At 36.8% G+C, this 44556-nt stretch carries 27 protein-coding genes; 23 read left to right on the top strand and 4 right to left on the bottom strand.

Annotation, left to right across the window (positions count from 1 at the left end):
- Nucleotides 1-1162 precede the first annotated feature (1162 nt).
- The 15 genes from BXY75_RS15665 to BXY75_RS15600 all read left to right on the top strand — a co-directional run bounded on the left by BXY75_RS15665 (nt 1163) and on the right by BXY75_RS15600 (nt 26876).
- Nucleotides 1163-2569, top strand: coding sequence for a glycogen synthase (locus tag BXY75_RS15665; RefSeq protein WP_121908711.1), 1407 nt, complete (start codon nt 1163-1165; stop codon nt 2567-2569).
- A gap of 2 nt (nt 2570-2571) precedes the next feature.
- On the top strand, nt 2572-3837 hold the full coding sequence (locus BXY75_RS15660; protein WP_121908710.1) for a glucose-1-phosphate adenylyltransferase: 1266 nt from the start codon (nt 2572-2574) through the stop codon (nt 3835-3837).
- A gap of 66 nt (nt 3838-3903) precedes the next feature.
- Complete coding sequence (gene glgB / locus BXY75_RS15655; protein WP_121908709.1) at nt 3904-5811, top strand: 1,4-alpha-glucan branching protein GlgB; 1908 nt, start codon at nt 3904-3906, stop codon at nt 5809-5811.
- A gap of 137 nt (nt 5812-5948) precedes the next feature.
- On the top strand, nt 5949-8351 hold the full coding sequence (locus tag BXY75_RS15650; RefSeq protein WP_121908708.1) for a glycoside hydrolase family 31 protein: 2403 nt from the start codon (nt 5949-5951) through the stop codon (nt 8349-8351).
- 239 nt (nt 8352-8590) lie between these two features.
- The gene (locus BXY75_RS15645) at nt 8591-11638 is read left to right on the top strand and encodes an ATP-binding protein (RefSeq protein WP_121908707.1); all 3048 of its coding nucleotides are present in this window, start codon (nt 8591-8593) and stop codon (nt 11636-11638) included.
- A 34-nt stretch (nt 11639-11672) separates the two neighbouring features.
- Nucleotides 11673-14087, top strand: coding sequence for a tetratricopeptide repeat protein (locus BXY75_RS15640; RefSeq protein WP_121908706.1), 2415 nt, complete (start codon nt 11673-11675; stop codon nt 14085-14087).
- Complete coding sequence (locus BXY75_RS17305) at nt 14084-16207, top strand: ATP-binding protein (RefSeq protein ID WP_245962993.1); 2124 nt, start codon at nt 14084-14086, stop codon at nt 16205-16207. Before BXY75_RS15640 ends, BXY75_RS17305 begins: the two co-directional genes overlap by 4 nt.
- A 4-nt stretch (nt 16208-16211) precedes the next feature.
- A complete protein-coding gene (locus tag BXY75_RS15630; protein ID WP_121908705.1) occupies nt 16212-16586 on the top strand; it encodes a response regulator in 375 nt (124 codons plus the stop codon).
- On the top strand, nt 16586-17626 hold the full coding sequence (locus BXY75_RS15625; protein ID WP_211331834.1) for an adenylate/guanylate cyclase domain-containing protein: 1041 nt from the start codon (nt 16586-16588) through the stop codon (nt 17624-17626). The genes BXY75_RS15630 and BXY75_RS15625 overlap by 1 nt, the downstream gene beginning before the upstream one ends.
- Before the next feature lie 51 nt (nt 17627-17677).
- Nucleotides 17678-18259: a Pycsar system effector family protein gene (locus tag BXY75_RS15620; RefSeq protein ID WP_245962992.1), complete on the top strand. Its 582-nt coding sequence runs from the start codon at nt 17678-17680 to the stop codon at nt 18257-18259.
- Between the two features lie 240 nt (nt 18260-18499).
- A complete protein-coding gene (locus BXY75_RS17030; protein WP_147437297.1) occupies nt 18500-18814 on the top strand; it encodes a DUF6660 family protein in 315 nt (104 codons plus the stop codon).
- Nucleotides 18815-18930: 116 nt separating this feature from the next.
- Nucleotides 18931-23265 carry a CusA/CzcA family heavy metal efflux RND transporter gene (locus BXY75_RS15615; protein ID WP_121908703.1) on the top strand — a complete coding sequence of 1445 codons (4335 nt, stop codon included), beginning with the start codon at nt 18931-18933 and terminating at the stop codon, nt 23263-23265.
- Nucleotides 23266-23269: 4 nt separating this feature from the next.
- The gene (locus BXY75_RS15610) at nt 23270-24469 is read left to right on the top strand and encodes an efflux RND transporter periplasmic adaptor subunit (RefSeq protein ID WP_121908729.1); all 1200 of its coding nucleotides are present in this window, start codon (nt 23270-23272) and stop codon (nt 24467-24469) included.
- A gap of 3 nt (nt 24470-24472) precedes the next feature.
- A complete protein-coding gene (locus tag BXY75_RS15605) occupies nt 24473-24889 on the top strand; it encodes a Fur family transcriptional regulator (RefSeq protein WP_121908702.1) in 417 nt (138 codons plus the stop codon).
- 40 nt (nt 24890-24929) lie between these two features.
- Nucleotides 24930-26876 (top strand): heavy metal translocating P-type ATPase, encoded by a 1947-nt coding sequence (locus tag BXY75_RS15600; RefSeq protein ID WP_121908701.1) that lies wholly within the window; start codon nt 24930-24932, stop codon nt 26874-26876.
- Between the two features lie 68 nt (nt 26877-26944).
- Here BXY75_RS15600 and BXY75_RS15595 read toward each other — a convergent pair whose 3' ends face one another.
- Together BXY75_RS15595 and BXY75_RS15590 are read right to left on the bottom strand one after the other, a co-directional pair.
- Complete coding sequence (locus BXY75_RS15595; RefSeq protein WP_449441482.1) at nt 26945-27652, bottom strand: LytR/AlgR family response regulator transcription factor; 708 nt, start codon at nt 27650-27652, stop codon at nt 26945-26947.
- Nucleotides 27653-27661: 9 nt separating this feature from the next.
- Nucleotides 27662-28717 carry a sensor histidine kinase gene (locus tag BXY75_RS15590; RefSeq protein WP_121908699.1) on the bottom strand — a complete coding sequence of 352 codons (1056 nt, stop codon included), beginning with the start codon at nt 28715-28717 and terminating at the stop codon, nt 27662-27664.
- Between the two features lie 189 nt (nt 28718-28906).
- On the opposite strand from BXY75_RS15590, the gene BXY75_RS15585 reads away from it, so the two are divergent.
- The 8 genes from BXY75_RS15585 (at nt 28907) to BXY75_RS15550 (ending at nt 38871) form a co-directional block, all read left to right on the top strand.
- Entirely contained in the window at nt 28907-29299 is a 393-nt protein-coding gene (locus BXY75_RS15585; RefSeq protein ID WP_121908698.1) for a MotA/TolQ/ExbB proton channel family protein, read from the top strand.
- A 191-nt stretch (nt 29300-29490) separates the two neighbouring features.
- Nucleotides 29491-30315 carry a hypothetical protein gene (locus BXY75_RS15580; RefSeq protein ID WP_245962991.1) on the top strand — a complete coding sequence of 275 codons (825 nt, stop codon included), beginning with the start codon at nt 29491-29493 and terminating at the stop codon, nt 30313-30315.
- Entirely contained in the window at nt 30315-31649 is a 1335-nt protein-coding gene (locus tag BXY75_RS15575) for an NAD(P)-binding domain-containing protein (protein WP_121908727.1), read from the top strand. The genes BXY75_RS15580 and BXY75_RS15575 overlap by 1 nt, the downstream gene beginning before the upstream one ends.
- An 11-nt stretch (nt 31650-31660) precedes the next feature.
- Nucleotides 31661-33493: a cytochrome c3 family protein gene (locus tag BXY75_RS15570; RefSeq protein WP_147437296.1), complete on the top strand. Its 1833-nt coding sequence runs from the start codon at nt 31661-31663 to the stop codon at nt 33491-33493.
- A complete protein-coding gene (locus tag BXY75_RS15565) occupies nt 33472-35130 on the top strand; it encodes a hypothetical protein (RefSeq protein ID WP_121908696.1) in 1659 nt (552 codons plus the stop codon). Before BXY75_RS15570 ends, BXY75_RS15565 begins: the two co-directional genes overlap by 22 nt.
- Nucleotides 35084-36733, top strand: a complete 1650-nt coding sequence (locus BXY75_RS15560; protein ID WP_147437295.1) for a hypothetical protein — start codon at nt 35084-35086, stop codon at nt 36731-36733. Before BXY75_RS15565 ends, BXY75_RS15560 begins: the two co-directional genes overlap by 47 nt.
- 6 nt (nt 36734-36739) lie before the next feature.
- Complete coding sequence (locus BXY75_RS15555; RefSeq protein WP_121908694.1) at nt 36740-37552, top strand: GW dipeptide domain-containing protein; 813 nt, start codon at nt 36740-36742, stop codon at nt 37550-37552.
- Nucleotides 37553-37599: 47 nt separating this feature from the next.
- On the top strand, nt 37600-38871 hold the full coding sequence (locus BXY75_RS15550; RefSeq protein WP_121908693.1) for a toll/interleukin-1 receptor domain-containing protein: 1272 nt from the start codon (nt 37600-37602) through the stop codon (nt 38869-38871).
- Between the two features lie 27 nt (nt 38872-38898).
- Here the strand turns inward: BXY75_RS15550 and ccsA are convergent, their stop codons facing one another.
- Together ccsA and BXY75_RS15540 are read right to left on the bottom strand one after the other, a co-directional pair.
- Nucleotides 38899-42000, bottom strand: a complete 3102-nt coding sequence (gene ccsA / locus BXY75_RS15545; protein ID WP_121908692.1) for a cytochrome c biogenesis protein — start codon at nt 41998-42000, stop codon at nt 38899-38901.
- 141 nt (nt 42001-42141) lie between these two features.
- The gene (locus BXY75_RS15540; protein ID WP_121908691.1) at nt 42142-44532 is read right to left on the bottom strand and encodes a DUF7619 domain-containing protein; all 2391 of its coding nucleotides are present in this window, start codon (nt 44530-44532) and stop codon (nt 42142-42144) included.
- Nucleotides 44533-44556 lie beyond the last annotated feature (24 nt).

Raw genomic sequence — 44556 nt, 5'->3', positions numbered from 1 at the left:
CCCGTCTTTCAAACCCCTATCAAAAAACCCGCGTCCTCCTTCGTCGTCCTGAATCTCGGGTTTTAGGATTGGTATTCTACGCTTAGGGAAGAAAAAAATCTTCAATGTTCAATTCAGAATATGCTAACACCCATCACCCATCACCCAACATCCATCACCCAACACCCATTTTTAACCCCGGCTTCTTCCGCCTAGACTTTTTTGTTTCTTTTTTCGGCAATGGAAAAAAGAACAGAATAAACATAGTATCCTTTATTAGAATATAGAATCGCGAAACTTCAACAAACTCAGCATGACATTATGGTCTTCAATAATCAACAATCCAATAGACCGGAAATCTAGAAATCCAAAAGAACATTTGTTCATTTCTTTTGCTTGTCCAAAAGAAACGAACCAAAGAAAACGACACCCACGCTAATGAATTTTGAAATCCGTGCCCGTCTTTCAAACCCCTATCAAAAAACCCGCATCCTCCTTCGTTGTCCTGAATCTCGGGTTTTTGGATTGGTATTCTACGCTTAGGGAAGAAAACAAATCTTCAATGTTCAATGTTCAATTCAGAATATGCTAACACCCATCACCCATCACCCAACATCCATCACCCAACACCCATTTTTAACCCCGGCTTCTTCCGCCTAGACTTTTTTGTTTCTTTTTTCGGCAATGGAAAAAAGAAAAGAATAAACATAGTATCCTTTATTAAAATATAGAATCGAGATGCTTCGACAAGCTCAGCATGACATTTTAATTATCGATTAATATAAATATTTTACAAATCCAACAATCCAACAATCCAACAATCCAACATACAGCTTCCAGCCATTTTAACCCCGGCTTAAGAAAATCTTTCATTCACAAAGAATCAAACCCCCTTCCTTCGAAGGAAGGGCAGGGGATGGATGTTTTTCACAATGCCTAAAGAAAAGATTAAACATAGTATCCTTCATTTAAATCACGATGTATCGAGAAGCAACTCCTAACACTGTACAATGAACAGTTAAAAAACGGGTCTTTGTCACTTCGAGTGTTTTTTACGCCCAGCGGGAATAAAAAATGTATCGAGAAGCAACACCTAACATCCAAAGTTTTTCAAGAATTCTTCTCCAACCAATTAGAACTGCTAATTATATTTTGTAAGTTTAATTCTCTAAATAATAATCCTATGCAAATCATCCATATAAGTGCTGAATGTTATCCTGTTGCAAAGGTTGGCGGATTGGCAGATGTGGTGGGAGCATTGCCAAAATATCAAAATGAGCTGGGCATGAAAAGCAAGGTCATTATGCCTTTTTATGATAACAGTTTTACCCAGAATAATAAATTTAAAAAAGTGTTTGCGGGTACGCTGCAGCTGGGGAGTGATTCACTACCTTTTACAATAAAGTCACTTCCCAAAAAACAGTTGGGCTTCGAGCTGTTCCTGGTCGATATCCCTAAGCTTCTACATACTTCATTTGTCTATTCCGATGATGATACTCGCCGATTTATGGCTTTTCAAATCGCAGTAATGCAGTATATGCTTCAGCTAAAAAAGAAGCCGGATATTGTGCATTGCCATGATCATCATACCGGACTTATTCCGTTTATGATGTCACATGCCGATGCGTATGAAGATTTCCGACAGACTCCTTCCGTTTTTACCATTCATAATGCGCAATATCAAGGCTGGTTTTCACATGATCAGGTAAATTTAATTCCGAAGTTTCCATTGTCGAAAATAGGATTATTAGATTGGGATAACAGTATCAATCCGCTGGCAACCGCAATTAAATGCGCTTGGCGGGTGACGACAGTTTCTCCTAGTTATATGGAGGAATTGAAATCTGAAGCAAATGGTTTACAATCTTTAATTACTTCGGAAAGTGATAAGTGTGTGGGCATATTAAATGGTATCGATACAAGTGTTTGGAATACCGAGACCGATCCTTTTTTGGTTAAAAATTATTCTGAAACTACCGTGCTTTCAGGTAAAAAAGCAAATAAAAAATGGCTTTGCGATGAGTTTAAATTGAACGCTGAAAATCCGCTATTTGTCTTCATCGGAAGGCTGGTTGGTGAAAAAGGAAGCGATCTGTTTCCGCAAGTCTTTAAGAAAGCCCTTCAGAATCCAAAACTATCCATACTTTTATTAGGGTCTGGAAATAAAGATACCGAAAAGGAATTATTGAAAGTAAGAAAGCAATTTCCGAAGAACTACAATACCTTCATCGGGTATAACGAAGCACTTTCTCATAAAATGTATGCCGGTGCCGATTTCCTGTTAATGCCTTCTCGTGTGGAACCTTGTGGTCTCAACCAAATGTATGCTTTGCGTTATGGGACTGTTCCCGTGGTTAGTAAAGTAGGAGGTCTTATAGATACCGTAGTGGATCTTAATGAAAATGGCTTCGGAATAATCCACACAGAAATAACCGTAACACAGATAGTTGAAGCAATCAATCGGGCAGTAGAATTCTATAAAAAGGATACGGTTTTCAGAAAAAACCGTAAAACCATAATGAAAATTGATCATTCATGGCACCTTTCGGCCCAAAAATATAGTAACTTGTATAATTCTTTAAAAGTTTAGATATGATCAATAATGAGGTAATTTCAATTATTCTAGGTGGCGGACAAGGAACACGACTTTATCCCTTAACAGAAAATAGATCAAAACCAGCGGTGCCTATTGCGGGAAAATTTAGATTAGTAGATATTCCTATTTCAAATTGTATCAACTCCGATATCAAGCGAATGTTTGTGTTAACACAGTTTAATTCGGCCTCTTTAAATGCGCATATTAAAAATACATATCACTTTAGTTTTTTTAGTTCGGCCTTTGTAGATGTGTTGGCAGCCGAGCAAACACTTCAAAGTAGTTCTTGGTTTCAAGGTACAGCAGATGCGGTACGTCAAAGTATGCACCATTTTCTAAACCACAAGTTCGAGTATGCACTAATCCTTTCTGGTGACCAATTGTACCAAATGGATTTTAACCAAATGTTGGAAGCACACAAAAATAGCAATGCAGAAATTACAATTGCAACCTTGCCCGTTTCAGAAAAAGAAGCTACCTCTTTCGGAATCTTAAAAACAAACCAAGAAAATGTAATCACTTCTTTTATTGAGAAACCAAATGCAGATCTATTGCCAGATTGGACTTCACAAGTAAGTGATGAAATGAAAGGCGAGGGTAGAAATCATTTGGCTTCTATGGGAATCTATATTTTTAATCGTGATCTTCTCATAGACCTTATGAGTAATCCCGATACGGTCGACTTCGGAAAAGAAATAATTCCGCAATCCATTCATAAACACAAAACATTAAGTTACCAATTTGAAGGCTATTGGACCGACATTGGGAATATCGACTCTTTCTTTGAAGCCAATTTAGGACTTACAGATGATCTTCCTCAATTCGACCTATACGACAATGAGAGACGTATCTACACCCATGCCAGAATGCTACCCACTACTAAAATTTCGGGAACTACTTTAAATCGAGCAGTCATTGCGGATGGATGCCTTATAAATGCTAAGCATATCGAGCGTTCGGTGATTGGAATTCGCTCCCGAATTGGTAAGGGCTCTACTGTGAAGAATACCTATATGATGGGTAGTGATCAATATCAGTCCTTGGATGAAGTAAGTTCTCAAGCCAAAGGAATAGCGATGGGAATTGGAGACAATTGCAACATCAATAATGCAATTTTAGATAAGAATTGTCGTATAGGAAATAATGTCACAATCAATGGAGGAAGACATCTCGAAGACAACGAAACCGATACCTATTGTATTAGGGAAGGTATTGTGGTTGTTAAAAAGAATGCCATTATTCCTAACGGTTTTGAAATCTAAAAACTTCTTGAAACATATTTCAACGCTCAATTGTTTAATCTTTCAATCGTTTAATCTAAACCCTTTATGTCGCTAGTTAAAGTTCATAGTTTTTTTACTGAATTCGATATCGAACTTTTTAAGGCCGGAAAGCATTTCAAATTGTATGAAAAAATGGGTGCTCATCCAATGGTTTTGGATGGAGAAGAGGGAGTGTATTTTGCAGTCTGGGCGCCATCTGCATCTTCGGTTCAAGTAATAGGAGATTTCAATTTTTGGGATGCTTCTCAGCATGAATTGAATGTTCGCTGGGACGCTTCAGGAATTTGGGAAGGCTTTATTCCGAAGGTAAAAAAAGGGACTCGCTATAAATATAAAATTACTTCAAATCACAACGGATCAGTTTCAGAAAAAATAGATCCCTATGCGTTGTTTTTTGAAACCCCGCCAAATACAGCAGGGATTATCTGGGATATTTCAGATTACAAATGGAAGGACAAGAACTGGATGTCCTACCGAAAAGATAAGAACGATCTCGACAAGCCTTATTCGGTTTACGAGGTACATATAGGTTCCTGGCAAAGAAATTCCGACGGAACATTTCTTAGTTATACAGAATTAGCAAAAAAGCTTGTTGCGTATGTCAAGGAAATGAATTTTACGCATATAGAATTTATGCCGGTGATGGAATATCCCTACGATCCGTCCTGGGGATACCAATTAGTGGGTTATTTTGCCCCGAGCTCCCGATTTGGAGCGCCACAGGATTTTATGAAATTGATTGATGCCTTTCATCAAAATGATATTGGTGTTATCCTCGATTGGGTGCCATCTCATTTTCCGGAAGATAAACATGGCCTTGGTATGTACGATGGAACACATTTGTACGAACATCCCGATCCTAAAAAAGGCTTTCATCCAGATTGGAAAAGTCTCATCTTTAATTACGAGCGCAACGAGGTCCGATCCTTTTTAATTAGCAATGCATTTTTTTGGTTAGAATACTATCATGTCGATGCCCTAAGGGTAGACGCCGTTGCTTCGATGTTGTACCTCGATTATTCTCGTGAAGAGGGAGAATGGGATCCGAATGAATTTGGTGGAAATGAAAACCTTGCAGCTGTCTCTTTTCTGAAAGATTTTAATACTGCAGTATACAGTAATTTTAACGGGATTCAAACCATCGCTGAAGAATCTACAGCTTTTTCAGGTGTAACCAGGTCGGTTGAATTAGGCGGTCTTGGCTTCGGAATGAAATGGATGATGGGTTGGATGCACGATACGCTTCAGTATTTCTCTAAAGACCCGGTATATCGGAAGCATCATCAAAACGATATTACTTTCAGTTTAACCTATGCTTTTACAGAAAACTTTATGCTGCCTCTATCTCATGATGAGGTGGTTCATGGTAAGAATTCTATATTGAGCAAGCAGTCGGGTGACGAATGGCAGCGTTTTGCAAATCTACGTTTGCTGTATGGTTATATGTTCACACATCCGGGAACAAAGCTGTTGTTTATGGGAGGAGAATTTGGGCAATACGCAGAGTGGGATTTTTCTAAAAGTCTCGACTGGAATCTGCTCGACTTTTTACCCCATAAAGGGATGCTGGAATTTGTAAAAAACTTAAATACATTCTACAAATCGACACCGGCCTTGTATGAAAAAGCGTTTAGCCCGGAAGGTTTTGAATGGATTAGTTATAGCGATGAGCAGAATTCGGTAATTGCATATATCCGCAAAGGCCACGATCGGAAAAACGATGTGATCGTCGTATGTAATTTTACGCCAAGCTTACACCAAAATTATCGTTTAGGAGTGCCACGACAAGGGGTTTTAACGGAGATATTCAACAGTGACCAAAACCAATTTGGAGGTGCAGGGAATATGAATACCGGCGATCTTAAAATAGAAAATATCGACTCACATGGAAAAACACAATCGGTAGTACTTACACTGCCTCCATTGGCAATGGCTGCATTTCAGATAAAATAAGTATAATTATAAAATTCATAATTAAAGCCTCATAAAATGCATTATCTATAATAGAACTGCCGTTTTTTTATGATATAAACAGTTATGTTTTTAAGTACATTATGTAGGTTTGTACCGCGTTTTTATTACAAATTTTTATGATCATAAATACAGAGTTAGAGCAAAAAGGAAATCAGTTTCCCAACAATATTATTTCCTATAAAAAAGATATAGATACCCTTTATTTCACAACCGAGAATGACGTAATTTTACAACTTACAGTTCTTCGCGACAGCGTACTGAGGTTTAGATATGGCACCATGGGAAATTTGGAAAAAGATTTCTCTTATGCCATTACGAAATATGCTAATAGCGGTTACAATCATCTTTCCATTAAGGAACTTGAAGATGCCTATGTTATTACTACAGAGAAATTGATTTGCCATGTCAATAAAGCTGATCTTAAGATCTCTATTTATGATGCTATAGACAATACTTTGCTAAATCAGGATGAACTTGGTTTTCATTGGGAAGAAAGCTTTGAGTACGGTAGCAATATTGTAAAAATGAGTAAGATCTCTAGTGAAGGGGAAAGTTATTATGGCCTTGGTGATAAACCAACTACTTTAAACCTAAAAGGGAAACGTTTTGAGAATTGGGTAACCGATTCATATGCCTACGGAAAAGAAACCGATCCTATTTATAAGGCGATTCCGTTCTATACGGGCTTACATCACAAGAAGTCGTACGGTATATTTTTCGATAATAGTTTTAGATCTTATTTCGATTTTGCACATGAAAGAAAAAATGTAACTAGTTTTTGGGCTCAAGGGGGCGAAATGAATTATTATTTTATCTACGGACCCGAAATGTCCGATGTAGTTGCCAACTATACAGATCTTACAGGAAAACCTCATCAATTACCTCCGTTATGGGCGTTGGGATATCACCAATGTAAATGGAGTTACTATCCGGAAACAAAGGTTAAGGAAATCACTTCAAAGTTTAGAGAGTTACAAATTCCTTGCGACGCCATTTATTTGGATATTGATTATATGGAGGGCTTTCGTTGCTTTACTTGGAACAAAGAGTATTTTCCAGACCCAAAGAGAATGGTTAAGGAATTAATGGATGATGGCTTCAAAACTGTAGTGATTATCGATCCAGGTATAAAGATCGATAAGGACTATCCTGTTTTTCAGGAAGGAATGGATAAAGATTATTTCTGCAAACGTGCAGATGGGCCTTATATGAAAGGTAAAGTTTGGCCTGGTGAATGCTATTTCCCAGATTTTACAAACCCTGAGGTCCGTGAATGGTGGTCCGGTTTGTTTAGAGAACTTATTGAAGAGATTGGAGTGAAAGGGGTATGGAACGATATGAACGAACCAGCCGTGATGGAAGTGCCTAGTAAAACCTTCCCAAATGATGTTAGACATGATTACGACGGGAATCCTTGTAGCCATAGAAAAGCACATAATATTTACGGAATGCAAATGGCTAGAGCTACTTATCAAGGCTTAAAAAAGTTTGGATATCCAAAACGACCTTTTGTTATTACTCGCGCAGCCTATTCCGGAACCCAGCGTTACACTTCTTCCTGGACGGGAGACAATGTCGCTAGTTGGGAACATCTCTGGATAGCGAATGTACAGGCACAGCGAATGGCAATGTCTGGTTTTTCCTTTGTTGGAAGTGATATAGGCGGATTTGCCGACCAACCCAATGGTGAATTATTTGCAAGATGGATTCAGTTGGGAGTATTCCACCCATTTTGTCGTACACATTCATCTGGCGATCATGGTGATCAGGAACCTTGGATGTTTGGTGATGAGGTGACTGGTGTAGTAAAAAAATTCATTGAGCTGCGCTATCGTCTGCTTCCGTATTTATATACGGCTTTCTGGCAAAATCATTCAGAAGGGATACCTATTTTGAAATCTTTAGTGCTTTACGATCAGAAAGATCATCAAACACACTATCGTACCGACGAGTTTATCTTCGGTGATAAAATTTTAGTTTGCCCAATCCTGGAGCCAAACAGCCGCGGTAGACGTGTTTATCTGCCAAAAGGTATTTGGTATAATAACTGGACTAAAAAACCTAGAGTAGGAGGTAAAGAAGCATGGGTAGACGCCGATTTGGATACCATTCCAATGTTTATAAAGGAAGGATCTATCATCCCAAAATATCCTGTACAGCAATATGTGGGCGAGAAAGACTTCGATGAAATTACTCTTGAAATCTACTATACTAGAGGTAAGGAAAATTCAATTTTATACGACGATGCGCACGATGGTTACGATTACACTAAAAATAAATATAGTTTACGTAACTTCAAATTAACCGGGAAATCGGACGAGCTTATTTTACAGCAGCATAAGTCAGGTAAATTCTCTACAAAGTATAAAAAGTTCAAGCTCGAATTTATTGGTTTACCATTTAAGATATCCAAAATTCAGATCGATAATGAAACCATTGAGTTCGATAAAGTTCAAAAGAAAGGTGACTTTACAATAGTGGTTGACAAGAATTTCAATGAACTACACATAATGGAATAGTCTTAGCCACTTAAATATATTGCATCAAAAGAATTCAAGACTGTTTAGTCTAACGAATTAGGATATATAATTCTTATTTTTTGAATTTAATTCTGAAGGTGCTCGGTTAAAAAAAGATCAGTTTAAACAAAATTGACCTCGTTTAAAGTCATAATTGTATTCTCCAGAAAATTAAGTGTTTCTACGGAGTTGAAAGATGCTTGAAAATTCTTACTTTCATTATCGCTAACCAATTAAAAATGAGGGTCGATAAAAAAACGGAAACTGAGGTATTTCAAGTATATGACGAGTGGTTACATAGCTATCTAAATGGGGACGTAGCCACATATGATTCTTTTTTCGATGACGAATATCATTTTATTGGCTCTACCAACAATGAAGAGTTCTTAGACCGAAAAAGCACCACAGATTTCTTCAAGCTTACTGCCGAACAACTCGACGGTAAATCTGAAGTGCGCAATGAAACCAAAGTTTTGGAGCAGTTTGGTCCACTAATCTTTATCACACATTTATTTGACGCCTGGTTCTTGAATGGCGAAGAATGGGTTTTTTATAATCGGTTTCGATTTACAAATGCGCTTCAGAAAAACAAAGAAGGATGGCGATTTATTTATCAGCACTATTCAGTTCCAGACGGCAAAACAGAAGAAGGAGAAACAATTGGCTACGATAAAATATCTGCCGAAAACTTACAATTACGTGAAGCAATTAAGAAACGAACCGTAGAACTCGAAACGAAAAACCACGAATTGGAAATAGAAGCGGCATTAGAACGTACACGTACCCAAAGTATGTTGATGCAACACTCTAGCCAGTTGGATAAAACCTCTAAAGTGTTCCATGAACAACTACATCTATTGGGCATTGATTCTGAATTTTCCTATTTATGGTTGCCGGATGAAAAAAAATCTAACCATTCGTTCTGGGCAACCTGGTTTGAAAAAAGAAAAGGCAAACGTGTTTATAATAATAAGTCCGTTATTTATCCGCTGGACAAAAAAGAACCAGCCATTGCTGAGTGCTATGTCGCATGGGAAAGTGGCGAACCGGTACACATAAACCCCGTTCCTCCGAACGATGTTTCGGCCTATTTTGATACATGGAAAGAGTTACTGGGCGGAATTAAAAAATTTAAACCTGAACTATACCCTGACGGTTTATATTATATCGATTCTTATATGAGTTATGGTTGTTTTGGCATTATGATAAAGCGAACGCTCACAGAAGATGAAAAAGTAATACTCAGTCGGTTCTCGAAAGAATTTGAAAGAACCTACACTCGCTTCCTCGATCTCCAAAAAGCCGAGGCACAAACTAGGGAAGCAAAAATTGAAGCCTCACTTGAAAAAGTTAGAAACGTTGCACTCACGCTCAAAAAATCTGATGATATGTTGGATATTGCTCAAGTGTTATACGAGCAATTGCTGGAACTTGGCTTTACCAAGATACGTAATGCAATCATCGATATTCACAATGAGGATAATGAAACCTTTTTAGATTACGACTATTCTCATGATATGTCTAGTGCGGTAACACTCTTTTCATTCTACGGTGACCCCGTTATTGAACAACAAATTAAGAAGGTTAAATCCAGCAATGATGCTTTTTTTGAAATTGAATTAAAGGGCAAAGAACTTGAAGAACTTATCGAAACGCGATTGCGAAATGGTGAAAAAGACGATCCACGGCTACGGCAAATTGAACAACTTACCTATAATCTTTATTCCTTCGGAAATGGTGCTATTGGGATTTCTAATTTTGGAATTCTAGACGATGATCAAAAGAAGATTTTAAAACGGTTCCGTAACGTATTTACATTTGCCTATCAAAGATATACCGATCTGGCAAATGCCGAAGCACAAGCACGGGAAGCAAAAATTGAAGCATCCCTCGAAAAGGTAAGAAACGTAGCCTTGGGAATGAAACAATCGGACCATCTGCTGGACATTGTCAAGGCGCTGTACGAACAACTGTTGGAATTGGGGTTTAATGATATTCGCAATGCAATCATAGATGTGAATAATGAAGACGAAGAAACCTTTATGGACTACGATTACTCACACGAAATGGGTGGTACTATTACCTTGATGTCTTATAATGACGACCCAACACTTGAAGAACAACTACAGGTTATTGCCACCACTACCGATGGGTTTTCTGAAATGATTTTAGAAGGGAAGCAAATACAAGATCTTATTGATATGCGAAGAAAAAATGGGGAAGCAGATGATCCTCGTTTGTTTAATACCGATAGTGTTTCCTACATCTTATATGCCTTCGGAAATGGTGCTATTGGGATTTCTAATTTCGGAGCATTAGATGATAGTCAAAAAGCAATCCTCGATCGTTTCCGAAATGTATTCATTTTTGCCTATCAGCGTTTTACAGATCTTTCTCAATCTGAAGCTCAAGCCGCTGCACTTCTTGCCGAAAAACAACGATTGGAGGTGACGCTTTCAGACCTTCAGGCGACTCAAAAGCAACTCATTCAGTCAGAAAAAATGGCAAGTCTTGGAGAGTTGACAGCGGGTATTGCCCATGAAATTCAGAACCCTTTGAACTTTGTCAATAATTTTTCCGAAGTAAGCAATGAGTTAATGGATGAGATGAACGAAGAAATTGAAAAAGGAGATATGGAAGAAGCAAAACTCATCGCAAACGATATCAAACAAAATCTCGAAAAAATAACTCATCATGGAAAACGTGCAGATGCAATTGTAAAAGGAATGCTACAGCACAGTAGAAAAAGTAGTGCTGAGAAAGAGCCCGCAGATATCAATAAACTGGCAGATGAATACTTGCGTCTTGCCTATCATGGACTTAGGGCAAAGGATAAATCATTTAATGCGACATTAAATACAGAATTTGATGAGTCTGTTGGTTTGGTCAAGGTATTTCCTCAGGATTTAGGAAGAGTAATTCTGAACTTGATTACCAATGCATTTTACGCAGTGAATGAAAAAAATAATGTCACCCTGAGCTTGTCGAAGGATCAAAATAATGCTTCGACAAGCCATGCAAGACAAGACTATAAACCCACAGTTTCAGTTGTAACTAGAAAGCTAAAAGATACTGTAGAAATTTCAGTAAAAGACAATGGAAACGGAATTCCGAAGCAAGTATTAGATAAAATATTCCAACCGTTTTTTACTACGAAGCCAACCGGAGAAGGCACAGGATTAGGCTTGAGTATGAGTTATGATATTATTAAAGCACATGATGGAGAATTAAAGGTAACAACAAAAGAGGGTGAGGGAACTGAGTTTAGTATCCATTTACCATATTAAAAAACAGTAACTTTAGGTTTAGCAGATCAATAAAATGAAAAAAACGAGTTTAGTATTTATCATCTTTGGAATGTTTGTGGGCAGCGTCTTTGCTCAACAAACAAAAGATAGTTATATACAGAAAATTCAAAAAATAAAAAATGAAATAAATTCAACAAAGCAAGATACCACTCGCTTACGATTAATGAATGACCTCTCCAGCATGTATTTCGAAAACTATGAAAACGATAGTTGTAGAAAATACGCCGAACAAGTATTTCATCAAGTAGATAACATTTTTGAAAAGAATAAAATATCAAAAGATAACTATCGCTATAAAACCTTAAAAGCCAGAGCGACTCAATATTTAGGGTGGACGTTGATTTATAAAAACGTCAACCATGCGCAGGATACGCTTCAACTCTCTTTAAAATTATGGCAAAAATCCGGTAATAAAAATGGAATTGCTTCAGTAAATGGGGCCATTGCAGAAGCTTACAGTATGCAACATGATCATACGCAGGCTTTACAATATCTATACAAAAGCCTTGAATTGTATAATGAAACAAATAATCAAGAATTAATTGCTTATACATGGTTTAAAATGGGCCTGCTTGAACGCTATATGGGTAATTATGGTGATGCTTTGGAAAGCAACTTAAAGGCGCTTCAGGTTGCTCGAAAAATCAAAGATACCGCCACTATCACTGACGCTTTATTAGCCAACGGCTTTAACTATATGCTTGTAAAAAAATATCCCGAGGCCTTAGTAAATCAGGAAGAGGCCTTAAAATTATTCAAGTTGCAAAAAGATTCCATCGGTATTGCAACGACCTATAATGATATGGGTGTTAGCGATATGCGGGCCGGTAAGCTCGAAGAAGCCTTAAGCAACCACAGAGCAGCACTTGCTATAAGAAAAAACTTAAAGGATGCTACCTATTTAAGTATTTCATACAACTATATAGCCGATATTCTTATGGCTATGGATAAACTTGAAGCGGCCCTCGAAAATAGTGTTGAAGGGATTAAATATGGAAAAATCGATGGTGATTTAAGGTTTATTAATGATGCATATTTAACTTCAGGAGAGATTCAGCTGAAATTAAAAGACTACACGAATGCTCAAAAAAGTTATGAATTTGTACTGCAATTGGGTCGGGAAAATAATAATCCGCATTATCAAGCAATTGCGCTTACTGGTATTGCAAAAGTAAATAGACTGAAAGGTAATTATAATGAAACTATTGCCTTGCTGGATAAAGCTGAAGCTATTGTTGCGAAGGAAGATCATAAAACTCGTCGTACTATCTACGGTGAGATGTCGGCTACATTTGCTAAAAAGAATGATTATAAAAATGCCTTTGAAAGTCAATTAAACTATCAAAAAACGAATGACTCGGTTAATGCTTCGGAAAAAATTATGAAAATAACAAGTCTTACCCAACAATTGGCTTTCGAAAACAAGATTGCCCTGCAGAAAGCGAGTCAGGATAAACAACTTTTAATTCAACAAACACAACTAAAAAAACAAAAATTAATTCGCAATTTAAGCATCGCCGGATTGCTATTAGTAATAATATTTGCGCTAATCCTATATTACAGAATTAGAGAAAAACGCCGATTAAATCAAGCTTTAGGTAAATCGCTTACCGAGCTTCAGGAGACACAAAAGCAACTTATTCATTCAGAAAAAATGGCCAGTTTAGGGGAGCTTACCGCTGGTATCGCACATGAAATTCAGAACCCTTTAAATTTCGTCAATAATTTTTCCGAAGTAAGCAATGAACTTATCGATGAGATGAATGAAGAGATAGAAAAAGGGGATATGGATGAAGCAAAAATTATTGCGAACGATATCAAACAAAATCTCGAAAAAATAACCCATCATGGAAAACGTGCAGATGCGATTGTAAAAGGAATGCTTCAGCACAGCAGGAAAAGTAGTCCAGAAAAAGAACCTACAGATATCAACAGACTGGCAGATGAATACTTGCGATTAGCTTATCACGGACTTAGAGCTAAGGATAAAAGCTTTAATGCTACGCTGGAAACAGATTTTGATGAGTCTATTGGAAAAGTGAACGTGATCCCACAGGATTTAGGAAGGGTGATTTTGAACCTCATTACCAATGCTTTTTATGCCACAAGTGAAAAACAGAAAACTTGTCAGGCTGAGGATGTCGAAGCCCTACCTAATTATAAACCCACAGTTTCAGTTTCCACTAAAAAGATGAAAGATGAAGTAGTTATTAACGTAAAGGACAATGGAAATGGTATTCCGAAGGAGGTCTTAGATAAGATTTTTCAACCCTTTTTTACTACGAAACCAAGCGGGAGCGGAACAGGATTAGGATTGAGTTTGAGTTACGATATAGTTAAAGCCCATGGCGGTAATATTGAAGTAGAATCTAAAGAAAATGTAGGGACAAGCTTTCGTATTTTATTACCAATAGCAATAAAACAATGATAAAAAGATTATTACTTTTTTTGATATTGGCATCTATGACCGTTTTGGGGCAATCCGAGCAGGAAACCTTTGAAAATGCGGATTTGGAGAGTCAATGGGGAGTAATATCCAATGATTGGAGCTATAAGGTCGGAGATGATATTGAATGGTCTAATCCGGAATTTGACGATGCTTCCTGGGAAAAACAATCAAGCCCCTATCTGAAGGCTCCAGCTTCAAAAGAAGATAATAACAAAAAAGAAATTGTTTGGCTTCGGAAAAAACTAAAAACTAATTATAAGTCGAATCAACAGTTGGTTTTACGAATCAATCAAACGGGAGCTTCGGAAATTTATCTCGACGGAAAGTTAATTCACCGATTGGGAAGTGTAAGCACAAATCCCGATTCTATTGTATTCTACAACCCGAATAAAGATTTATTATCGTTTCCCTTAGTCTCTAATACCGAACAGTTACTGGCAGTGAGATATGTAAATGCAGCAGCACAATTTCCGCTGTATTCGGTTAACAAAGAAGGTATTATTCTCCGTGTTGCAACCTTGAACCACAGCAATCATGATGATCCTCCTTTAAAACAATTTACATACGGCTACTATGTTATTTTTGGTGTTGGCCTGCTTATGTTTATTCTATTTTTGTCCTACTATTTTTTCTTTCCTTCAGAACGAGTTAATCTTTATTTCGCCTTGTCTAGCTTGTTTTTTGCACTTTTCGTGATTGCTGTTTTAAAATCGGTTTACACTCATAATGTTTTTGTATTTGGAGATTTTCTGGCGGGCATTTTTATAGCAGCACATGCGATTTTGGCGCTATATTGTATTTATAAGATACTCAATAAAAAATTAGGATTTGTATTCAAGATAATTCTTATTCTTGGCATACTTTATATCCCGATGTTGTTTGTAATTAGCTACGAACTTATTTCGCCAATCTTGAGTATCCTGGTGCTTTTTGATACGATAAGGGTAAGCTTCCTTTCGCTAAAAACTAATAGAAAGGGTGCGTTGATATTTTTAATATTTGGCGGACTAAACATCTTCTTTTGGATAGGAATTATCGCTAATGAATTATCCTTATTGGAAATACCAAATTTATGGGTTTATCAGCCTTTTGCGCTACTGTTTGTGCCTTGTAGTTTAGCACTTTATTTGGGCTATTCCTTCGGAATTAATAGTCAGTCGCTTCAAAACAAGTTAATCGAAGTGGAGCAACTTTCCGAAGAAAAACAACAGCTATTAGCAGATCAAAATATAAAACTAGAAAAAGAAGTAGTAGCACGTACTGCCGATTTAATGGCAACTTTGGATAATTTGAAAGCTACACAATCGCAGTTGATTCAGTCAGAGAAAATGGCCAGTTTAGGGGAGCTTACCGCCGGTATCGCACATGAAATTCAGAACCCATTGAACTTCGTTAATAATTTTTCCGAAGTAAGCAATGAACTGTTACTTGAAATGAATGAAGCGATTTCTAAAAGTAATTATGATGAAGTCAGAGAAATAGTAACTGATGTAAAAACAAATCTCGAAAAAATAAATTATCATGGTAAACGCGCAGAAGCCATTGTACAAGGCATGTTACAACACAGTCGCGTAAATCCGGGGCTTGAAGAACCTACAGATATTAATGCGCTATGTGATGAGTTTTTACGGTTAGCTTATCACGGTTTACGAGCAAAAGATAAGTCGTTTAATGCAAGTCTTATCACTAATTTTGACGAATCGATCAAGCACATTAAGGTTGTCCCCCAAGATTTAGGCAGGGTAATCCTGAATCTAATGACGAATGCTTTTTATGCAGTAAATGAGCGATCGGCCGAAGCTAAACGTAAGGGATACGAATACGAATCTACAGTTTCAGTTAGCACAAAAAGCATTGGAGATTTTGTAGAAATAAAAGTAAGTGATAATGGTAATGGAATTCCGAAGAGAATATTAGAAAAGATATTTCAGCCTTTTTTCACTACCAAACCATCAGGAAAAGGCACTGGTTTAGGCTTATCACTTAGCTATGATATTATTAAAGCCCATGATGGTACGCTGAAAGTAGAAACGATAGAAAACGATGGGGCCTCAGAAAAATCAGGAACAATATTTATTATTCATTTACCAAAAAGATAGCAATATGAAAATTTTAGTAGTTGATGACGAGCAAGATGTTAAAGTACTTTTTCAACAACGCTTTAGAAAAGAGATAAAATCGGGTACGGTTGATTTCGCATTTGCATTTTCTGGTGCGGAAGCTTTAGACTATCTTGAACATAACGAAAATAAAGCGGTCTTAATACTTTCAGATATTAATATGCCGGGAATGAGTGGACTTGAACTTCTAGAGGTAATTAAATGTAATTACACGAATCCGCCATTGGTAGTAATGATGGTCACTGCATATGGTGATGAGGAAAATTATAACACTGCTAAACGTTTGGGTGCAGACGATTTTTTAACGAAACCCTTGGATTTTAAATTATTAAAGGATAAACTTATACAAAGCATATAATGGCAAAGATACTTGTAGTGGACGACGAAGCAGATTTAGAAATTCTGATAAAACAGAAATTTCGAAAAAAGATTCGTGAAAAAGAATATGAATTTCTCTTTGCTGTAAACGGTAGGGATGCACTCGAAAAGATTACGCGGGATCCTGATGTCGATATCGTATTAACCGATATTAACATGCCAGAAATGGACGGACTAACTCTGCTTACGGAATTGCACGAGACGAGTCCGTTAATAAAATCGGTGATCGTTTCTGCTTATGGTGATATGGCTAACATACGTACAGCAATGAACCGTGGAGCTTTCGATTTTATTACAAAACCAATCAATTTTGAAGATCTTACAATTACCGTAGAAAAAACCTTAAACCATGCCTTAGAACTAAAGAGAACTCTTTTAGCTATCAAGGAAAATGACATTTTAAAGATGTATGTGGATGAGAACGTGCTTAATTTCATGGGGAGTCGAGCATATGAAACTACGCTAATGGCAAACGAAACGATTGAGGCTACAGTGATGTTTATTGATATTTGCGGGTTTACTGCAATAAGTGAAACTACGGCTCCCGATACTGTAGTTGCGTTAATAAACACTTATTTCGACCTTATGGTTAAAGAAATAATGGCTCAAAAAGGATTGATCGATAAATTTATAGGCGATGCGATCATGGCTGTTTTTAGAGACGAATTCCATTTAGATCGTGCGATTGATGCAGCACTTGCAGTGCGAAGTCACCTTAGTGAACTGCCAAATGTAAGTGGAAAAGAAAACTTTAGACCCAAAGTATCTATTGGAATAAAAAGTGGAGAGATGATTTCTGGGAATATAGGATCTGCAACGCTTAAACGTTTAGATTATACGGTAATTGGGGATACTGTAAACACTGCAGCGAGATTACAAGATGCAGCCGGAGAAAATCAAATTATCATTAGTGATCAATGTTATGAGAAGGTAAAAGAGTCTTTTAAATGCGAAAAAGTAGGAGATATTTCTTTAAAGAATAAGGCTAAGCCTATGACGATTTATAAGGTCGTGGAATAGTCCTGACGAAATGTGACTAGTCGAATTAAAAAAAGCTTGATAAATATAATCATGATGGAACAAAACGAAGCACCAAAAGCCCCTAAGAAACCCAGAAAATCAATGGTAAGGCCTTCTCACGCAGAAGATCTTGTGGATCATTATTGGGGTAGTATCGGTTATGTAGTGAGCCTGATTAGGGCGTCAGAAATAAAAGCTGGGCTTATCCTGTCATTTTATGGAATCCTTTTAAATTTTATTTATTTGAGTTCCGGGACCTGGGTTGACAATATTGTTGAAGATACCATTTTGTATATTCTAATTGGTTCATGGGTGCTATGTACTGCTGCTTCTGTACTTTTTTGTATACGTTGTTTTATGCCTAGAATTGAAGGCAAATTCACTCCAAATGTGTTCTTTTATGGGGATGTAATAACTAAGTTTGGTGATGTCAAAGAATTCTCCAGAACCTTTCATAAGGTTAGTATGGATGAGGATGAACTATTTTCACAATTAGGGGAACAAATATTTATAGTTTCAAAAATATCTGCTTGGAAATTCAGGAATGTAAGGACTGCTATTCGATTCCTAGCTGTTGGGTTGTCTCTCTTGTTTTTAACTGTATTGTACTTTGTGTTTCTTGTGCTTGCATAAAATTATTTTCAAAGTGTTTTATTTTATGTAAAGTTTCCGATTACAAATTTCGCGAGCCACAACCTAATTGATAGTCCTGAATCCAGCATATAAATGTTATTCCAAGTAACGAGGAATCTTAGGATGCTCCAATCGTTCCTATAATATGCAATCCATTATAAAATTTGATTGTAGCATAAACTTCCACTTCATATTTTCTTTGCAACCCCATTGCATCCTTTTCTTTCTTATATTTGCCTCATGAAGATAATGACATTTCTTATATCTTTCTATTTCCTGGCACTTAATCTTGTGCCATGTAATGATGTAAACATGCTTCAAAACGAAATTTCTTCAATAGTAAATACCGAAAATCATAACGGTGATCATGAGCATAGTTCTTCCGATTTATGTTCCCCTTTTTGTCATTGTCATTGTTGTCATACCCATACTATAGAATTTGGCGTTCTGGAATTTGAAACTCTGCCGTTGGCTATGTCTCAAAGAGTCTTTACCAATATTCTAGGTTCAACAAACGATTTTCTCTTCTCTATTTTGCAACCTCCGAGGGTTTAATTAGTGCTTTCTTAGGATAGTTATATCCATGCGTAAGTTTTGTTAAAAGCAATCACTGCTTGAAATTAACAATGCATACACAAATTCTTTAGTACAATTATACTAATACACTTTTTATGATTAATAAAATCATTGATTTTTCAATCAATAACAAATTCATTATTGGTTTGCTAACACTTACCATTGTTGCAGCAGGTATTTGGAGTATGACCAAGGTTCCTATTGACGCTGTTCCGGATATTACTAATAATCAGGTTCAGGTCATTACACAGGCACCCAATTTAGGAACACAGGATATAGAACAATTTGTAACCTACCCTATTGAGGTGGCAATGAGCAATTTACCTGATGTTAAGGAGATCCGTTCTATTTCTCGATTTGGACTATCGGTTGTTACCATTGTTTTCGATGATGATATGGGAACATACCTTCCACGACAACTAGTCGCTGAGAAACTAAACGAGGTAAAAGATAAAATTCCGACTGGTTTTGGAGAACCATCAATGGGACCCATTTCTTCCGGTTTAGGGGAAATTTATCAATATACACTTAAAGTAAAACCAGAATATAAAAACAAGTATTCGGTCACCGATTTACGCACCATGCAAGATTGGATCGTGCAGCGTCAAATGGCTATGGTAGATGGCGTTGTTGAGGTAAATGCTGTAGGTGGTAAAATTAAACAGTATGAGGTAGCCGTAGACCCAAACGAATTAAGGGCGATTGGAATAACCATTACCGATGTTTTTGAAGCTCTTGAAGCCAATAATCAAAATACAGGGGGCGCATATATTGAAAAGAATCATCAAGCAAATTTTATTCGTGGAGAAGGCTTGGTGCGTAGTTTAGAGGATATTAGAAAAATTTCAGTTAAAAATGATAATAATATTCCTATAACGATTGGTGACATTGCGACGGTACAATATGGTGCTGCTATTCGCTATGGTGCAATGACTCAAGATGGTGAAGGCGAGGTTGTAGGTGGTATGGTAATGATGCTGAAAGGGGCTAACTCGAACGATGTTATAGACAATGTCAAGAAAAGAATGGCTCAGATAGAAAAGTCTTTACCGGAGGGTGTTATTATCGAATCCTTATTGGACCGTAGTAAATTAATAGGAGAAACTACATCAACGGTAGCAACCAACCTTGTAGAAGGTGCATTAATAGTCATCTTTGTCCTTATTTTCTTATTAGGAAATTGGCGCGGTGGATTAATCGTAGCCTCTACTATTCCCTTATCCTTATTATTTGCATTTATTCTTATGAATGTCTTCGATGTATGGGCGAATTTAATGAGTTTGGGTGCTATTGACTTCGGAATCATTGTTGACGGCTCTGTAATTATTGTTGAAAGCACCGTTTTTCTCATTACATCCCAATTCTTAAAAAAGAAAAAACTAACAGCTAACGAACGTGATAACGTTGCCGCAACAGCCTCGAAAAAAATGATGAATGCGGCTTTCTTTGGTCAGCTCATAATCCTAATTGTTTTCCTGCCAATTTTGGCATTAGAAGGGATTGAAGGTAAAATGTTTAAACCCATGGCGCTGACATTTATTTTTGCTATGCTTGGAGCAATGGTACTCTGTTTAACTTATGTGCCAATGATGTCGGCCTTGATTTTAAGGGTGCCTAAATCATCAAAAAAATCTTATGGTGATAAATTTGTGCTTTGGGTAGAAAACAAATACCAACCATTATTGGTTAAGGCTTTAAAGAAAGGAAAATTCATAGTTGGGATTGCGGTGGTTTTATTTGCGTTTACAATTTTTATGTTTAGCCGAATGGGGGGCGAATTTATACCGCAATTAGATGAAGGTGATATTGCTTTTCACGCTATTTTAAAACCTGGGAGTTCTCTTTCTGAAACCATTGAAACTACGACCAAAATTGAACAAATTGTAAAAGCAAAATTCCCTGAAGTTATAAAAGTTGTAAGTCGGATAGGTGTGGCTGAAATACCAACAGACCCAATGCCGATGGATTTGGCAGATATTTTTGTGATTCTTAAACCAAAAAGCGAATGGACTTCAGTAAAATCGAAGGATGAATTAATAGATAAAATAAAAGAAGCGGTTGAAATAATTCCTGGGGTTAATTATGAGTTTTCCCAGCCTATTGAAATGCGTTTTAATGAATTACTCGAAGGGGTAAGAGAAGATATAGCTATAAAACTTTATGGGGAAGATATTGATGTGCTTTCTCAAAAAGCAGAAGAGATCACCAAATTAATTGCAGGAACAGATGGAATTGGTGATATGAAAGCTGAAGCCACAACGGGTTTGCCACAAATGACCATTACTTATAATAGAAGTAAATTGGCTCAATACGGACTTCAAATAAATACATTGAATCAAACGGTGCAATCAGCATTCGCTGGAGGGAAAGCAGGAATTATTTTTGAAGGTGAAAAACGATTCGATTTAGTGGTGCGTTTAAATTCTCAAAACCGAAAGGATATTACAGATGTTCAAAATTTGTTTATCAACCTACCTTCTGGCGCACAAATCCCACTTCGGGAAATAGCTGATGTAAGCTATAAATCGGGACCAATGCAAATTAGTAGAGATAACACTAACAGAAGAACCTATGTTGGAATTAATGTAAGAGGGCGTGATGTCAAATCTTTAGTAACCGAAATAAAATCAAAACTAGATGCCAATCTTGATTTACCATCTGGTTACTTTATTCGATATGGAGGTGCTTTCGAAAATTTGGAACGTGCAAGCAATCGTTTGCAAACCGTTGTTCCGATTGCCTTGTTGCTTATTTTTATATTAATATATTTTGCGTTAAAGTCAATTCCACAAACCTTGATGATTTATATCGCTATTCCAATGGCTACCATCGGCGGGGTCGTAGCATTGTGGTTACGCGACATGCCATTTAGTATATCGGCTGGAGTAGGGTTTATAGTCTTGTTTGGAGTCGCAGTTTTAAACGGATTGGTGATGATAAGCGGTTTAAATGAGCTCAAAGATGAAGGTATAACTAATTTGAAGGATAGAATTATCGAAGGCACAAAACGAAGGATAAGACCTATAATGCTAACGGCTTTTACAGATGTATTGGGCTTTTTGCCAATGGCTATTTCGGCATCGGCAGGAGCAGAAGTACAACGTCCATTGGCGACCGTTGTTATTGGTGGTTTGCTGACTTCAACGCTATTGACATTATTTATTCTTCCAATACTATATCATTGGGTTGAGAATAAATCATTGAAGTTTAGAGCTAATAAAAAGCTGGTAAGCGTTATGGCAATGATAGCAATTGTCTGTATACTCCCATTCACAGCAAATGCACAACAAGTGGAAATTGAATTGCCGATAATTTCAATGAATGAAGCAGTATCCATAGCGAAAGAAAATTATCCCGGACTAAAACAAATGCAGTTGGAAATTACCAAGCAGCATCAACTAAAAGGGACCGCTTTCGATTTTGGCACGACTCAAATTTTTACCGGAGGTGAAGAAATTAATAACGGCAACGGTATTTATACTACTATTGGTCTAGGGCAATCAAATATCGATCTCTTCGGAATATCCCCAAAACGAAAATTACTGGAACAGCGGATTCAATTAGCTCAAAAAGCATTTCAACTTTCAGAATTAGAGTTAGAATTGGAGGTTAAAAAAGCCTGGATAAATGCCTTCCGAAGTAAAAGGTATTATAAGATTTATAAAGAACTGGATTCGGTTTACCATAAGTTTGATCAAGCAGTGACGTTAAATTATGAGGTGGAAGCCATTTCAAGATTAGAATATTCTGCGGCTAAAAACCAAGCTTTACAAATTCAGAATAAAACAAGCCAGGTATATAGTGAATATGTCATAGCATTGGAACAATTAAATCTATGGTTGGTTTCGGAAGAGTTTTATACGGTGCCGGATGATTTGGATATGGTAGATGAAATAGAAGTAAAGGCATTAGGTATTGAATCACATCCATTGATCAAGCTTGCAGAGCTACAAATGACTGAAGCGGAAGCCAAATACAATATGGCTAAAGCTGAAAGTTTACCAAAGTTTAATCTTCAAGGTGGTTTGCAAAGAGTAAATGGAACCTCCGGGTTTTATAGCTATCAAGCAGGTATTTCTTTACCGTTATTATCAGGCAGCACGAAAGCACAAATAAGAACTGCAAAAATTGACAAGGAAATTGCTGAGGTAAATGCGCAATTCAAACAAAAAGAAGTAGGATCTAAGTATATGCAGGCTAAAGAGAATTATCAAAAATGGAAAACTTCCTGGCAATTCTATAAAAATGAGGTGCTGCCACTAATCAAGGACCAGAAAACAGCTGCTTTATTTGCTTACAAGGAAGGTGAAATTGACTATACAGCATTTACACAACTTATAAAGGAAGCGATTCAATCGGAATTAGAGGCGCAAGAAGCATTAATTCATTATGTGGAAAGCAGTTTCGAATTACAATATTTTAAAAATTAATTCAATGAAAAATACACTATATATCATCTTACCAGTAGTAATACTTTCAGTTTTAGTGACGTCATGTGGCTATAAAGAAGGTGATGGACATTCGCATGGCGAAGTTGTTCAAACTGAAGTAAAACAAGAAGCCCCACATGAAAAAGTTGAAGAAGCTATGCTTACTGCACAACAATTTGAAGCTTTAAAAATGGAAATAGGCACTATAAAATCAAGACAGATGAGTGGCTATGTTGAAGCTAACGGAACCTTAGAAGTGCCACCACAAAGTGAAGCCGCCATTACTTCGGTGATTGGAGCTAATGTTGTTTCTATTGAAGTGATTGAAGGGGATAAAGTCAACAAAGGACAAGTAGTTGCATATCTGTCGCATCCTAATATTATTATGAAACAAACCGACTATTTGAATGCAAACAGTAATAGTAATTTTTTGAAGAAGAATTATGAACGTCAGCAGAAGTTATACGAAGCAGGCGTTGGGTCAGGGGCAAATTTTCAAAAGGCAGAGGCAGAGTATGAAGTTTCAAAAGCATTGGTAAGTGGAATGGCTGCTCAATTGCAATTGTTAAATATTAATGCTGCATCCATACGCAATGGCACAATTGCTCAAAGAGTTGCATTGCGTAGTCCTATTGAAGGCTATGTTCAAAAAGTGGAAGTGAAAACCGGGCAATATGTAGAACCGCAAACCGAACTCTTTGAAATAGTAGACACCCATCACGTTCACGCTGATTTAATGGTATTCGAAAAAGATGTTTATAAAGTAAAAAAAGGCCAAAGAGTAATCTTTAATGTAGAATCTGTTCCTGATGATGAACTCACAGCAGAAATCTATTCGGTGAGTAAAACATTTGAGGACAATCCCAAAGCAGTACACGTGCACGCCGAAATTGAAAACAAAAAAGGCAATCTGATTCCCGGTATGTATATCCAAGGAAAAATCCAGATAGATAATGCTGAAACAACTGCATTGCCAGAGAGTGCTATTATAAAAGAAGGAGATAGATTTTATGTTTTTTCTGTAGAAAAGGAAAACGAAGATTGGAGTTTTAAGCCTGTTGAGGTTATTTTGGGGGTAAAAGATGATACCTGGGTAACTGTTAAGTTTGTTAAAGAAATAGATGCCAACACAAAATTTGCCTATAATAATGCCTATTATCTTATTGCAGAAATGAAAAAAGGAGAAGCAGGTCACGACCATTAAACTATGCAAACAATAGAAGAACTTTTGGAAGCAAATAATATTCGTGTTACGGCAATGCGTTTACTCATTTATAAATTTTTAGCACAAAAAAAGGTTGCAGTCACATTAAGTGATATTGAAAATGCTTTTGAAAAAGCAGATAGAACCACATTGTATAGAACAATAAAAACTTTTGAAGAAAAAGCGATTGTACATCAAATAGATGATGGAACTGGGATTACTAAGTATGCCCTTTGTGAAAAAGGTTGTAATTGTGAGATTGAAACCGATCTACACCTACATTTTCATTGTAATAATTGTAATGAAACCATTTGTTTAACAGATCATAAAATCCCACAAATTAAAGTGCCAAACGGTTTTATTTCAGAAAATGTAAACTTGGTTGTAAAAGGTATTTGCGATAAATGTAGTGGCGAATAATGCACTTCCCTTGCATTGAATTAATTTGGAAATTGCACGTATGAAAAAGAAAAACATCAAACTTAGTGAATTGGGCAATTCAAATACAGAACACGCTGATTCACATTCACACGAAACTCATTCATCCTCATTTAAGGCTTACTTAGCACCAGTCTTTAGTTTCATCTTTTTATTGATTGGGATCGCTCTCGATTATTTTAATTGGGTTGATGCTTTTGAAGATCCGCTTAGACTTATTTGGTATCTCATCGCTTATATTCCAGTTGGTTTTCCAGTTCTTAAAGAAGGCTGGAAAAGTATAAAAAGAGGTGACTTCTTCACCGAATTTTTACTCATGTCTATTGCAACAATAGGGGCGTTTGCCATTGGCGAGTATCCGGAGGGAGTAGCTGTGATGTTGTTTTATGCAGTAGGTGAACTTTTTCAAAATGCTGCTGTCAAGAAAGCGAAAGGAAATATTACCGCCTTACTTGATGTGCGCCCAAAGGAGGCATTGGTATTTAAAGATGGAGATTTTGTGGAGATGGATCCTGAGAAGGTAGAAGTTGGCGAACGAATACAAGTTAGAGTAGGAGAAAAAATACCCTTAGATGGATTGTTGACTTCGGAAAAAGCTTCGGTTAATACGGCTGCAATTACAGGGGAAAGTACGCCTCAAATACTTCAGAAAGGGGAAAAGCTCTATGCTGGAAGCATAAATCTGGAAGGAGTAATTGAAGTTGAAACTACCAAAATATTTAAGGATAGTTCTATTTCTCGTATCCTGGATATGGTGCAAAACGCGACTAGTCGTAAATCGAAAACTGAATTGTTTATCCGGAAGTTTGCACGAATTTATACGCCTATCGTTGTTTTCTTAGCGATAGGAATCACAATTTTACCATGGTTATTTGTTGAAGAGTACGTTTTTAGCGAATGGTTGTATCGAGCACTTATTTTTCTTGTGATTTCTTGTCCGTGTGCGCTGGTGATCTCAATTCCTCTAGGCTATTTTGGTGGCTTGGGTGCAGCTTCCCGTAACGGTATTTTGTTTAAAGGAGCTTCATTTCTGGAAGGAATTACCAAAGTGAACACCGTCGTGATGGATAAAACTGGAACTGTGACCAAAGGGGTTTTTGAAATAAGCGCTATAGAACCTATTGGTTTTTCTGAAGTAGAATTTATGAAGTACCTCATGGCGTTAGAAGAGCAATCTACACATCCAATTGCAAAGGCGATTATGAGGTATAAAAGTTCTGAAGCATCCTTTGAAGCGAAAAATGTAACAGAAATTGCTGGTAAAGGATTGAAAGGTCTGGTAAATGGGAAAACTGTATTGGCGGGTAATAAGGCATTGATGAACGAATCAGGTATCAATGTCCCGACAGAGGTTGACGCTTTGATCGAATCGGTGGTATTACTTTCAATAGACAATAAATTTGCAGGATATGTAACGATTGCAGACGAACTGAAGGAGGATGCTCATGAAACTATTTTACAATTACGCAAAGCGGGTATATCAAAAATTGTAATGCTGTCGGGAGATAAGGATTCAATTACGCAACAGGTCGCATCAAAACTCGGTATCGATTGGGCAAAAGGAGGCTTATTGCCGGAGGACAAACTAAACGAGCTTGAGACTTTAAAAAAATTACCAAATACTATTGTTGCATTTATTGGGGATGGAATAAACGATGCACCGGTTATTGCAGCAAGTGACGTAGGTATCGCAATGGGCGGATTGGGTAGCGATGTGGCTATTGAAACTGCAGATGTTATTATCCAGAACGATCAGCCTTCAAAAGTAGCAACCGCTATAAAAATTGGGCATTCCACCAGACGAATAGTTTGGCAAAATATCGGCTTGGCATTTGGTGTAAAAGTGATTGTTTTAATTTTGGGTGCCGGTGGACTTGCTACCATGTGGGAAGCAGTGTTTGCAGATGTAGGCGTGGCGCTTCTCGCTATTTTGAATGCAGTAAGACTTCAGAAGATGAAATGGAGATAAATAACTAAAGTGCTTTCATTTTTGCAAATGCTTCGGAAGATGTTTGGATTTAAAGAATTATTCCGAAGCTAAAACCTTTCCAATAATTCTAAAACTTCCTTTTTATAACTTCTACTAATTGATAAAGATTTATTCTGAATCACAATTTCTTCATTAGAGAATGACGTGATCTGTTTAAGAGCTATGATGTAAGATCTATGTATCCTTAGAAATTTTTCACTTGGTAGTTTTGCCTCAATAGCACTTATAGTTTCCCGGGTTACGATAGTTTCATCGATTTGGTGAATTTTAAGATAATCGCCATAACTTTCAATATAAATAATCGAATCAAAATCAATTTTGATCATTCTTCTGTCTGCTCTCACAAACATAAAATCATTAAACTCTATAGCTTTTATTTCACTATGATTCGAATTAATACGGATTTCAAAATAATTATTCACTGCTTTCAAAAGTCTTTCAAAAGAGATAGGTTTCAACAAATAATCTACCGCTTGCAGTTCAAAGCCTTCTACAGCATAATCTCTATATGCAGTAGTAAAGATTATTTTGACATTTTTATTAATAGATTTGGCAAAGGCGATACCTGATATTTCAGGCATATTAATATCCAGGAATACTAAGTCTATTGTATGTTCTCTTAAACAGTTAAATGCATCTATGGCATTACTGCAACTTCCCACAATTGTTACCTTGGGTATTTTAGATAAATGTGTTGCTATTATTTCTCTTGCAATAGCTTCATCATCAACAATAATACAGCTTATGGACTTCACTTCTGACAATTATTTATTTAAGTTTAATTGTAAATTTACTTTAAAAAGATCGTTTTCATTTTCAATTTTCAAAATGTAATCGTTGTTATATAATAAATCTAAGCGTTTTCTGATGTTTTCCAGGCCTATCCCTTTCGATGAAATTTCTGCATTTAAATTGGTGTTTTCAATATAGAAATGCATTGTTTCACCCTCACACCTCAGATTAATTTTAATAGTAAGTTGTCTTGATATAATCACTCCATGTTTAAAACTATTTTCAATAAAAGGGATCAAAAGCATAGGAGCTATTTTTAGATCTTCTGAAATACCATTAGTGTTAAACTCAAGATTCAACACATCATTAAATCGCATTTTTTCTAATGCTATATAGTCATTGATATGGTTTATTTCGTCAATAAGAGATACAAAAGGTTTGTCTGCCTGGTACAATAAATAATCCAATAGATTTGAAAGTTTTAGAATCATTTCTGGCGTTTCATCCGCCTTTTTTAAAGCAAAACCATACATAGTATTTAAAGTGTTGAAAAGAAAATGTGGATGAATTTGCATTTTTAAATAATTCAGTTCCTGTTCTTTCAATTTTAGTTGGGTCTCCAGAATTTTGTTTTCAAGTTTACTTTTTTCTTCGGAATGCTTTAGATTAAGTTTCAATAGTTTGAAAGCACTAACAATAACAACCACCAAATAAACGCTAATTGATACAAACAAGATGCTCTTACTAATTGGAGCCATGTTCGAATACTGAAAATTGGAGAGATATACTAATCCGTAGAATATCGAAATAACGATAAGATAAGCCGAAATAATTACTGCATAAATACTGTATAAAGCAAACAAAATGTATCGTTTACTAATTAGATACTCCGGAATTATTTTATAAATAAAAACATAGGTAGTAGCGATTGTAATGGGCATTAAAAACAAAGAAAAAGACAGTACATAACCAAAATCGGTACTGTCGACTCCGAAAAAGTAGGTGTAAAATAACAACACCCCACACCAGAAAATAAAATGAAGTGTAAGTTGGACTACTTTTTTTAAAACGAAGGATCTCGTAAACATTACCACAATACTATATGCAAGTATACCATTAAATTCAGGCTATCGAATATTTTGTAGATGAATAACAGGTTTAGCAATGGTTTTAACAGCAGGTTGTTTTAAATGCTAAATCGGTCATCAGTCGCATTTTAATAAATGCAAGGCTTAAAGACTTTATGTTTGTACCATGTTTAACTAAAACCATATGTTATGATTATTTTATCTATTGTCGCTTTAAGCCCAGTAACTAGTAGATTTATGGAAGGAGGACCCATTATGATGTCTCTTATTTTAATATGTCTTTTACTAGCGCTGTTTTTTCTGGTTAAAGGATTTTTAAGTTTGAAAAATGATCTTGGAAAATCTAGAAAGATGACCACCTTAGCTTCAGATGTAAGCTTATTAGGGTTGGTTATTGGATTTTTAGGATCAATATTCGGTATGATTTCAGCTTTCGATTCCATTGAAGCTATTGGTGAAATTAGCACGCCTATGTTAGCAGCGGGATTAAAAGTTTCGTTTCTGACTACCGTTTTTGGTTGTATCACTTTTATTCTTCCAAGAATAGGGATTCTAATTCTACGTGCATTACAAAAGGAGTAATATCGTTTATGTAAAACGTAGAGAAATTAATACTTACTTTGAAAATCTAACTAATAACTACTCATCAGATTTTCAATCAGGATCAATTCGTTTTATTTATATAAAATGTAGGGTTTCTTCGTGCTAACTTGTTCATTAATTGATTTATTTTAGTTAATTTTTACAATCAATAATTTCAACAAGCTAATCGATTGAAAAAATCTGTTCACAATATCTTCGTAGGAGTAATGATCAGCATCATTATTATTGTGACACTATACCTTTCCTACGATGGGTACACCTATTACACTACACCTCTGGAAGAACGCTTTTACCACCCACGTTACGATTGGTTTAAGCCCAGTGGTATTTACGGTCAGGGTTTAGGAGTGATTGGGACTTTTCTTATCCTTTTTGGTGTTACCATTTACATATTGCATAAGCGTTATAACATTTTAGGAAAATGGGTGCGCCTCAAGTATTTGTTGGAATTCCACATATTCTTGTGTACTCTGGGGCCCATTTTAGTGCTTTTCCATACGGGTTTTAAGTTTGGTGGAATCGTATCAATTGCGTTTTGGAGCATGGTTGCGGTGGTTGCCAGTGGCGTAATTGGCCGATTTATTTACATTCAAATCCCCAGAACCATTGAAGGACGAGCTTTAAGTCTGAATGAGGTTAAACATATGAAAACAGATATTTCAGAAGTGTTGGAAGATAAATACAAGCTTCAACCGGCGATTATTCAATTATTTCTCAACTTTACTGAAACTGGATCAACCCTTGAAAAACCTTCCGTAGGTGTGCTTCAGAAGGCATTAAAGGAAAATAACGTAACAAAAAGCGAGCAACAATCGATCCTGAAAATGGTAAAGCATGAACGTTCCTTATCCCGTAAGATCGGGCGATTGGAAACCATGAAAAAGTATTTTAAATACTGGCACGTTGCTCATATGCCATTTGCCCTGATTATGTTAGTGATTGTTGTGGTTCATGTGATTGTCGCATTTACCTTTGGATATAAATGGATATTTTAATGGATTCACTTTTGCTAGAGGAATTACTGGGATATGGGGTTGTGCTATTGATTTGCGGATTCATCATTTTTTTTTATCTCTACGGAAAGAAAAAAGCATCCAAAAAAAATGCAAAAAAGGTTGAATTAGCCAAAGTGGAAGGACTACATGAACCTGTTTCATTGCATCCGTTCATTGATCCCAATGTTTGTATTGGAAGTGGGGCCTGTGTTGCTGCATGCCCGGAGAAAGATATCTTGGGTATCGTAGATGGTAAAGCCGTCGTGATAAACGCTTCTAATTGTGTAGGTCATGGGGCTTGTTTTCATGCTTGTCCGGTTGAAGCAATTTCCCTTCGAATTGGTACCGAAAAGAGAGGTGTAGATTTGCCGCATGTCAATCAGAATTTTGAAACCAATATGAAGGGGATTTATATCGCTGGAGAACTAGGCGGTATGGGTCTAATAAAAAATAGTGTTGAACAAGGACAGCAAGCCATCGATAGCATTGTAAAAAGCAAAAAGATTTCAAAAAACGACTGTCTGGATGTAGTTATAGTAGGAGCCGGTCCTGCAGGCATTTCGGCTACCTTGGCAGCTAAACAAAAAAGTTTGACTTCGGTTACTCTCGAACAGGATACATTGGGTGGAACGGTTTTTACATTTCCCAGATCCAAGGTAGTGATGACATCGCCAATGCAGCTTCCACTTCACGGGAAAGTGAAATTATACGACACTTCCAAACAAGAACTCCTTGATTTATGGAAAAAGGTGATTAATGAACACCATCTTGAAATTGTTGAAAACACAAAAGTCGACCAGATTATACCTCAAAATAATGACACTTTTAAAGTGGTAACTAACACAGGAAAAGAGTATGTTACTAATAATGTTTTGTTGTCCATTGGTCGCCGTGGAAGTCCCAGAAAATTAAATGTACCGGGAGAGGATACACAAAAGGTAGCGTATAGATTGCTTGAGCCCGAGATTATTTCAGGAAAGAAAATAATCGTTATCGGTGGAGGTGACTCTGCTATTGAATCTGCGTTGCTTCTGAAAGATGATAATGAAGTGATTCTATCATATCGAAATGATAAATTCTCACGCCTGAAACCAAAGAATAAAGAAAATATTTTAAAGGCTGAAACCGATAATTCTATCGAAATTATTTTCGATTCAAATATTGTGAGCATCAACCCGGATTTTGTACTCCTTAAACTGAAGGACGATACTACACGACAAATTGAAAACGACCTGGTGTATATTTTCGCAGGAGGAGAATTACCTACCGGATTTTTAGAAAAATCGGGGGTTCAAATTACCAAACGTTTTGGGTATATTATGAAGAAACATTAACTTCATAGCAGATGTTTAAATCAAAATACATAGCGGTCTTGTTTTTAGTGTTCGTTATACCTATGATTACAGCACAAATCTCTCCTGGAGATCTCACTACCTCACATTCACAACTGGAAGGTATTTCTAATTGTACTCAATGTCATGAGCTGGGCGAAAAAGTAAAAGACTCGAAATGCCTTCAATGTCATACTGAAATTAAGAGTTTAATTAATCAAAATCGTGGATTTCATGCTAGCGCAGAAGTTGAACGTCAGGACTGTGCGAAATGTCATAGTGAACATCATGGGCGTAAATTCGATATGGTTCGTTTTGATACCAAAACCTTTAATCATAAAGACACAGGCTATCCGTTGGAAGGCGCTCACGCCAAAGTAGATTGCCGACAATGCCATGCTCCTGAAAATATCGCTAATTCAGAAATAAGGAAAAGAAAAGACACCTATTTGGGACTTGATAAAAAGTGTTTGAGTTGCCACGAAGATTTTCACCAAAACACCCTTCCCAAAGATTGTCTTTCCTGCCATACAATGAATGCCTTTATTCCTGTAACTTCCTTCGATCACGATACTGCCGATTTTAAATTAAGAGGAGAGCACGCTTCAGTCGATTGCAAAGAATGTCATAAAACAACTACCAAGAACGGTAAGGAATTTCAGCAATTTACTGGAATGGCTTTTAACGATTGTAAAGCTTGCCATAATGATCCGCATAACAATCAGTTACCAGGAGATTGTGCCCAATGTCATACCGAAACATCATTTTCAAATTTCATCGGTAAGGGTAGATTTAACCACAATCGAACCGATTTTGATCTTAACGGAGCACACAAAAAGATTGATTGCTTCAGTTGTCACCAAAAAGGTTCTGGACCCACTAGAATTTTTCAGGATAATATCGCTGCCGAAGAAAACAATTGTGTCGCGTGTCACAATGACCCTCATGAGAATAAATTTGGACAGGATTGCGCGAAATGCCATTCCGAAGAGAGTTTTATTGCACTTAAAGAAATGGATTTTTTCGATCATTCTGTGACCGATTTTCCTTTGGAAGGAATGCACATAAGTGTAGACTGTAGAAAATGTCATGTAGAACGTTTTTCTACACCTATCGATTTTTCTGAATGTAAAAGTTGTCATCAAGATTACCATAATGGAGAATTTACTGAAAATGGAACAACGCCCGATTGCAAGGAATGTCATACACTTCAGAAGAAATTTGACTATACTTCATTTACAATTTCAGACCATCAGAATTCCAATTTCCCCTTAGAAGGAGCTCATATAGCAACACCTTGTTTTGCTTGTCATGTGGATGAAGCCTCAGATCGTTGGACCTTTGCGAATCTGGGAAATGACTGTATTGATTGCCATAACAACATTCATGAAGGGTATCTTCCAGAAAAGTTTATTCCTGAAAATAATTGTGCTTCCTGTCATGGCTCTGAAGCATGGGATTTAGTACGCTTTGACCATAACAATACCGATTGGCCTCTCATCGGAAAACATACTGAAGTTGCTTGTAGTAAATGTCATTTCGAAATTTCAGAAAACAGCGAACTTATATCGCAGAATTTTAGTACTTTAGAGACGAACTGCGCGTCTTGTCACGATAATATTCACGGAGATAGTTTTGCTATAAACGGAATAACAGAATGCTCCCGTTGCCATGTTAGTAATAGCTGGTTTCCGGAGAAATTTGATCACAATACCAGTCGTTTTCCATTAACCGGGAAACACGAAGAGGTTGATTGTAAAGCGTGTCATGAGGCTACCAATAATAATGGTGAGCCTGTGGTTACATATAAACTAAACAAGCTGGATTGCATAGACTGCCATTCATAATCGTACTTCTATTTTTTGTAATCTCTGTATCGGGACAGTCGCCTCATGGAAATTCGCTAAAGTTGGATTGCGCCCAATGTCATAATCCGGAAGGATGGACAGTTGATCTTGAAACCATTAAATTTGACCATAATTCTACCAATTTTGAGCTGGAAGGAAGTCACGAAATCACCGATTGTAAATCTTGTCACACCTCATTAGTATTTAACGAAGCACCCACAGATTGTATCTCCTGCCATACAGATATTCATAGTCAATCGGTTGGAAATGACTGTATTCGTTGTCATACTTCGGAAAACTGGTTGGTTTTTACCATACCTGAAATTCATGAAGAAAATGGCTTTCCACTTATCGGTACTCACTCTAATCTTAGTTGTGTAGAATGCCATACCAACGAAAGCTCTTTAATCTTTAATCGCCTCGGAAACGAATGTATTGAATGCCATCGAGATGATTATATGGCGACTCAAAGTCCTAATCATTTAGGAGCTGGCTTTAGCACCGATTGTATTGAGTGCCATAGCACGATTGGCTTCGATTGGGGATTAACAGGGGTAAACCATGATTTTTTCCCACTTACGATGGGGCATGATATTCAAGATTGTAGTCGTTGCCATGATATTACAAATTTTTCAGATATTTCGGCCGATTGCTTTTCGTGCCATGAAATTGATTTCAACCAGACATCCAATCCTAATCATACGACCGCAGGCTTTCCAACAGATTGTATTGAATGTCATACAACAGCTCCCGGGTGGACTCCTGCCACGATAAATCATGATTTTTTTCCACTTACAATGGGTCATGATATACAAGATTGTAATGCTTGCCATACCGGCGGAATTTTTACCGGAACACCAACCGATTGTTTTGCTTGCCATGATGATGATTACAACCAAACCACGAATCCAAATCATACAACTGCAGGTTTCCCTACCGATTGTGCCACTTGTCATTCCACCAATCCAGGTTGGATGCCTGCGGTAGTCGATCACGATTTCTTCCCGCTTACTCAAGGCCACGATATACAGGATTGTAATGCCTGTCACGCCGGAGGTATTTTTACAGGAACTCCCACCGATTGCTTTGCCTGCCATGATGACGATTTTAATCAAACAGCAAATCCTAACCACACAGCTGCGGGTTTCCCAACAGATTGTGTTCAATGTCATACTACCAATCCTGGATGGATGCCAACCACTTTCAATCATGATTTCTTCCCGCTCGTACAAGGACATAATATCAATGATTGCGTAGCATGCCATGTTAGCGAAATTTATATAAACACTCCAACAGACTGTTTTGCTTGCCATCAGGATGATTATAATCAAACGAATGATCCGGATCACCAGGCGGCTAATTTCCCCACCGATTGTGTAGAATGTCACACACTTAATCCGGGATGGATGCCTTCTACATTCGATCACGATAACCAGTACTTCCCGATTTACAGTGGGAAACACGATAATGTATGGTCATCCTGCATTGAATGTCATACTAATCCGGGCAACTTTGCACAATTCGACTGTCTTAATTGCCATGCGCCCGGGCCTACAGGTGATGATCATGATGGGGTGAGCGGTTATATCTATGAAAGTAACGCTTGCTTTGCGTGTCATCCCGATGGAGAAGGATAAATTTATGAAGCATTATATAATTTGCATATTAACTCTATTTCTCGGAGCTTCCGACATCCTTGCGCAGGATGATCGGGAACGGCTAACGGGTACGGTTACATTTGTGACTTCAAATAATGTTTATGTAAGATTCGACACTACTGAAGACATTCAAATCGGGGCAACGCTTCAATTAAATAAAGTGGATTGTTTGTTGGTTTCTGAAAAGTCTTCTACTTCGGTTGTATGTACGATTATCAATGATTGTGAAGTGACCAAAGGACAGACAGTCCAATATGTGGCAGCTGCTTCTGAAACTATTCCGAAGGAAATCATAGAAGATAATGTAGATAAATCCATTCCTGCTGAAGTGATACAACCAAAGGAACCTTATTCTGTGAAGGAATCTATTTACAAAGAAAAAGTGAATGGAAGAATATCGGCTGCCAGCTATAATAATTTTTCTAATCTTAGGGAGAATCGTCATCGATTTCAAAGCCGTTTTTCACTTAATGCTGATCATCTAAGTGATGGAAAATTCTCATTGGAAACCTATATTGCCTATCGAAACAATTATTCTGTACCTGAAAATTATAAAGGCCGCACTAGTATATTTAATGTCTATAATTTAAATGGTACTTACGATGTGACTCCTTCCCTTTGGGTGTCGTTGGGTCGAAAGATCAATAGGAAAGCATCAACGTTTGGAGCCAATGATGGTTTGATGGTCGAGAAACATTTTGGAAATTTTTATGTAGGTGCTGTCGGTGGTTTTCGTCCCGATTTTTTCGACTATGGGTTTAATTCAGATTTGCTTCAATATGGAGGATATGTAGGCATCGAAAGTAAAACAGCTTCTATTTATAGTAGTACAACGCTAGGCGCCATGGAACAAACCAACGCGGGTGCAACCGACAGGAGATATGTTTTTTTTCAGCATTCCAGCACCATTGCTTCCGATCTTAATTTATTTGGATCGGCCGAGATGGACATCTTCGGAAATACAGGTAATGAAACCCGACTAACAAACTTGTACTTATCTGCCCGGTATCGTTTTAGCAGGGCTGCAAATTTTTCATTGTCTTACGATTCTCGAAAACGAATTGTGTATTACGAGACTTTCGAAACTGAAATAGAAAGGTTACTTGACGAGGATCTTGCAAGACAGGGAATTCGAGCTCGTTTAAATGTTCGTCCCACTAAGATTATTTGGGCTGGTGTTAGTTATAGCAGTCGTTTTCAGAGCGATGACCAGAATAAGTCTGATAATATTTATGGTTACGCTACCTTAACGAAAATCCCAGCTTTGGGAGGGCGATTAAATGTTTCATATAACGCAAATACTTCCAGATATTTAAAAAGCAACATCATATCGGTACGTCATTCCAGAGATCTTTTAAAAAACTATGTTTATGCAGATATTTACTTTCGGATGGCGGATTACGACTATATTACGCAGGATAATCAGTACACCCAGAATTATTATGGAGTCACTTTAAACTATCGAATTTCCAGAAGTTGGCAGTTTAATATTTCTGGTGAAATGTCACAATTGGATGAGGAGAATAATTTTCGTTTTTATACTCAGCTAACAAAACGATTTTATACAAAAAAGAAAAAATAATAGACTATGAATTTTAAGAATTTGATATACTTCGGAATAGTTTCAGTAGTAACGATTGGTTGTAACAACGGCCCGAAGGTTATTACAGCTACCGATACTTCAGAAGGGCAAAATACCAGCAGTGGAATTTTTTCCGAAACTAACAATGGAACAACAACTACTTCAGAAAGGAGCGGCTTTACCGAAAACCTTCATACAGTGGTAGTGAATGAAAAACTCCCGACAAATAAGTATGTTTATTTAAAAGTGACAGAAGGTGGCAAACAATTTTGGATCGCAGTACCAAAGCAGGAGGTCACAGTTGGAGGAACCTATTTTTACAGAGACGGATTATTAAAGACCAATTTCGAAAGTAAAGAATACAAGCGTACTTTCGATACCATTTATCTAGTGACTAGTATTGTTGCTCCTGATCATGGAAGTACTAAAGGGAATAGTTCGGCTGATTTTTCGAAGTCTGATTCAGAGAATTTCAAGAAACCTTCAGAAAAGAAAGATATCCCAACACATACTGATGAGATTATTAAGCATAAAGGCTCCGTGAAGATTTCTGATATCGTGGCAAACCCTTCAGAATACAATGGAAAAACAGTTCAGATTACAGGAAAATGTGTCAAGGTAAACCCTAATATTATGAAACGAAATTGGATTCATTTAAAAGATGGTAGTAAAGATGATTTCGACTTGGTGGTTACATCCAACACTTTTGTTGCCGAAGGTCAGGTGGTTACTATGAAGGCTGAGGTGACTCTTAATAAGGATTTTGGTGCAGGATATTCTTATGATCTTATTCTCGAGAATGGTGTTGTTATCGAATAGTTATGACAGATTATATAGATGGATTAAAAATTAAAATGACTTAATAAATGGTTAAATCAGTTCATAAAAGAGATTATGATATTTTTCTGAGTCATGCAAGTGAAGATAAAGAGATAGCCGATTATTTGGAAAACTGGCTAACTGAATTTGCGGGATTTGATGTGTGGTATGCGCCCCGTGAATTAAGTGGCGGTTCTTTATTAGCAACGGATTTGCAAAAGGCAATTTCACGTTGTAGAAGTATTGTGCTGATTGCAACTGATAATTCAGTAAATAAGGGTTGGGTCGTTTCTGAATATAATTCGGCTATGGACGAAAAAAATAATAATCCTGACTTTAGAGTGATAGCGTTGAGATTTAACAATGCAGCTGTAGATAATTTAATGAAAGGATTAACTTGGATAAATATTACATCAAATAAATTATCACCAGAAAATGCGGTAGCTATAATAAAGTCATTATATCCAAGCGAGAAAAGACCAAATCCTAAAAACGCCAAAGATGTTTATATTAGCTGTTCTTGGAGAACTGATGATAACGGTAGTGCAAATACCGTTGTGAGGAAATTAATTGACACGGGTTTCAGATTAATTGGTGATTCAGAAGATCAAGATGCGTTTGGACAAGGAAATCGAGTTGAGCGTATTATTTCAAGCTGTGGTGCTTTCGTGTCGATTTTGCCATTTAGAAATGTTGAAGAGGCCAGGCGAAATGAGAGTCCGTATAAATACTTTCTAAAAGAAATTGATTATGCATTAAGTTTAAATATTCCGACAGTGATCATTTCTGATCCTAGAATATCTAAAATTGATGACCAACCTAATATGTGGTTGCCGATGGAAACGAATTCATTCGAATTGAGTGATGAAATTCTTAATGCTATAAGTAATCTTTGGAATGAATGGAGTCTACCAGTTAATCCTCAATATATTTTCTGTGCTATGGATTTAGATTATGAAGCAAAAAAGGCTAGAAGTTATTTTAGATTTTTAATTGAGCGAATTACAGGAATGAATACCTTCATTGGAACAGATATCAATAAGGAACCAATTCAATTGTCGATTATTGATTCAATAAGGAATTCTTTTCTTACCATTGCGGATATAACTGATGATAATTTAAATACTTGTATCGAAGCTGGCATTGCGATATCGTCTAATTCTAATGTCGTTCTTATTACTCAAGGAAAACAAAGAAGGCCACCATTTATGCTTAGGTCGCTTCAGTTAAAAAACTTTGACAATGAAGTAGAAAAAATTGGATTGATTCATAAAATCTTATGGCCTTATAGGCGTAGGATTCTCAATGCCGAATTTTAAGAAAAACAGCATAGTAATCCCTTATCCTTAAGAAATAATATCAAATTTTCTTTTCCGAACATACGCAAGCACACTAATTAATATAATACACGCAACAGCTATATACACCCATTGCGGGATCGGTACTGGATCGCCTGTGGCATATGAATGTAATCCGGATAAGTAATAATTAACTCCATAATAGGTCATAATCACCGATGCCAATCCGAAGATAGTTGCCAGATTATAAGCGTACAATCCTCTTAATTTTGGAATGAGTCGCATATGTAAAATAAAGGCATATACTAATATTGTTACTAGCGCCCAGGTTTCCTTGGCATCCCATCCCCAATATCGACCCCAGGATTCATTCGCCCAGACACCGCCTAGATACGTACCTACACTCACCATAAAGAGACCACCAATAAGTGTGAGTTCCGAGATATAGCTCATTTCCTGAACGATTCGTTTTACTCGCGTTTTATTGCTTTCTGAAATAAACACTAATAGGATCAAGTTAATAAGTCCGATGATGGCACCCAACATTAAAAAGCCATAGCTCCCTGCTTCAAGTGAAACATGAATTGTAAGCCAATATGATTTTAATACCGGAACCAAAGGAGTGATTTCAGGATCGAGAAAACTTAGTGTGGAAACAAATAAAATGGTTCCTGCCAATACCATGGTCGCCGCCAAACCGCCAAAGGATTTTCTTGTAAATAAAATACCTGCTAATGTTGAAGTCCAGGCAATATAAATCATTGACTCATAGCCGTTACTCCAAGGTGCTCGTCCGGAAACATACCAGCGCATCCCCAATCCAAGTGTGTGAAGCGAGAATCCGATTACAATAATTGAAAACAACACAAAATAGATTTTTTTTAGATGCCAATTGGGTTTGAAAACTGAAACAAATAAGAAAAAAAGTAAAACAACACCCAAGATCATATATAATCCTGCAAGTCTTGTAAATACATTTAATTTATTAAGTGCGATCTCAGTGTTAATCTTTCCTTCGGAAGGGATTACAGCACTTCCAGCCTTTCTCTGATACTCCTTTAATTCCTCCAAAAGATGTCCGGCATGCGAATAGTTTTTAGTTTTGATAGCCTCTAGTAAAGCACTACCATATGAATTAAAGAAATTATCTGCAACTGTACTGTGATTATGACCGTCATTGTGATCATGATTGCTGTAGGCTTCCCATGTATTATTTGGGTCGTTGGTTCTTGGAATGATTTTAAGCAAGCTCCCGGAAAACATCATGCTTAAAATATTAAGCCGCTCATCTATTTTTAGCAGTTCTTTTCCATAAACCCCGCGATCGATGGGCTCCAAAGAATAAACACGCCGTACTTCATCTCGTATCTTATAGGAACCATCTTCAGAAAAGAAATCTTTATAGGAAGCATAATCACCATTAACACCTAATAATTTTTGAATGTCTTCATGCTTTCCCAATTTAATCATCCGCACCCCATACCATTCTTGTTTATTGATAAACATACTCAGTAGCACTTGATCGGCAGTAAGTCCTTCCCAACTTTCTTTACGAGCAATTTTGCGCATCAGTTCTCTCGACAAGGTGTGAATGGGTTTCATTCGGCCTTTAAAATCCTGGACTACTACGCTGCTAAATTCTTCTGCATGCTCGACAGATATCGCATTTGTTGAATATGAATTGCTTTGTGCATATCCAAAAGTTGAAAATATTAGAGCTGCAAATAGGCTAAATGTGCCACTCTTAGCTCTAAGTTTTTTTGTTTTTTGAATGAGGCTATAGAAGCGCGTATTTTTGCTAAAAAAAGTAAGTATCATTCCTAAAGTAAGTAGGGCATACCCGATATATGAAATTATGGTACCCCACCAATCACTATTTACACTGAGATAAGTTCCTTTTTCGTCTCTATCGAAACTAGATTGAAAGAACCTATATCCGTCATAATCGAGAATATTATTCATATAAATACGGTAATCCATATTTACATTTTCAGCGGGGTCAATTACCGTAACCTCACTTGCGTAAGAGGAAGCGCTGTTAGTTCCCGGATACTTATCGAGAATAAAATCGTTTAATTTAATGTTAAAAGGAACCGTGACTTCCTGTGCTCCGTAAGCGGCTGAAAAGTTAAGTTCAGGGAAAGAAAGTATGGACGGTCGACCAGCTAAACCTTTATTGCCATAAACTATAATTTCCTTTTTTACACCATTTACCGATACGTCCATAACGATCGCAGTTGTACTTTCGCTTTTAACTTTGGGGTCTTCAGATTCAATTATTGTTTTTGCCGTTGGCTCAAATTCTGAAAAGACAAAATTATTTGTCCCATCTGAATAGAGTGATCTTAATTTTAGAGGGGAATAAGATCCGTTTGCCCTAATGGTATCTTTTTCTTGTGTTGCCATCACCATTTGCGTGAGAAGTCGGTCACTATTGAAACTCAGAACTTCGTCAGTATATTTTATGTTTATAGCTCCCGGCAATGCAGGCTCACTAAAGTTGTAAATCAATCCGCCAATACGTCTTGACTGCCCTTTTTCAAGAGTGTATTCTTCTCGTCCACCGCTACCTGCAATTACAAGTTTTAAGATTGGACTCCCATCGATACTACTTGAAATAATTTGTTGCTTGGGATTTGGGATAAAATTATTAACTTCTATTTCGATGAGGTCACCCTCAATACTATAGGATTCTTTAAAATGATTGTTGCCGAGTGAAGCAAAGAGTACAGGTTCATCAAATTTAAAAGTAGTTCCATTTTTAATTACTTGAAATTTTAAGTGTGTTTCGGCCGAAAGAAAAGAATTGGAGGTGTCGTTCTCCCGAATGTGCATGACTCCTTCAAAACCAAAATAACGTGTCACACCTGCGCCAATAAGAATGATGATAACGGATGCGTGGAACATAAACACGGCCCATTTTCGTTGCTGAATCATTCGGAATTTGATGATATTGACAAGGATTGTAGTACCAAATAGAATCAATAATAGTTCAAACCACCAAGATTTAAAAATAACTTTTTGAGCCGCACTAGTACCAAAATCATTTTCGATAAAGGTTGCTATCCCTATTGCAGCGGCAAACAGAATGAAATATACTCCGGCAGCACGTGTTGAGAATAATGAAGAAAGGATCTTTTTAAGTTTCAAACTTTTTTCTAAAAATTTTAGTTTTCGGGTACTTTTTTGTTCGATACAAGGTGTTGAAAAGATAATAATTGTGAATCATTTATTTTTATCTTTTCTAAAGAATTTTAGTTTTACTTTTTTCGAAGCTGTTTCAGACGAAGTTTATTTTTTCAGAATTCTTCCGAAGCTAATACCTTTATCAGAAAACACTTTCAGAAAATATTGCCCAGAACTAAAAGTTGAGATGTCAATCTCAATTTCTTCCGAAGTAAATATATCAGCACTTAAAGTTTGCCCAAGCATATTATAAATTTCATAGGAATCAGGTCTAATTCCATTTTGCATAATCAAATGAATTGTATTTTCTGAAGGATTTGGGTAAAGCAACATAGTTTCGTTTACACCAAAATCTGAAACATTTAAAAATTGTTGTATAGTCGTTTCATATGAATTTGTAATCACCGGAAAATTGAAATCAAAATAAATGCCGGCCGAATTAGTAAAAGTATCTCCAATGCCCAGAGTAGGCAGTGTTCTTATTTTGAAAAGTATGTAGCCGTCGTTGTTTTCATCGTCAATAGGTAGATTGATATTTTCGAAAATAAACTCGACAACATTGTCGTTAATCCGAGTTTCAAAATCATGACTTCCGTTTAAAACCCGGAGTGACGATACATCCAATCTGGCCGTATCGATAGTGTCTTTTACAACAATATTCTCAGCGGGAAATGTCCCGGTATTTTCAAAGCGTATTAAATAATGTACAAAATCACCCACCTTGGAAATATCAATTATAGGGCCTTCTAAACATGTTTTGTCGTTGGGGTCGAACGAGCCAACCACAATTTGTTTAAGTGCAAATTCATTGTCAGCCGGAGTTTCATCACTTGCCAATGGATTAATTAACCCAACGAAGTTTAGCTCATCGTCTATATTAACAGGTGGCGTATCTGTGGGGGTATTGATTAGAAAAGTTATGTCTATTGCACGGCTTTCAAATGGGTTAATGTCCACATAATCCCAACCGTATTCATTGGTGGCTTGGGTATCGAACACGGGTTCGGAGATCACATAATCCATTAAGTCATCATTGAAACTCAAAACCACATTTCCGGACAAGGTTTGGTTTCCCTTATTGTAGAACAGAAGTTTGTAATCTGCTTCAAATCCTGGACGAGCAGGGGTCGTAGGTATAATAGTGATATCTAGATCGGGATGCACCCCATTTGCGACAACGCAAAAATCCTGCAGCATCGGACTTGGATCTGTGGGAAAATTTACCGAAAGTGATGATGGTACAATGGTAAAATAATCAGGATTATTAAGATTTGGTGTTATTGTATACGCACCCGCCTGAATTGGAATATGGTAAAGGCCTTCAGAAGTCCCAGTAAAAGTACCATTGCTGCTTCCGTTGGTGATTCCATATTCAAGAAATGGAATCGGAGGGTCTGTTGGGTCGCAACCAGAGGTATCAATATCATAAGTCGCACTACCTTCAACATCAAAGAATTCTCCGCCAGGTGTAAAGGTGCAATAGGAATTAACATGGGCGTTGTAGCCTAAATTTGTAATGGCCGATTCCAATATTTGGAATTGTTCTTCATCCGCACATATATATTCTAATAAGGAGTTGCCGCCAAATGATACCTGTTCAGAAACACCATTCTTGACAAATAGCGATATCATTTCATTATTGCTACATGAAACGGAGCTTACATTTATACAATCTGAAGCATCAAGGGTCGTTAAATTATTGTCACTAACCTGAAGAGTATTCATACTAATTGTATTGGTTACATCGACTGATGTTAATGCATTGTAGGTAGCATTCACAATCTCTAATTGTTCGAGGTTAGATAGGTCCAGGGAGCTAATCATATTATCATAGCACAACAACGATTCTAAATTGGAACAGCCACTTACGTCTAATGAACTTAACTGTCCATTGACACATTCAAGATGAGTAAGATTTGGTAAAGTCCCTAAGTTAAGAGAAGAAAGTGGACTATAAGAAATTACCAAAAAAACAAGATTCATCGCAGGACTTGCGTCAAAACTTTCAATAAGATTACTGCTGCATTTTAAGTCTAAGAGACCAACAAGGCCAGTCAGATCAATATTAGTTAACTGGTTATTGAAGCACCATACAGTTTGAAGGTTGACAAGGTTGTTTATTAACAGATTGTTGAGCTGATTGTTAGTACATTTTAGAATTTCAAGATTCACTAATAAAGTTAAGTCTAAGTTCGAGATCTGGTTGAGGCCACAATCAAGCAAAGTTAAATTTGTAAAAGCTTCGATACCTGTCATATCTACAATTGATGAAGAGCTTACAAAGAGTTGGTAAACTGTTAGCGCTTCTGAAAGTTCAATTTCATCGTTTGCATTGGTATCAATAGTAATATTTGTACCGTTACTGTCTTTAGCGATGCCGTTGGTAGGAGAAGCATCAAGAAGCCTCGTTTTAAAATTGGCATCCGGAATAGTAACTATTTGCGAAAATAAGCTGGCACTAAAAAAGCAGAAAAGTAGAATGTAGTAATTCTTCATAATGTTTTTACTTTGGTAATTTCA

It is taken from the genome of Ulvibacter antarcticus (assembly GCF_003688405.1).
GTDB lineage: Bacteria > Bacteroidota > Bacteroidia > Flavobacteriales > Flavobacteriaceae > Ulvibacter > Ulvibacter antarcticus.
Note: the sequence above shows the minus strand (reverse complement) of the source record. Positions and strands in the feature narration are given on the sequence as shown.

Coding starts and splice junctions, on each gene's coding strand:
- BXY75_RS15665 (WP_121908711.1), top strand. CDS start 1,163: ATGCAAATCATCCATATAAGTGCTGAATGTTATCCTGTTGCAAAGGTT.
- BXY75_RS15660 (WP_121908710.1), top strand. CDS start 2,572: ATGATCAATAATGAGGTAATTTCAATTATTCTAGGTGGCGGACAAGGA.
- glgB (WP_121908709.1), top strand. CDS start 3,904: ATGTCGCTAGTTAAAGTTCATAGTTTTTTTACTGAATTCGATATCGAA.
- BXY75_RS15650 (WP_121908708.1), top strand. CDS start 5,949: ATGATCATAAATACAGAGTTAGAGCAAAAAGGAAATCAGTTTCCCAAC.
- BXY75_RS15645 (WP_121908707.1), top strand. CDS start 8,591: ATGAGGGTCGATAAAAAAACGGAAACTGAGGTATTTCAAGTATATGAC.
- BXY75_RS15640 (WP_121908706.1), top strand. CDS start 11,673: ATGAAAAAAACGAGTTTAGTATTTATCATCTTTGGAATGTTTGTGGGC.
- BXY75_RS17305 (WP_245962993.1), top strand. CDS start 14,084: ATGATAAAAAGATTATTACTTTTTTTGATATTGGCATCTATGACCGTT.
- BXY75_RS15630 (WP_121908705.1), top strand. CDS start 16,212: ATGAAAATTTTAGTAGTTGATGACGAGCAAGATGTTAAAGTACTTTTT.
- BXY75_RS15625 (WP_211331834.1), top strand. CDS start 16,586: ATGGCAAAGATACTTGTAGTGGACGACGAAGCAGATTTAGAAATTCTG.
- BXY75_RS15620 (WP_245962992.1), top strand. CDS start 17,678: ATGATGGAACAAAACGAAGCACCAAAAGCCCCTAAGAAACCCAGAAAA.
- BXY75_RS17030 (WP_147437297.1), top strand. CDS start 18,500: ATGAAGATAATGACATTTCTTATATCTTTCTATTTCCTGGCACTTAAT.
- BXY75_RS15615 (WP_121908703.1), top strand. CDS start 18,931: ATGATTAATAAAATCATTGATTTTTCAATCAATAACAAATTCATTATT.
- BXY75_RS15610 (WP_121908729.1), top strand. CDS start 23,270: ATGAAAAATACACTATATATCATCTTACCAGTAGTAATACTTTCAGTT.
- BXY75_RS15605 (WP_121908702.1), top strand. CDS start 24,473: ATGCAAACAATAGAAGAACTTTTGGAAGCAAATAATATTCGTGTTACG.
- BXY75_RS15600 (WP_121908701.1), top strand. CDS start 24,930: ATGAAAAAGAAAAACATCAAACTTAGTGAATTGGGCAATTCAAATACA.
- BXY75_RS15590 (WP_121908699.1), bottom strand. CDS start 28,717: ATGTTTACGAGATCCTTCGTTTTAAAAAAAGTAGTCCAACTTACACTT.
- BXY75_RS15585 (WP_121908698.1), top strand. CDS start 28,907: ATGATTATTTTATCTATTGTCGCTTTAAGCCCAGTAACTAGTAGATTT.
- BXY75_RS15575 (WP_121908727.1), top strand. CDS start 30,315: ATGGATTCACTTTTGCTAGAGGAATTACTGGGATATGGGGTTGTGCTA.
- BXY75_RS15570 (WP_147437296.1), top strand. CDS start 31,661: ATGTTTAAATCAAAATACATAGCGGTCTTGTTTTTAGTGTTCGTTATA.
- BXY75_RS15560 (WP_147437295.1), top strand. CDS start 35,084: ATGAAAGTAACGCTTGCTTTGCGTGTCATCCCGATGGAGAAGGATAAA.
- BXY75_RS15555 (WP_121908694.1), top strand. CDS start 36,740: ATGAATTTTAAGAATTTGATATACTTCGGAATAGTTTCAGTAGTAACG.
- BXY75_RS15550 (WP_121908693.1), top strand. CDS start 37,600: ATGGTTAAATCAGTTCATAAAAGAGATTATGATATTTTTCTGAGTCAT.
- BXY75_RS15540 (WP_121908691.1), bottom strand. CDS start 44,532: ATGAAGAATTACTACATTCTACTTTTCTGCTTTTTTAGTGCCAGCTTA.